At 39.3% G+C, this 57,671-nt stretch carries 55 protein-coding genes (1 of these 55 running past the window's edge); 26 read left to right on the plus strand and 29 right to left on the minus strand.

The window, feature by feature from the left end:
* On the minus strand, positions 1-1,306 hold a 1,306-nt coding region (locus ACULLG_RS07955), incomplete at its 3' end, for a hypothetical protein (RefSeq protein ID WP_452126235.1).
* 215 nt (positions 1,307-1,521) lie between these two features.
* Between ACULLG_RS07955 and ACULLG_RS07960 the strand changes: the two genes are divergently transcribed.
* The 6 genes from ACULLG_RS07960 to ACULLG_RS07985 all read left to right on the plus strand — a co-directional run bounded on the left by ACULLG_RS07960 (position 1,522) and on the right by ACULLG_RS07985 (position 7,038).
* Positions 1,522-2,271 carry a hypothetical protein gene (locus tag ACULLG_RS07960; RefSeq protein ID WP_452126236.1) on the plus strand — a complete coding sequence of 250 codons (750 nt, stop codon included), beginning with the start codon at positions 1,522-1,524 and terminating at the stop codon, positions 2,269-2,271.
* Between the two features lie 55 nt (positions 2,272-2,326).
* Positions 2,327-3,058, plus strand: coding sequence for a hypothetical protein (locus ACULLG_RS07965; RefSeq protein WP_452126237.1), 732 nt, complete (start codon positions 2,327-2,329; stop codon positions 3,056-3,058).
* Between the two features lie 186 nt (positions 3,059-3,244).
* On the plus strand, positions 3,245-3,748 hold the full coding sequence (locus ACULLG_RS07970; protein ID WP_452126238.1) for a DUF6702 family protein: 504 nt from the start codon (positions 3,245-3,247) through the stop codon (positions 3,746-3,748).
* A gap of 60 nt (positions 3,749-3,808) precedes the next feature.
* Positions 3,809-6,118, plus strand: a complete 2,310-nt coding sequence (locus ACULLG_RS07975) for a M1 family metallopeptidase (RefSeq protein ID WP_452126239.1) — start codon at positions 3,809-3,811, stop codon at positions 6,116-6,118.
* A 78-nt stretch (positions 6,119-6,196) separates the two neighbouring features.
* On the plus strand, positions 6,197-6,475 hold the full coding sequence (locus ACULLG_RS07980) for a Sec-independent protein translocase subunit TatA/TatB (RefSeq protein WP_190811625.1): 279 nt from the start codon (positions 6,197-6,199) through the stop codon (positions 6,473-6,475).
* A 2-nt stretch (positions 6,476-6,477) separates the two neighbouring features.
* Entirely contained in the window at positions 6,478-7,038 is a 561-nt protein-coding gene (locus ACULLG_RS07985; protein ID WP_452126240.1) for a phosphatase PAP2 family protein, read from the plus strand.
* Here the strand turns inward: ACULLG_RS07985 and ACULLG_RS07990 are convergent.
* The gene (locus ACULLG_RS07990; RefSeq protein WP_452126241.1) at positions 7,016-7,657 is read right to left on the minus strand and encodes an O-methyltransferase; all 642 of its coding nucleotides are present in this window, start codon (positions 7,655-7,657) and stop codon (positions 7,016-7,018) included. The two genes, ACULLG_RS07985 and ACULLG_RS07990, sit on opposite strands and share 23 nt — an antisense overlap.
* A 66-nt stretch (positions 7,658-7,723) precedes the next feature.
* Between ACULLG_RS07990 and ACULLG_RS07995 the strand changes: the two genes are divergently transcribed.
* Positions 7,724-8,188, plus strand: coding sequence for a GNAT family N-acetyltransferase (locus ACULLG_RS07995; RefSeq protein WP_452126242.1), 465 nt, complete (start codon positions 7,724-7,726; stop codon positions 8,186-8,188).
* 49 nt (positions 8,189-8,237) lie between these two features.
* A complete protein-coding gene (gene kynU / locus ACULLG_RS08000; protein WP_452126243.1) occupies positions 8,238-9,506 on the plus strand; it encodes a kynureninase in 1,269 nt (422 codons plus the stop codon).
* Here the strand turns inward: kynU and ACULLG_RS08005 are convergent.
* On the minus strand, positions 9,495-10,361 hold the full coding sequence (locus ACULLG_RS08005) for an AraC family transcriptional regulator (RefSeq protein ID WP_452126244.1): 867 nt from the start codon (positions 10,359-10,361) through the stop codon (positions 9,495-9,497). The two genes, kynU and ACULLG_RS08005, sit on opposite strands and share 12 nt — an antisense overlap.
* A 129-nt stretch (positions 10,362-10,490) precedes the next feature.
* On the opposite strand from ACULLG_RS08005, the gene ACULLG_RS08010 reads away from it, so the two are divergent.
* The gene (locus ACULLG_RS08010) at positions 10,491-11,639 is read left to right on the plus strand and encodes an MFS transporter (RefSeq protein ID WP_452126245.1); all 1,149 of its coding nucleotides are present in this window, start codon (positions 10,491-10,493) and stop codon (positions 11,637-11,639) included.
* Between the two features lie 11 nt (positions 11,640-11,650).
* Here the strand turns inward: ACULLG_RS08010 and ACULLG_RS08015 are convergent, their stop codons facing one another.
* Positions 11,651-12,325 (minus strand): hypothetical protein, encoded by a 675-nt coding sequence (locus tag ACULLG_RS08015; RefSeq protein ID WP_452126246.1) that lies wholly within the window; start codon positions 12,323-12,325, stop codon positions 11,651-11,653.
* 96 nt (positions 12,326-12,421) lie between these two features.
* Between ACULLG_RS08015 and ACULLG_RS08020 the strand changes: the two genes are divergently transcribed.
* The 5 genes from ACULLG_RS08020 to ACULLG_RS08040 all read left to right on the plus strand — a co-directional run bounded on the left by ACULLG_RS08020 (position 12,422) and on the right by ACULLG_RS08040 (position 16,392).
* Positions 12,422-13,051: an RNA polymerase sigma factor gene (locus tag ACULLG_RS08020; protein ID WP_452126247.1), complete on the plus strand. Its 630-nt coding sequence runs from the start codon at positions 12,422-12,424 to the stop codon at positions 13,049-13,051.
* Positions 13,052-13,240, plus strand: coding sequence for a hypothetical protein (locus ACULLG_RS08025; RefSeq protein ID WP_420321829.1), 189 nt, complete (start codon positions 13,052-13,054; stop codon positions 13,238-13,240). It abuts the gene before it with no gap.
* A 25-nt stretch (positions 13,241-13,265) separates the two neighbouring features.
* Entirely contained in the window at positions 13,266-14,093 is an 828-nt protein-coding gene (locus tag ACULLG_RS08030; RefSeq protein WP_452126248.1) for a mechanosensitive ion channel family protein, read from the plus strand.
* A gap of 84 nt (positions 14,094-14,177) precedes the next feature.
* A complete protein-coding gene (locus ACULLG_RS08035; RefSeq protein ID WP_452126249.1) occupies positions 14,178-14,726 on the plus strand; it encodes a ClpP family protease in 549 nt (182 codons plus the stop codon).
* 325 nt (positions 14,727-15,051) lie between these two features.
* Positions 15,052-16,392, plus strand: coding sequence for an FAD-dependent oxidoreductase (locus tag ACULLG_RS08040; RefSeq protein WP_452126250.1), 1,341 nt, complete (start codon positions 15,052-15,054; stop codon positions 16,390-16,392).
* A 48-nt stretch (positions 16,393-16,440) separates the two neighbouring features.
* Here ACULLG_RS08040 and ACULLG_RS08045 read toward each other — a convergent pair whose 3' ends face one another.
* The 3 genes from ACULLG_RS08045 to ACULLG_RS08055 all read right to left on the minus strand — a co-directional run bounded on the left by ACULLG_RS08045 (position 16,441) and on the right by ACULLG_RS08055 (position 18,923).
* Complete coding sequence (locus ACULLG_RS08045; protein ID WP_452126251.1) at positions 16,441-16,830, minus strand: DoxX family protein; 390 nt, start codon at positions 16,828-16,830, stop codon at positions 16,441-16,443.
* Between the two features lie 212 nt (positions 16,831-17,042).
* Entirely contained in the window at positions 17,043-17,822 is a 780-nt protein-coding gene (locus ACULLG_RS08050) for a zinc ribbon domain-containing protein (protein WP_452126252.1), read from the minus strand.
* Between the two features lie 6 nt (positions 17,823-17,828).
* Positions 17,829-18,923, minus strand: coding sequence for a Nif3-like dinuclear metal center hexameric protein (locus tag ACULLG_RS08055; RefSeq protein WP_452126253.1), 1,095 nt, complete (start codon positions 18,921-18,923; stop codon positions 17,829-17,831).
* Between the two features lie 48 nt (positions 18,924-18,971).
* Between ACULLG_RS08055 and lpxK the strand changes: the two genes are divergently transcribed.
* Positions 18,972-19,967 (plus strand): tetraacyldisaccharide 4'-kinase, encoded by a 996-nt coding sequence (lpxK, locus tag ACULLG_RS08060; RefSeq protein ID WP_452126254.1) that lies wholly within the window; start codon positions 18,972-18,974, stop codon positions 19,965-19,967.
* Here lpxK and ACULLG_RS08065 read toward each other — a convergent pair.
* From ACULLG_RS08065 to ACULLG_RS08105, 9 genes are all read right to left on the minus strand, one after another.
* Complete coding sequence (locus ACULLG_RS08065; RefSeq protein ID WP_452126255.1) at positions 19,964-22,024, minus strand: response regulator; 2,061 nt, start codon at positions 22,022-22,024, stop codon at positions 19,964-19,966. The two genes, lpxK and ACULLG_RS08065, sit on opposite strands and share 4 nt — an antisense overlap.
* Positions 22,025-22,182: 158 nt before the next feature.
* Positions 22,183-23,193, minus strand: a complete 1,011-nt coding sequence (gene gap / locus ACULLG_RS08070; RefSeq protein ID WP_452126256.1) for a type I glyceraldehyde-3-phosphate dehydrogenase — start codon at positions 23,191-23,193, stop codon at positions 22,183-22,185.
* A gap of 21 nt (positions 23,194-23,214) precedes the next feature.
* Positions 23,215-24,090 (minus strand): lipoyl synthase, encoded by an 876-nt coding sequence (gene lipA, locus ACULLG_RS08075; protein WP_452126257.1) that lies wholly within the window; start codon positions 24,088-24,090, stop codon positions 23,215-23,217.
* A 49-nt stretch (positions 24,091-24,139) separates the two neighbouring features.
* Positions 24,140-24,700, minus strand: a complete 561-nt coding sequence (locus ACULLG_RS08080; protein ID WP_452126258.1) for an RNA polymerase sigma factor — start codon at positions 24,698-24,700, stop codon at positions 24,140-24,142.
* A gap of 32 nt (positions 24,701-24,732) precedes the next feature.
* Positions 24,733-24,942 (minus strand): membrane or secreted protein, encoded by a 210-nt coding sequence (locus ACULLG_RS08085; RefSeq protein WP_298794726.1) that lies wholly within the window; start codon positions 24,940-24,942, stop codon positions 24,733-24,735.
* A gap of 73 nt (positions 24,943-25,015) precedes the next feature.
* On the minus strand, positions 25,016-25,774 hold the full coding sequence (locus ACULLG_RS08090) for an anti-sigma factor domain-containing protein (RefSeq protein ID WP_452126259.1): 759 nt from the start codon (positions 25,772-25,774) through the stop codon (positions 25,016-25,018).
* Positions 25,771-26,337 carry an RNA polymerase sigma factor gene (locus ACULLG_RS08095; RefSeq protein WP_452126260.1) on the minus strand — a complete coding sequence of 189 codons (567 nt, stop codon included), beginning with the start codon at positions 26,335-26,337 and terminating at the stop codon, positions 25,771-25,773. The genes ACULLG_RS08090 and ACULLG_RS08095 overlap by 4 nt, the downstream gene beginning before the upstream one ends.
* A 199-nt stretch (positions 26,338-26,536) precedes the next feature.
* Positions 26,537-27,553, minus strand: coding sequence for a UDP-N-acetylmuramate dehydrogenase (gene murB, locus ACULLG_RS08100; protein ID WP_452126261.1), 1,017 nt, complete (start codon positions 27,551-27,553; stop codon positions 26,537-26,539).
* Positions 27,553-28,743 (minus strand): pyridoxal phosphate-dependent aminotransferase, encoded by a 1,191-nt coding sequence (locus tag ACULLG_RS08105; RefSeq protein ID WP_452126262.1) that lies wholly within the window; start codon positions 28,741-28,743, stop codon positions 27,553-27,555. Before ACULLG_RS08105 ends, murB begins: the two co-directional genes overlap by 1 nt.
* 187 nt (positions 28,744-28,930) lie before the next feature.
* On the opposite strand from ACULLG_RS08105, the gene ACULLG_RS08110 reads away from it, so the two are divergent.
* Positions 28,931-30,226, plus strand: a complete 1,296-nt coding sequence (locus tag ACULLG_RS08110) for an aspartyl protease family protein (protein ID WP_452126263.1) — start codon at positions 28,931-28,933, stop codon at positions 30,224-30,226.
* 53 nt (positions 30,227-30,279) lie between these two features.
* Here the strand turns inward: ACULLG_RS08110 and ACULLG_RS08115 are convergent, their stop codons facing one another.
* The gene (locus ACULLG_RS08115) at positions 30,280-30,669 is read right to left on the minus strand and encodes a DUF1573 domain-containing protein (RefSeq protein WP_452126264.1); all 390 of its coding nucleotides are present in this window, start codon (positions 30,667-30,669) and stop codon (positions 30,280-30,282) included.
* Between the two features lie 196 nt (positions 30,670-30,865).
* Here ACULLG_RS08115 and ACULLG_RS08120 point away from each other — a divergent pair, with 196 nt between their 5' ends.
* On the plus strand, positions 30,866-33,490 hold the full coding sequence (locus tag ACULLG_RS08120) for a valine--tRNA ligase (protein WP_452126265.1): 2,625 nt from the start codon (positions 30,866-30,868) through the stop codon (positions 33,488-33,490).
* A 95-nt stretch (positions 33,491-33,585) separates the two neighbouring features.
* Here ACULLG_RS08120 and ACULLG_RS08125 read toward each other — a convergent pair whose 3' ends face one another.
* Complete coding sequence (locus ACULLG_RS08125) at positions 33,586-35,976, minus strand: TonB-dependent receptor domain-containing protein (RefSeq protein WP_452126266.1); 2,391 nt, start codon at positions 35,974-35,976, stop codon at positions 33,586-33,588.
* Between the two features lie 212 nt (positions 35,977-36,188).
* Between ACULLG_RS08125 and ACULLG_RS08130 the strand changes: the two genes are divergently transcribed.
* The 7 genes from ACULLG_RS08130 (at position 36,189) to ACULLG_RS08160 (ending at position 46,316) form a co-directional block, all read left to right on the plus strand.
* Entirely contained in the window at positions 36,189-37,187 is a 999-nt protein-coding gene (locus ACULLG_RS08130; protein WP_452126267.1) for a sensor histidine kinase, read from the plus strand.
* A 4-nt stretch (positions 37,188-37,191) separates the two neighbouring features.
* A complete protein-coding gene (locus ACULLG_RS08135; protein ID WP_452126268.1) occupies positions 37,192-37,896 on the plus strand; it encodes a LytR/AlgR family response regulator transcription factor in 705 nt (234 codons plus the stop codon).
* A 37-nt stretch (positions 37,897-37,933) separates the two neighbouring features.
* Entirely contained in the window at positions 37,934-40,219 is a 2,286-nt protein-coding gene (locus ACULLG_RS08140; protein WP_452126269.1) for an FdhF/YdeP family oxidoreductase, read from the plus strand.
* A gap of 192 nt (positions 40,220-40,411) precedes the next feature.
* Entirely contained in the window at positions 40,412-41,800 is a 1,389-nt protein-coding gene (locus tag ACULLG_RS08145; RefSeq protein ID WP_452126270.1) for a Gfo/Idh/MocA family protein, read from the plus strand.
* 75 nt (positions 41,801-41,875) lie between these two features.
* Entirely contained in the window at positions 41,876-43,132 is a 1,257-nt protein-coding gene (locus ACULLG_RS08150) for a sterol desaturase family protein (RefSeq protein WP_452126271.1), read from the plus strand.
* 58 nt (positions 43,133-43,190) lie between these two features.
* Positions 43,191-43,847 (plus strand): Crp/Fnr family transcriptional regulator, encoded by a 657-nt coding sequence (locus ACULLG_RS08155; RefSeq protein ID WP_452126272.1) that lies wholly within the window; start codon positions 43,191-43,193, stop codon positions 43,845-43,847.
* 102 nt (positions 43,848-43,949) lie between these two features.
* Positions 43,950-46,316 (plus strand): spondin domain-containing protein, encoded by a 2,367-nt coding sequence (locus tag ACULLG_RS08160; protein WP_452126273.1) that lies wholly within the window; start codon positions 43,950-43,952, stop codon positions 46,314-46,316.
* Between the two features lie 72 nt (positions 46,317-46,388).
* Here ACULLG_RS08160 and ACULLG_RS08165 read toward each other — a convergent pair whose 3' ends face one another.
* From ACULLG_RS08165 to rsfS, 6 genes are read right to left on the minus strand one after another with little or no spacing between them, the layout of a single operon-like run.
* A complete protein-coding gene (locus ACULLG_RS08165) occupies positions 46,389-46,649 on the minus strand; it encodes an acyl-CoA-binding protein (RefSeq protein WP_452126274.1) in 261 nt (86 codons plus the stop codon).
* Positions 46,642-47,307 (minus strand): phosphatidylserine decarboxylase family protein, encoded by a 666-nt coding sequence (locus ACULLG_RS08170; RefSeq protein WP_452126275.1) that lies wholly within the window; start codon positions 47,305-47,307, stop codon positions 46,642-46,644. The genes ACULLG_RS08165 and ACULLG_RS08170 overlap by 8 nt, the downstream gene beginning before the upstream one ends.
* Positions 47,297-48,100: a phosphatidate cytidylyltransferase gene (locus ACULLG_RS08175; RefSeq protein WP_452126276.1), complete on the minus strand. Its 804-nt coding sequence runs from the start codon at positions 48,098-48,100 to the stop codon at positions 47,297-47,299. The genes ACULLG_RS08170 and ACULLG_RS08175 overlap by 11 nt, the downstream gene beginning before the upstream one ends.
* A 4-nt stretch (positions 48,101-48,104) precedes the next feature.
* A complete protein-coding gene (locus tag ACULLG_RS08180) occupies positions 48,105-48,713 on the minus strand; it encodes an LUD domain-containing protein (RefSeq protein ID WP_452126277.1) in 609 nt (202 codons plus the stop codon).
* A gap of 52 nt (positions 48,714-48,765) precedes the next feature.
* Positions 48,766-50,718: an ATP-dependent zinc metalloprotease FtsH gene (gene ftsH / locus ACULLG_RS08185; protein WP_452126278.1), complete on the minus strand. Its 1,953-nt coding sequence runs from the start codon at positions 50,716-50,718 to the stop codon at positions 48,766-48,768.
* Positions 50,719-50,723: 5 nt separating this feature from the next.
* Positions 50,724-51,101, minus strand: a complete 378-nt coding sequence (gene rsfS, locus ACULLG_RS08190; protein WP_190811583.1) for a ribosome silencing factor — start codon at positions 51,099-51,101, stop codon at positions 50,724-50,726.
* Positions 51,102-51,182: 81 nt separating this feature from the next.
* On the opposite strand from rsfS, the gene ACULLG_RS08195 reads away from it, so the two are divergent.
* Positions 51,183-51,926 carry a biotin--[acetyl-CoA-carboxylase] ligase gene (locus ACULLG_RS08195; RefSeq protein ID WP_452126279.1) on the plus strand — a complete coding sequence of 248 codons (744 nt, stop codon included), beginning with the start codon at positions 51,183-51,185 and terminating at the stop codon, positions 51,924-51,926.
* On the opposite strand, the gene ACULLG_RS08200 is transcribed toward ACULLG_RS08195, so the two are convergent.
* Together ACULLG_RS08200 and pyrE are read right to left on the minus strand one after the other, a co-directional pair.
* Positions 51,923-52,318, minus strand: coding sequence for an SRPBCC family protein (locus ACULLG_RS08200; protein WP_452126280.1), 396 nt, complete (start codon positions 52,316-52,318; stop codon positions 51,923-51,925). The two genes, ACULLG_RS08195 and ACULLG_RS08200, sit on opposite strands and share 4 nt — an antisense overlap.
* A gap of 6 nt (positions 52,319-52,324) precedes the next feature.
* Complete coding sequence (pyrE, locus tag ACULLG_RS08205) at positions 52,325-52,966, minus strand: orotate phosphoribosyltransferase (protein ID WP_452126281.1); 642 nt, start codon at positions 52,964-52,966, stop codon at positions 52,325-52,327.
* Between the two features lie 7 nt (positions 52,967-52,973).
* On the opposite strand from pyrE, the gene ACULLG_RS08210 reads away from it, so the two are divergent.
* Positions 52,974-53,579 carry an NUDIX hydrolase gene (locus ACULLG_RS08210; protein ID WP_452126282.1) on the plus strand — a complete coding sequence of 202 codons (606 nt, stop codon included), beginning with the start codon at positions 52,974-52,976 and terminating at the stop codon, positions 53,577-53,579.
* Here the strand turns inward: ACULLG_RS08210 and ACULLG_RS08215 are convergent.
* From ACULLG_RS08215 to ACULLG_RS08225, 3 genes are all read right to left on the minus strand, one after another.
* On the minus strand, positions 53,563-55,335 hold the full coding sequence (locus tag ACULLG_RS08215) for a M14 family metallopeptidase (RefSeq protein WP_452126283.1): 1,773 nt from the start codon (positions 55,333-55,335) through the stop codon (positions 53,563-53,565). The two genes, ACULLG_RS08210 and ACULLG_RS08215, sit on opposite strands and share 17 nt — an antisense overlap.
* A 64-nt stretch (positions 55,336-55,399) precedes the next feature.
* Complete coding sequence (locus ACULLG_RS08220) at positions 55,400-55,819, minus strand: response regulator (protein WP_452126284.1); 420 nt, start codon at positions 55,817-55,819, stop codon at positions 55,400-55,402.
* Positions 55,819-57,671, minus strand: partial view of a PAS domain-containing protein gene (locus ACULLG_RS08225; protein WP_452126285.1) — the 3' portion only. It continues 7 nt past the right edge of the window; only the last 1,853 of its 1,860 coding nucleotides appear in the window; the start codon falls outside the window, past its right edge; the stop codon is at positions 55,819-55,821. The genes ACULLG_RS08220 and ACULLG_RS08225 overlap by 1 nt, the downstream gene beginning before the upstream one ends.

Genomic DNA, 57,671 nt, shown 5'->3' on the forward strand with positions numbered 1-57,671 from the left:
CGGCTGTCCCTATCTCGGCGGTGGTCACGGCATTGTCGGCTATCTTGGCATTGGTCACCGCATCGTTGGCAAGTTTAACATCGGTCACGTTGGCGTCCAGAATCTTCACGGTTGTTACGGCATTGTCAATTATCTCTGAAGTGTTAACTGAATTATCTGCTAGCTTGACATTAGAAACCCCATCATCAGCAATTTGCACCCCGTTTGTGGCATCTACTTCTATAGTGGTTCCATCAACATTGACTTCAAGGTCCATGGCAACAAGTGTAGCATCATTTTGGACTCCCGAAATGGATCCGTTGGTTGATATTACATCTTCTCCCAAACTTGTTGCAAGATCGGATGCGTCTTGCCATTGTGGGTCACCGGCGTTATCGGTTCCCAATATTCTATTTGCTTCCGCTAATCCGGCCGTACCTATCTTAGCTGTATCTATAGCATCATCTGCTATATCGGCCCTAGTTATCTGTCCATCTTGAACTTTATCACTGGTTATGGCATCAGTGGCCAATTTAATATTTGTCACCGCTAAATTGGCTATGTCATCTGTATTTACAGCTCCGATTTGGATTTTATCCGTGGTTACTGCATCAGTGGCCAATTCCGCATTGTTGATACCTCCATCGCTTACATCCAACGTAAAAGGATCCACGTCAGTACCTGCTCCCGAACGAACCAATGAACCTCCTGCGGTTGCATCCAATACTTCGTTGCCAATTTCTCCATCGACCTCGGTGACCACAAGTCCGGTTTCATCCACCAAAATCCATTCATTACCGTTCCATTGTAACACTTCGCCCGTGTTTTCACCATCGGCAAGTTTGTCAAATGTGATAGTGGCGTCTTGTAACAGTCCTCCGGTAATTGAACTTGGTTGAACATGAACATCACCGTTTATGGAAGTGGGTACAATGTTGTCTCCCGTGATAAGGTTTACCTCAAAATTATAGTTGTCATCTGTCTGGGTTACCACTACCGTGCTATCTCTTGAAAATTGATTGAAAACAGCCTCGGTACTTACCGTAAACGAATTGTCGAGCGCCTCGCAGATATTTACCCAATCCGTACCATCGTAGTAATGAATGCATCCTTGGTCAATGTTATAAACCAAAGCCCCTCGCAATGGGGTAATGGTATTCATTTGGGCATCGGTCACCCTGGTTATTACAAGTACCCTGGATGTGCTTTCCAATTCAAGAACGGAGGAGGGATCTAAAGTTTGTGGATTATCACCAATTTTTATCTGTCCCTTAAGAGAGCTGATCATAAGTAGGCCAATGATCAAATGTACAATTCGCGTTTTCACAGTGTTTGTTATTTGAGGATTTCCAAACGTAAACCGCAAAACTATTGATATGTTTGGATTATTCTAATTATTACCGTCAAAATACCATAGTTCAAAGGTGAATGGGAAGGAGTTTAATTGGTTTATTGGATAGAATTAACAAAAGTTTAGAACGACATTATTTTTTTATGTGGACTTCAAGAGTTTTCTTTAACTTCAACTAAATCTTTATGTTTATGAAAGACCTCTTTTTGGTTTTGTTTTCTGTAGTGTTCACAACGGTTGCCATTGCTCAAGAAAGTAGGCAAGCTCTTCGAGGAAAGGTGCTTTATCGAGGGGCAAATGTACCGAATGAGAATGTTATCAATGCAACTGCCGAAACGGCTACAATCACCAATGATGAAGGTGAATTTTTTATAATGGTCAAAGAGGGTGATCAGTTGGTTTTTACCGCAGTGAACTATCAACTGGAAGTTGTTGTGATAACAGAGGAAATATTACGAAACAACCGATTGGTGGTAGAGGTGACAGAAAAGATTACCGAACTAGATGAGGTGGTGGTCAGTCCAGAGAATCAAAAAAAGTTCCTTGAAATGCAAAATGAGGATTTTAAGGGGTTTGAATATGAAATTGACCGGGGAACGGAAGTAGAAAACATTGCTATGTCACGCACCGAGAGAGGAATGCGCGATGGACTTAATATTGGAAATATCTTTAAGCTTTTATATAAATCCTTATCCAAGAAAAAAGGCGAAGATGGAGAATCTGAACCTTTGAAGGTAAGCGAGGTACTTCGACACGTTTATGATGATGAGTTTTTTGTGGTCGATTTAAAACTTCCACAGGATCAAATTGATGCTTTTCTGCTGTATTGTGATGATAAGGTTCCTTCCAATACCCTACTGAAGAAGGAAAATGAATTCCAGTTGATCGATTTTTTGGTTACCCACAGCAAAACCTATTTGGCTGAATTGGATGAGGAATAAATTACTTTTTATACTATTTTCTTTATTTACCTTATTTGGAGTCGCTCAGGAAACAATGCAGAAAGTACTCCAGGGAAGAGTTTATAGCCTGGATAAAGATGTTGTTGGTGTAGTGGTGCAAAATGTTAGTTCAACCAGGGCCGTTATCACTGATGTTAACGGAAATTTTTCAATTCCCGTTAAACTTACCGATACCTTGGTTTTTTCCGCCGTCCAGTTCAAAAGAAAAATGTTGATTGTTGATAAGGTACTTTTGAATACCAGTTTTATATCGGTTCCTTTGGAAGAATTTGTGAACGAATTGGAAGAAGTTGTCGTAAAACCCTATAATCTATCAGGAGATCTTGACCAAGATTTGGATGGTTTACAGTTGGAAAAAGATGTTAGTGCCGAAGCGTTGGGATTACCCAATGCCCATGCTAAAATACCAACACAAAGTGAACGTAAATTACAGCAGGCGACATTTGGAAAGTTTAATGTTGGAATGATTTTAACACCTCCATTGGATCCCATCATAAATGCCATTACTGGAAGAACAAAAATGCTGAAGAACAGGGTTAAAGTGGATAAAGCATATGCTCGTACCCAACACGTGCAAGGCTTTTATGTGGATTCACTTTTTGTAACAACTTTGAAGATTCCCTTAGAAAAAATAGATGACTTTATGTATTTCTGCGAGGTGGATGAGGAGTTTCAAACCGTGGTGAACTCAAAAGATAAATTAAGAATATGGGACTTTATGGTGTTGAAGAGCAGAACGTATAGACAGAACAACAATATCGACTAGTACTTTTGGCATACCCTTTGTTATTTTTGGATAGTTGGATAGTTGGATAGTTGGATAGTTGGAGTGGAAGGTCATATCGAGCTGTCATCCTGTGCCAGTTGAAGGAAAAGTCGAGAATCAATTTTAACATTTAAAACGTAACATAAATTGAACAAGAAGGTCTATTACCATAGAATGCACTTAAAAATGGGAAAAAAAGTAGCCTTTTTACTTTTGATCATCCTTTCATTTTCCTTTACAATATCGCATAAATTCTATGTGAGCGTCACCAATATGGTCTATTCAAAAAAGGATGCCGCATTTCAAATTACAAGTCGGATCTTTATAGATGATCTTGAACAAGTTCTTGAAGAACGATATGGTGTCAAGGCAGAACTTGCTACGGAAAAGGAATCCAAGGTGGCCGATGATTATATCAAAAAATACTTCAAGACCAAATTCGCAATTACTTTAAACAACGAAAACGTTGATTACTCTTTTCTGGGCAAGCGTTATGATAACGATGTTGTTATCTGTTATTTAGAGTTAACCGATGTGAGCTTTCCCGAAGTAAAAACAATAACCGTTCAAAATGAAATATTAACCGATCTGTTCGAAGAACAACAGAATATAGTACATATCAAATGGAAAGGGCAAAAGAAGAGTTTTGTGCTTATCCGCGAGAATAATAAAGGAATGTTAAACTTATAACTGATCCTTAAAAATTGGTTAAAAAAAACCTATTTTTCACCGTTTAAAATCAAAAATAAAATGTTCAAAATCAAGTATTGTTTTGCTTCCATGCTGTTCCTTTTTGGTGCTTTGGCCGTAGCCCAAGAAGAAGGCGAGGAAAAAAGGGAGCCCGGCCATTATAATCAGAGTAAGTTCAAACAGTTATATGAGGAGTTCGCCACCCCGAATACCTATCGTTCCGCTTCAGGAGCACCAGGGCCAGATTACTATCAGCAGCGAGCCGATTATGTAATGAATATTGAGCTTGATGATAAGAATCAAAAAATTTATGGCGAAGAGACCATTACCTATTTCAATAACTCACCAGATGATTTAGAATTTCTTTGGGTACAACTGGATCAGAATGTCCGGGCAAAAGACTCCAAATCCCCATTAAGAAATGGTGGTGGTGTAAATTTTGCCTACACGGCAGGCAATTTCACAAATACCTATATCAATGAACCTTTTGATGGAGGTTTTAATATTGAATTTGTAAAGGACGCCAACGGTAGACCTTTGTCCCATACCATTAATCAGACAATGATGCGGATAAATATACCTAAGCCGTTGAAAAGTGGGGAGCAGATTTCATTTTCCATCAAATGGTGGTACAACATCAATAATCACGTATTAGGACGAGGTCGTTCAGGTTATGAATATTTTGCAAAAGACGGTAACAGGGCCTATGTAATTGCACAGTTCTTTCCAAGAATGGCTGTTTACAGTGATGTTGAAGGATGGCAAAACCATCAATTTTGGGGAAGTGGAGAATTTGCACTTCCATTCGGTAATTACGATGTAAGCATTACAGTTCCTGCGGATCATGTCTTGGATGCCACAGGTGTACTTCAGAATAGGGACGATGTCTTTTCCAAAGAAATGATGAAGCGTTACAAGCAAGCTAAAAAGTCGTATGATAAGCCAGTACTTATAGTTACCCAAGCTGAAGCTGAAGCTGCGGAAAAAGCCTTTTCTGAAAAGAAGAAAACATGGAAATTTAAGGCAACCAATGTGCGTGATTATGGTTTTGCCACTTCAAGAAAGTTTATTTGGGATATGCAGGCCGTAAAAATTGGCGGTAAAGATGTTATGGCCGTTTCCATGTATCCAAAAGAAGGTAACCCACTTTGGGAAGAACAATCTACCAAAGCAGTTGTTCAGACCTTAAAGACCTATTCAAAACATACATTTGACTATCCTTACCACAAAGCAATTTCGGTTCATGCCAAAAATCAAGGTATGGAATATCCGATGATTTGTTGGAACTATGGTCGTCCGAATGAAGATGGCACCTATTCCGATAGAACAAAATATGGAATGATCAGTGTGATCATTCATGAAGTAGGACACAATTTCTTCCCTATGATCGTTAATTCTGATGAGCGTCAATGGGGTTGGATGGATGAAGGTCTTGACACATTTATGCAATATTTGACCGAGCAAGAATTTGGTAAAAACTACCCCGAAGTAATTGCTCCAAACGATAAATATCCATCTCGAAGAGGGGAGGCAGCTAAAATAGTGCCTTACATGGCCGGAGATCAAAGCTATATTTCTCCAATCATGTCCAATCCAGAGAACGTTTATCAATTAGGACCGAATGCGTATGGCAAGCCTGCCACAGCGTTGAACATCTTAAGAGAAACTGTTATGGGTGAGGAATTGTTCGACCATGCCTTTAAAACCTATGCGCAACGTTGGAAATTTAAGCATCCAACACCCGAAGATTTCTTCCGGACCATGGAAGATGCATCTGCAGTGGATTTGGATTGGTATTGGAGAGGGTGGTTCTATACCACAGATTATGTGGATATTGGTGTGAAAGGTGTTAAAAAGTACTACGTTTCCAACAAACCTACCAAGCAAATGGAAAAGTATATGGCCGATAGAAATCTGACTGAAGCTGATTTGCCCCCATTGGTATATTTGGCCGAAGAAGATAGTGAGGACTATGATCCTGAGTTAAAAGGAAAGTCACCTTTGGAAACTTCCACAAACTTGAAAGAGTTTATGATGGATAACATGACCGAGGCGGAAAGAGCACAGGTCAAGGAGCCCAAGTACTTCTACGAGGTAACTTTTGACAAGCCAGGAGGTATTCCAATGCCATTGATCGTTGAGTATACCTATGCCGATGGAAGCAAAGAGAATATAACTTACCCAGCTGAGATTTGGAGAAAAAACGATGCTGAGGTAAAAAGAGTCCTTTCCTCCCAAAAAGAGCTTGTGGGCATTGTGATAGATCCAAAGTTGGAAACAGCTGATATTGATACCACCAACAATGCTTGGCCAATTAAAGATGAGAAATCTGACTTTGATAAGTTCAAAGAGAATATCAAAGGCAAATAATTAAAATAAAACAAAAAAAGCCCTGTGATTTCACAGGGCTTTTTTTATTTACCAATCTCTTCTCATTATATTTGTTGCATGCATTTTCTATTTATTAGCGGAGCCGAAATATTTTTTATCCTCTTTATAGTGGTCATGGTATTTGGTGCCGATAAAATTCCAGGAATAGCAAAAGGCCTTGGCAAGGGTATGCGCCAGCTGCGGGATGCCACGGACGATATAAAGCGTGAAATCCAGAAAAGTGCTGAAAAACAGGGTATCGATACCGACTTTACCAAAGATATCCGAAAAGAACTCAATGAAGTAAAGAAGAATGTGGATGAAGTTACCGGTGCCGTTAAAAGGAGTACCAAGTAACCATGTTCAAAAAACTCTTGCAGTGGGATCATGATACTTTAATTTATCTTAATTCCCTCGGAACAGAACAATTTGATGATTTCTGGGTGACTGTGACAGAGATCAAAAGTTGGATTCCTCTTTTTATACTGTTTTTATTACTGTTCTTAATCAAGTTTCCCTGGAAAAAAGCCTTTGTTCAAATTGGATTGGTTTCTTTACTGACGGTGTTCATTACCTTTTTGACACAAACGGTCAAAACTTGGGTTGCACGGCCCAGACCTTGCAATGATGAAACCATAAATTCCCTTATTCGAATATTGAAGACCCCGGTGGATTACAGTTTCTTTTCCGGCCATGCATCAAGTTCAATGGCAATTGGCTTGTTGGTTTATTTGTTGCTCCGGGAAAGGGCAAAATGGTCTTGGATTTTCTTTATTTGGCCTTTATTATTTTCCTATAGTAGAATATATGTAGGAGTACATTTTCCTTTGGACATTTTGGTGGGGGCATTGGTGGGAATACTAGCAGCAATCCTTTTTTATAAAACCTATCAGAAGTTTATCGAACCCGGCTTAAAGTAAGTCCATCCCTGATCGGAAGAATAACGGTTTCCACCCTTGGGTCGTTTTTAAGCTTTTTGTTGTATTCGACAAGCGCAGCTGTAGCTTTATCCGATTTGTCAACAATTTCCACAACCTTTCCCGACCACAGCACATTGTCTGAAAGAATTATGCTTCCAGAAGTTGTTTTCTGGATAGCAGCCTCAAAATAAGCGTCATAATTTACTTTCTGGGCATCTATAAAAACCAGGTCAAAACAAAGATCCAATGATGGAATAATGTTTACGGCATCTCCGGTATGTTGGAAAATTTGATCTCCATAACCACTTTTATCAAAATATTTACGCTGCATTTGATGAAGTTCCTCATTGATTTCAATAGTATGGAGTTCTCCGCCCTTTTGAAGCCCTTCTGCCAAACAAATAGCGGAATACCCAGTGTACGTTCCTATTTCCAGAATGTTTTTTGGATTTATCAACTTGGAAAGTAAACTAAGCACTCTTCCTTGAAAATGTCCAGTGATCATTCGGGGTTGAATTACCTTCAAATGTGTTTCTCGGGTAAGCTCAGTCAATAGAGGAGGTTCTGTCTCCGAATTTTCAACAATATAATTTTCCAATAATGGAGATAGGAAATGCATGTATAAATTTTCGTAAAAATATAGAAAAGAAGTACATTGGAATTCAATTTGTTTTAATGGTTTAATATGTCGCTAGCCAATTTTACATTAAGAGAAGCAAAGCATGCTGATCTACCTGTTCTTCTTCAATTTGAACAAGAGCTCATCAATGCAGAAAGACCCTTTGATATTACGATAAAGGAAGACCCTGTAAGTTATTATGATATTGAGCAAATGATTCCTGATGAAGACTCCAGTGTAGTTGTTGTTGAACATAATGGGGAAATTGTGGCATCTGGTTATGCACAATTACGAAGGGCAAGGCATTACCTGGACCATGAATATTATTCATATCTGGGTTTTATGTACACCCTCCCAGAATATAGGGGCAGGGGATTGAACTCCAAAATTATTCAGGCGCTTAAAGATTGGTCGGCAAAAAAAGGGCTAAATGAAATACGTCTTACGGTTTATGATGAAAATGACCCAGCTATAAAGGCCTATGAAAAAGTGGGCTTTAAAAAGCACATTATTGAAATGCGACTGGAATAATTAGACCAGAAGAAGTAGCTTTACCAACACTCATTAGAAACTGTTTTATATGACCTTTCAAAATTCTTTGGAATTTGCACAGCAGTTGGATGCAGATGACCCATTGTCTAAATATCGAGATGAATTTCACTATCCGCTAGTAGCAGGAAAAGAAGTTATCTATTTCACGGGAAATTCATTGGGATTGCAACCCAAGCGCACCCAAAAGTTTGTTGATGACGTGATGAAAGATTGGCGGGAACTCGCGGTCGAAGGTCATTTTTATGCCAAAAAACCCTGGTGGGATTATCACGAACGTCTTGCAAAGGGACTTTCAAAGGTTGTTGGTGCAAAACCAATGGAAATATCGGTTATGAATACGCTTACCGTTAATCTTCATTTGTTGATGGTATCGTTTTATCGACCTACCCAAAAAAGATTCAAGATTTTATGTGAAGAAAAGGCTTTTCCTTCCGATCAGTATATGCTTCAAAGCCAGGTAAGATTTCATGGATATGACCCAGAAGAAGCCATAGTGGAGGTAAGAAAACGAAAAGGAGAGCATTTTTGGAGGCAAGAAGATATCCTTCAAAAGATCGATGAAATTGGAGATGAACTGGCCTTGGTTTTAATAGGGGGCGTGAACTATTATAATGGGCAGGTATTTGATATGAAAGCCATAACAAGTGCTGGAAAATCCGTCGGAGCTGTTGTAGGTTGGGATTTGGCCCATGCAGCCGGAAATATAGCTTTGGAACTTCACGAATGGGAAGTGGATTTTGCTGCTTGGTGCAGTTATAAATATATGAACAGCGGACCCGGTAATGCTTCCGGTATTTTTGTTCATGAAAGACATTTAGGTAAAAAAGACCTACCTCGTTTTGAGGGTTGGTGGGGTACCAAAAAAGAAACTAGGTTTTTGATGAAACCCGAGTTCGACCCAATTGATACGGCAGATGCGTGGCAATTGAGCAACCCGCCGATACTTTCCATAGCACCCTATTTAGCCTCTTTGGAGTTGTTTGATGAGGTTGGAATGCGGACTTTGATTGAAAAACAGAAGAAAATTGTGGCTTACCTTGAATTTGTACTGCACGAAATTGATAAAGAAGTCACCAGTTCTTTTGAAATCATTACCCCGGAAGAAAGAGGTTGTCAACTTTCTGTCTTTTTGCATGGAGAGGGCAGGGCTTTGTTCGATTATTTAATGAAAAATGGTGTGATTACAGATTGGCGTGAGCCCAACGTAATTCGATTGGCTCCAGCACCTTTTTATTGCTCTTACTCGGATATGTACAATTTTGGACAGATTCTAAAGCGTGGTATTCTAAGCAAGTGATTGGCCATATTTTGATTTCAAATAGACACTGGGGGTTACTCCCTGGTATTTTTTAAACTGTTTTGTAAAATAAGAAGGGTCGTTAAACCCGGTAGTATACATCACCGAGGCAATCGTGGTGTTATTTTCGTTAAAGGTTTCAACCGCTTTCTCTATGCGATATGCGTTCACAAAATCCATAAACCTTCTCTTGGTCATTTTTTTAAAAAACCTACAAAAAGAATTGGCTGTATATCCCAATTGTCCAGAAATTTCGGATACAGAAATATCTTTGGCATAATTGGAGTTCACATACTCAAAAATCTCCTCAAGACGGTTGATCTCGTTTTTTTTGTACTTGTGGATTGGAGGGGAGTCAAAAAGATGCACAAAGTCACCATGTCTACTTAAATAATCCAAAATAGAGAGCAAATTGATTAATTTTCCTTGATTATCCAACTGCTCAAACCGTTCGAAGTTCTCCATCAATGCATCTTTGGTAATTGAACCGAAAACCATTACTTGTTTTGATTTTTGAATCAAATCCTTAATTCCTAAAAGTTCAGGGAATACTTTTAGTTTATCTACTAAAAACTCTTTTCTGAATTGGATGACCACTTCAAGATTGTCTTCATTATCCTTGTTTCCAAAATCCGCATGTGGAATATTTCCACCCAAAAAAACCAAAGTTCCGTTGGTGTAGTTCATTTTTTTGGAGCCAATATTCAAACATCCATTGCCATTTTTTACAAAAACCAGTTCAAATTCAGGATGAATATGCCATCCTGCCGATTCGCAATAGCTTTTATTGTTATAACTCTCAACCTTAAGTGAGCTATTTGTTTGCAGATTGATGGCTTCAAGTATAGGCTTCATATGGTAAAATTACCCTATTTACATGTTATATGGATTAAAATTGAATAAAATAGCCTATTTCTTGAATAAACTATCCTATGAATCATTGATCAATCCATAGTTATTTTGTGGAAACAATATGCTTTGTCAATGAAATCCTTACAATTGATTTTTTCCAATCCCAGATATTTTGCCCCGGCCTGGGTTTTCACAAGTCTGAACATTTGGTTTGGTACTTGGGCAATATACATTCCATCCGTAAAAGACAAATTGGATATTGACAAGGCGGACTTGGGAATCGCAATTTTCTGCCTTTCACTTGGCGTATTTACCATTTTTCCGATGGCATCCGCGATTATCAATAGGTTTGGGGTTGGCAGAACCAATTGGTATTGTGTATTGCTGTGTAGCCTTACAGCTATTTTCCCTTTGATGGCTCCCAATTATTATCTGCTCATGGTTTCATTGTTTGTTTTTGGGCTGGCCAACGGACTAACGGATATCGCTATGAACACTTTGGTTACGGAAATAGAAAAAGAGGACAAAAAGAATTTTATGTCAGCAGCTCACGGATTTTTCAGTTTGGGTGGTGTTATTGTTGGATTGGGTAGCTTTTTGATTCCGGTAATAGAAAATCCAGCATTACATATGGCGGTCACCGTGGTGGTTGTTTTGGTAATACATCTTTTTTATTACAAAAACTACATTCATATTGTTTCCCCAGTTGTTGACAAGGAACAGTTCTCCCTGAAGCTATTAAAACCCCTGTTTCTACTTGGAATAATTGCTTTTGTGACCATGGGTAGTGAAGGTGCAATTGTAGATTGGAGCGGTCTTTATCTAAAAGAGATAACATTAGCTCCAGAAGCACTGATAGGCTCGGGCTTTTTGGCATTTTCAATTGCCATGACCCTTGGCCGTTTTTTGGGAGATGGTATCAGCGAAAAAATAGGCTCGGTAAAAATTGTTATCCTTGGAACCGTTGTTGCAGCTTTGGGCTACGGGTTGGTGCTAACTGGAGATACCCTATTGGCCATTGCTGGCTTTGCCCTCAATGGACTTGGCTTTTCGGTCATCATCCCTGAACTTTTTCGCATTGGCGGAAATGTGAGGGGTGTAGATTCGGCCAAAGGGGTTTCCTTTATTGCAGGGACAGGCTATTTGGGATTTTTAATGGGTCCTGTTATTTTGGGTTTTGTTGCCGAGGAAGCTTCGCTAAAACATAGTTTTTATACGCTCACGGGTTGTGTGCTCTTGGTTTTGATGGTCACCATGGGATTAAAACGGAGCAAAGCCTGAAAAAAACAGCTTTAGTTAACTTTTAGGTTGGTAAAGTTTAAACTAAAGGAACCCTCAGCTTTCTTATGATCTTGGGCCAGTTGTAATCCGCCCATTTCCACATAATCTTCCCAAGTTGTTACCGTTGAAGGTTCAGGTTGATTTGCTTTTCTAAAAACCCATTCACGAATGATAAAGTCATCACCAAAATAAAAATCATACGCATCTCCAGGGGTATAACCACCTTGGTTGCCATAAACAATGGTCAATTTCTGCATAGGTTTTTGACTGATAGGGGAGCTAACCCCCACCGTATGCTCAAAAGTATAATTGTTGGCATCCCAAACGAGATTGAAAGGAGCCAAGATCCAATAACGGTCATTGATAAAACCAGCATTGACCTTGGTAGCTATGCTATCCATGGATTTTCTATTATAAGTCAGGGTGTCATTTTCGGAAATTGCGGTAATCTCATTGGTTTTTGGTTTCCATACCCAAGTGCGTTCAAAATGAGTGGTATCCCTATCAACATTGAAGGTAAAAGTGAATTCTTGTACGGATTTCCAATTTTTGAAGCCGTGGGCATGTGCAATTTTTTCCGGGATGGTTTGCTCTGGCACCCCTTCTTTTTCGACAGTTTTGGGTTGGTTTTTACAACTCCATAAAACAACAATAAACACGAAGATCAATAGAGGGGCGGTTCTCATTTTGGATTTTTTTTCAAATGTAATTTGATTTTAATTTATATTAAGTGATATTTCTGTTACATTTTCAACCAATTCAATAACCACAATCCAGTTAGAGTGACTTTTCTCAAAAGGCTGTTTCTAATTCTTATAAATAACCTTGATAAGAAATCATTGGAAGCAGACGACCCATATGCCCATCTATCGGATGAGGAGTTGGTGAAAAAGATTGTGGCCAACAACAATCCTTTGCTGTTTGGTAAACTGTACGACCGTTATGCAAGAATGGTGTATAACAAATGCTATGGATTTGCAAGATCTCAGGACGAAGCTGAGGATCTAACGCAAGATGTTTTCTTGCAATTGTTCATAAAACTGAAGATGTTTAAAGGTAAATCCAAGTTTTCAACTTGGCTTTACTCTTTTACCTATAACTTCTGCGTAAACTATGTAAATAGGAACAAGCAGCGGAAAATGAGCGATAAATCCATTCCTGTGGAAGACTCGGAGTACAAGCTAACCGCCGAAGTACCCGATGAAAGCCTTTTTGAGATGAAGACCAATAAGCTAAAACAGGCTTTGGAGCTTATTTCAGCAGAAGATAAATCCATCCTGTTACTGAAATATCAAGATGGAGCATCGATAAAAGACCTTGTAACCCTAATGGAAATAGGGGAAAGCGCAGTTAAGATGCGATTAAAGAGAGCAAAAGAAAAACTATTGGAAATCTATAATACCTTACCGTAGATGGCAAAGAAGAGAAGAAATCCATTTAGAGAGTTGGAGGCCTCCTTAAAAGAGGTTCCACCAGGAATGAAGAAAAAGGTAATGAACGACATTGCGGCCGCAAAGTTGATTCTTGATCTAGCATCATTGTTTTCTTTCAATGTTGGTTCCGCTCTGCGCAAACTCTTTAAAACTTTGGGAAACAATTAATCTGAATACTTAAAATACTACGAATATGGAAACTATAAATGAATGGAAAAACCTGACCTTCGATTCCCTGACCACCATGGGAAGGGATATCGCCATGGCCTTGCCAAAAATAATCGGGGCACTAATTGTGCTTTTAATAGGCTGGATTGTTACCAAGATCATACTTTTTATTCTTGGTAAGATTCTGAAATTGGCCAAAGCAGATGCATTGAGCGAGAAAATCAATGATATGGATTTGTTTGGCAAGGGAGATTTCAAAATAGATATAATAAAGGTTATTCTTGGATTTGCCAAGTGGTTTTTGCTCTTGGTGTTCTTGATCGTTGCCGCCGATATTTTAAGTTGGGAGATCATTTCCACAGAAATAGGAAACCTTTTGCGCTATTTACCAAGATTGTTCAGCGCATTGGCCTTAATGATGATAGGCCTTTATATTGGAAATTTTGTAAAGAAAACAGTGAAAAAACTGTTCGATTCCCTTGAGTTTGGAGGATCTAATTTGGTGAGCAATCTCCTGTTTTACATCATTGTAATTTTTATTTCAATCACCGCTTTGAACCAAGCCGGAATTGACACCTCCATTATTACAAACAACATTACCATGATTTTGGGAGCGTTCTTGCTGGCCTTTGCCTTAGGTCTTGGATTGGGTTCCAGGGATGTGATAACAGACCTTTTAAGATCGTTTTATACCCGGAGGACCTATGCCGTGGGCGACAAAGTTGTAATTGCTGGACATACGGGGACTATTGAAGCTATTGAAAATAATTCACTTACCTTGACCACAAAAGATGGAAAGTTTGTGATCCCTATTAAAGATGTGGTTTCAGAAAAGGTCGAGATAAAGTCCTGATTATTTTATTTCAACAAAGAGCAACACTTGTACCCAAAACTTCTTTGGAATTTGATTAATTTTGAAACTTTCAAAACCTAAAGAATGAGTTCAAAAAAAGGAAAGGTACAAGAGTTGGTCCAAGAAAAGTTGCTCGAAGAGCGCAAAGTGTTTTTATGGGGAATGGTGGATGATGATTCGGCAAAGCACGTTATAGACCGTTTGCTCTATTTGGATTTGCAAAATAACAAAGAAATTCAGCTGATCATCAATAGCCCGGGAGGGTATGTGACTTCTGGTTTTGCGATTTACGATACCATAAAACAAATAAAAAGCCCTGTTTCCACAGTTTGTTCTGGATTGGCGGCTTCAATGGGATCTATTCTGTTGTCCGTGGGTGAAAAAGGAAGACGTTTTATACAGCCGCACGCCCGTGTAATGATTCACCAGCCTAGCGGTGGAGCACGCGGACAGGCCAGTAATATTGAAATTCAAGCCAAGGAAATCATCAAGACAAAAGAACTAGGTGCGAAGATTTTGGCGGAAAATTGCGGACAGGATTATGACAAGGTGATGAAAGATTTTGATCGCGATTATTGGATGGGAGCAGAAGAGTCCATCGCCTATGGCATTGTCGATGGGATTCTAGAATAAAATAACCACATTGGTGTCATCCTGAGCTTGTCGAAGGATTGTCGAAGTGTACAAAAAGGGAAAAGGTCCTTCATAAATTTATGAAGGACCTTTTGCATATATATGGACGCCGAAGCGGAATATTTATAAGATATACGTCAATTTTGATACCAAAAGCCCTTTTTGAAATGTTAAAAAATGTGAAAAAGAATGACAATTCACTTTCCTGTTGGATTTACCACAAAAAAGAAGCTGGATTACCAAGCATTTGAACAATGAAGAACAAATTCAATCGCACATTATTCCTTATTTTTATCGCTTAACACCAATTGGGCCAAAGGCACTTATGATACAGACATCCAAAAATATAGCCATCATCGGTTCTGGATTGGTGGGGTCGCTTCTAGCCATTTATTTAAAGAAAAGAGGACATAAGGTAACGGTGTTTGATCGCAGACCCGATATTCGGACCGTTGAATTTTCGGGTCGTTCAATTAATCTGGCCATGAGCAATAGGGGATGGAGGTCACTACGTGAAGTCGGCTTGGAAAATAGTATCAAGGAAATCGCAATTCCCTTGGAGAAAAGGGCAATGCACGTAAATGATAAGCCTGTTTATTTTCAAAAATATGGTAAGGATGGAGAGGCAATTTGGTCCATCTCCAGAGGAATTTTAAATAGAAAAATGATTGATTTGGCTGAGGAAACAGGGGCTAAATTTCAATTCAATGAAAAAGTATGGGATATCAACCTTCCGGAAGCCAAGTTGTACACTGGTGAAACGGAGAAAAGCGAATGGAAGGAATATCAATACGATCTAATATTTGGTTGCGATGGTGCTTTTTCAAGGGTACGACACAAAATGCAGCGACGAAGTAGGTTCGATTACTCGCAAAGTTTCATAAATGTAGGCTATAAAGAACTCACCATTCCACCCAACGAGGATGGTTCCCATAAATTGGAGAAAAATTCCTTTCATATTTGGCCCAGAGGGAAATTTATGCTCATCGCAATGCCCAATATTGATGGAAGTTTTACTTGTACACTCTTTTTGCCTTTTGAAGGACCTGTGTCGTTTGAGAGCATTACCAATAAAAAAGAGGCCCAGGACTTCTTCAAGACTTATTTTCCAAATGTTAGGAAGGAAATTGAGAATCTAACCAAGGATTTTTTCAAAAATCCTACAAGCGCCATGGTTACCATGAAGTGCTACCCATGGACATATTGGAATAAAGTGGCACTCGTAGGTGATTCAGCGCACGCCATTGTTCCTTTTTATGGGCAAGGTATGAATGCAGGATTTGAAGATATTTTTGTGCTTAACCAGTTGATGGGACTGCATGGAGATGATTGGGAGACTATTTTTTCAGAATACCAAAAACAGCGCAAACCAAATGCGGATGCCATTGCTGAATTAAGCTATCGCAATTTTATTGAGATGAGCAGCAAAACTGCTGACCAGAAATTTTTACTTCAAAAGAAAATCGAAAAATGGTTTTCAAAGAAACATCCGAACAAATGGATTCCGGTATATAGCAGGGTCACTTTTTCAGATAAACCATATGCAGAAGCACTGGCGATAGGGGATATGCAGGAAAAGATCATGAAAGAGGTAATGCAAATTCCAGATATAGCCGAAAAATGGGATTCCATAGAAGTGGAAAAGAAAATTTTGGACATGTTATAAACATTAAAAGCGGCCATTGGCCGCTTCTAACGTTCTGAATAACAAACTCTATGCAGATAAGGCTATGCTATCTGAGTATTGGACGGAACTTCGCTTGTTACCCAAAAAATAAGTGGTAAACAATAGAGCAAGACAGATCACAGCTGGGGCACCGTTCCCATATTTGGAAACATAATGAGCGATAATGGCAAATACCAGGTTTAAAATAAACCCTCCGTAGGCCCATTCCAATAACCTTTTACTTTTATTGTAAATGATCAGGATTAGTCCAAAAAATTGAGCAATTGCCAAGGGCTTGATCAAATGCTCTGGATAGCCAAGTTGAGCATATTCCTGCACCATGGTTTCATAGAAAAACAGATGTTTGTACAAAGAGGCTAAGATCATGGATGAAAATAACCCCAAAAAAATGTAATAAGCTAAGTATTGTCTTTTCATGGCATTATTATTTAAGATTTATGTAAATCAATCTAGTATTTTAAAAAGAGACTATTTTGCTTTGGTAGATGGATTAAAAAAATCTGTAGGTGAATAAACCAGATGAGCAGTTGAGCCGAAAACTTGAAATTGTTTGCTCGGGTACTTTAACAAAAGGTCAAAAAAAAGCCACCTAAAAAAGGTGGCTTATATTTTTACAATTGAATTGAGGTCTAAATCTTGGAGAACAATTTTTGCATTTTGGTCTGTTCCTCCTCTGCAAGTAGCGGATCTACCAAGATTCTTCCACTGTGCTCATCAGTAATGATTTTTTTGCGCGAAGCAATTTCAACCTGAACCTGTGGCGGAATGGTAAAGAAAGAACCTCCGGATGCACCACGTTCTACAGCTACAACCGCCAAACCGTTTTTAACATTATGTCGAATTCGCTTGTATGCCTGAATCAATCGCTCTTCGATTTTATCCTCAAATTCTTCCGATTTCTTCAAAAGCGCTTTTTCTTCTTTTTCCGTTTCGGAAAGAATTGCATCCAACTCACTCTTTTTGTGTTTCAAATGCCCTTCGCGCTCAGATAATTTTTCTTTGGTTTCTGATATTACCTCTTTTTTCTGTTCTATCTGGGCTTTGAATTCCTTGATATTTTTCTCGGCCAATTGAATTTCAAGTTCTTGAAACTCAATTTCTTTGCTCAAGGAATTAAATTCACGGCTATTTCTAACATTCTTTTGTTGCTCGGCATATTTTTTCATCAATACCTTGGACTCCTCGATAAGGTTCTTTTTAGCAGCAATTTCAAAATTAACCGTTTCAACATCGGTCTTCAATTTATCCATACGGGTTTTAAGGCCAAGTACTTCATCTTCCAAATCTTGTACTTCCAATGGTAATTCACCTCTTACATTGCGTATTTCATCAACCCTGGAATCGATCAACTGCAAATCATAAAGTGCTCTTAGTTTATCTTCCACGGTGTTTTCTTTCTTGTTCGCCATAAATTTTTATAAATACTTGATGGGATTTGTTATACTTTCCGATAACGCGACTGCAAAATTAGGAATTTTTTTGATAAGATAATCAACCAATAACTCTTTTGTAAACTGCTCTGTTTCAAAGTGCCCGATATCGGCAATGACCAATTGCCCTTCTGCTTGGTAAAACTCATGGTATTTTATGTCGGAAGTAATAAAAACATCAACTTTTGCCTTCTTGGCGGCAGAGATTGCAAAAGCTCCACTTCCGCCCAAAACAGCCACTTTTTTTACTTTTTTGTGTCGTAATTGGGAATGTCGGACTACAGAAGCGTTCATTCGTTCTTTTATCATTTTAAGAAAGGATTCCTCCTCCATTGCGATTTCAAGTTCTCCGATCATCCCCATACCAATATTAATATTGGTATTGTCTAGGGTGGTAAGTTCATAAGCGATTTCCTCATAGGGATGGTTTTCAAAAAGCGCTTTCAATACACTTGCCTCCTTTTCAAAGGAAAAAATTATATTGATTTGCACTTCATTTTCATGATGTACCTTTCCTATTTCCCCCAAGGTCGGACTTGTGCCTTTATTGGGTTTGAAGCTACCGACACCCTCGGTACTAAAACTACAATTGCTATAATTGCCCACTTCGCCGGCTCCAGCTTGATGCAAAGCTGATTTGACCGACTCTGCCGACTCTAACGGAGCGTATGTAACCAACTTTTTTATAACGTTGGATTTGGGAATTAGAATTTTTGGGTTTTGAATCTCCAAAACCTCGCAAATTTTGGCATTTACACCATTAATGCTATTGTCCAAAGCCGTATGCATGCTATAAATGGCAATATTATGGGCAATGGCTTTCATGACCACGCGCTCAACATAGTTGGATCCAGTAAGTTTTTTAAGCCCTTTGAAAATTATGGGATGAAAGCTTACAATGAGGTTGCATTCTTTCTCAATGGCTTCATCAACCACTTCTTCCAAGGTGTCCAGGGTTACCAAAACCCCTTTAACCTCCATATTGTTGCTCCCAACCAATAGACCCACATTATCAAAACTCTCGGCATGTTGAAGTGGGGCGAGCTCTTCCAATAGATTTGTAATATCCTTTACCGTCATTTGCTATTTCTTAAGTTGGCTAAAGATAAAATATTATATTTTCGCTTTATGCTGCAACTGCTTCGCAAAATCGCATTTCCGTTTTCGTTGATCTATGCCCTGGTGGTTTTTACAAGAAACTTTTTGTACGATATAGGCTTTTTTAGATCCAAGGCGTACGAAACTCCCACTATTTGTATAGGGAACCTTAGTGTTGGGGGAACTGGAAAGACACCCATGATCGAGTATTTGATTCGTATATTGGAAGAAGGAAACATTGCTGTATTAAGTAGGGGCTATAAGAGAAAATCTAAAGGTTTTGTATTGGCAGGGCCTGAAAGTACTGTTGAAGATTTAGGCGATGAACCCTATCAACTTCATAGAAAGTTTCCCCAAATAACTGTTGCTGTTGATACGGATAGGCAAAATGGAATTGAGAAGCTCGAAACCAGCATAAAGCCAGAGGTAATTCTTTTGGACGATGCCTTTCAACATAGGCGTGTAAAGCCAAAATTTTCTATTTTGCTGACGGCCTATGGAAATCTGTTTATAAATGATTGGTACCTCCCTACTGGGGATTTAAGGGACAGTAAAAGAGAGGTGAAACGAGCCAATCTAATTGTAGTGACCAAATGTCCTATTGGATTAACCGACGAGGAAGAAGTTAGGATTTCATCCAAAATAAACCCTAAACCGTACCAAAAAGTACTTTTCTCCACCTTGGCTTATGCTGAAAAAATAAAAAACAATACCGAAGAAATTGAATTGATGGCTCTTGAAGGGAAACTGTTTGCTTTGGTAACGGGTATAGCATCCCCAAAACCTTTGGTTGATCATTTAAAAAAGCTGGGGCTACAATTTGAACATTTTGAGTATCCTGATCATCATTTCTTTTCAGATGATGAAATTCAGCGTTTTGAGAACTTTGAAATGATATTGACTACGGAAAAAGACTTTGTTCGATTGGATGGAAGGGTAGAAAACCTATACTATTTGGAAGTATCCCATAGTTTTGGGACTGAGGACAAAACTACTTTTAAACAAGCTGTTTTGGCTCAAGTTTAGACCAATCCTTCTTCTTTTTTCTGAAAGATATTTTCACCTATTTTTTGATAGAAAACTTCAGGCTTAAACGGTTTGGTCACTACATCATTACAACCAGCTTCATAGAAACTGTCCAAACTGTCATCCAAGGAAATTGCGGTCAAGGCAATAATTGGAATTTCTGGATCAAACTTACGTATTTGACGCGTTGCCTCCTCGCCGCTAATTCCCGGCATATGGATGTCCATTAATATGGCATTGTAAGCTTTTGTTTTAGCTAGATCAATAGCTTCGTTACCATTGTTGGCGATATCACAGGTAATTTCTTTTTTGGTGAGCATTTTTTTGGTGATGACCTGATTGATCTTATTGTCTTCGACCACCAAGAGGTGCAGGCCTTTAAAGTCAAACTCTTCCGGAACCAATTCAAATGAAACCTCCTCAAGAGCCCTGATATCACATTTTAAGTCCATTTCAAAAAAGAATGAACTTCCTTCGCCCAGTTCACTTTCCAGATTGATTTTACTATCAAATAATCCAAGCAAACTTTTCACAATGGTCAGTCCCAATCCAGTGCCGCCGTACTCACGGTTTATTTGGATTGAACCTTGTTCAAAACTGTCAAAAATATGCTGTTGTTGATCTTCGGATATTCCAATACCATTGTCCTTCACCTCAAAGTAAAGTTTTACCCGGTCTTCATCCTTTTTAAGCATTTTGGCAATTACCTCAACTTTTCCTTCCTTGGTGAATTTGAGGGCATTACCTACCAGGTTCATGAATATTTGCGAAATCTTAATCGGATCTCCCTGTAAATGCTGTGGAATGTTTGGATCATAATCAAGTACCAGACTTGTGCTATTTTCATTTGCATTCTGCTGTAATGAATCAACAACATCTTTAAGAACCTTGTGCAGCTTAAACTCAATATTCAGCGGTTCTAGTTTGTCAGCATCAATTTTATTGATTTGAAGAATGTCGTTGATGAAATTCAGTAGGTAATCACCGGAGAACTTTAAAGACTTTAAATGTTCTTTTTGATGCTCTTCGGGGTTTTCCTCCAACAATAAATGTGTGAGTCCGGTAACAGCGTATAACGGGGTTCGCAGTTCATGGGTGACCGTTGAAAGGAAGTTGGTTTTGGCTTCCATTGCCGACACTGCAGAATCCCTGGCCAACTCAAGCTCTTTGTTCTTGGTATACAGAAGATCGTTGGTTTTTAGTTTGATCTGGTTGTTTCTGAATAACGAAACAGCCAATAACGATATAATGGTCAAGAATGCTGAAGTTAAAATCAATGTGATTTCCGAACGGCTCTTCGACTCACTAAGCTCTTCATTTTTTGCGGTGAGCTTATTTATTTCGTTCATCTGGTGTTCAAAACGAATTTTATCGGCCGTTTTGGTCTCAAGTTTAGTCTTTTCAATATTAAAAATGGAATCTTTGATTTGAATCAAAGCCTTTTTATACTGAAGTGATTCCCCAAAATCACCATTCTTTTCATAAATTTCTGAAAGTCGCTCATTGGCAATCTTAATGTCCTTAAAATAGCCGTGTTTTTGTGCTAGCTCTAGAGCAGCTTTCGAATGTATGATTCCTTCTTCTAGATCATTTAGTTCAAGACTTATGCTGGCCAACTGCAGGTTTGCCTTTGTGGCAAGGTAGGCCCTTTCCTTATCATCTGAATTGACAATGAGGGCATGTAAATTTTTTATGGCATCATCATAACGTTCAATATTGGTGAAGATGTAGGCTTCGAGCAATAGAATGTTGTTGCCAAGATTTCTGTTGTTGCTCAACTTTCTGGATTCTTCCAAAAGTTTTAACGATTGAAAATTATTGCCTTCATCGAAACGCAGTGCCGCTTCAAGATAGTTATGGGAGGCTTGACCAAATGAATAGGAAAGGTCTTTTAAAAGAATACTTGCTCTATCTAAGTAAAAAATGGTGGTTTCGCGATCCCCTTCCTCTAAAAATATGCGGGCATATTGGTGATAGGTGTCCAGTAGAAGTTTAGCATCTTCATTGTTTTCGGCAATTTCGGCAGCCTTGTCCAAAGTTTCCAAGGCTTTATCCATCTTGTTTTGATGTCGGTATTCCGTAAACTTGTCAAAAATGGACTGGACATCCGCTGTAGAATTGACATCATTTTGACCAAAGGATAGCTGGGCACACATTAAAATGCACAGAACAACCCATTTTGCGCTGCAAATATGGTTATATATTGAGCTAGAGGTCAAACGTAGTTTTTCTTTATAAACAAAGCTATTAAATCAATAATTCTCGAGCAATATCCAGTTTCATTGTCGTACCACCCTATTATTTTCACCATTTTTCCAATAACGGATGTCATCAAAGAATCAAACGTACAAGAATAGCAACTATTGTTTATATCAATAGAAACTATAGGGTCTTCCGTATAAAAAAGTACGTTTTTTAACTGATTATTGGCGTAATGCTCAAAGGTATGGTTTATTTCAGCAATGGAAGTTTCCCGTTTTACATTGAACGTAATGTCGGTCAATGACCCATTGGGAACGGGAACGCGAATGCCGCAGCCCCCAATTACATTAGACAATTCGGGAAATATTTTGGTCAGGGCCTTTGCCGCTCCTGTTGTAGTTGGAATTATGGATTGACTGGCCGCCCGGGACCTTCGTAGATCGCGATGGGGCCTATCATGCAAGCTTTGGTCAGAAGTGTATGAATGTACCGTGGTAATGTAGGCTTGTTCTATTCCGCACAGCTCGTTGATTACCTTGATCATGGGCGCGGCATTATTGGTGGTACATGAGGCATTGGACACTATATGATCTTCTGGCCCAATGGCTTCTTCGTTCACGCCCATTACAACCATTTTAATATCATCTTCTTCTGCCGGTACAGAAAGAATCACCTTTTTGGCACCATTTTTTAAATGGAGCTGTAATTGTTCCTTCTTCTTAAACTTTCCCGAAGCTTCGACCACAAGATCTACATTATGTTCCGCCCAATTGATGTCTCTTGGGTGATCGTGATTTAGCACGGCAACTTCTTTACCATCTACAACAAGTCCTTTATGGTTATAATCTACCGTAGTTTGTAGCGCTCCGTGTATGCTATCGTATTTTAGAAGGTGAGCAAGGGTTCTGGCATCGGCCAAATCGTTGACAGCCGAAACTTTGATTTGGGGATGGTCTTGGAGTAACCTAAAAAGAGTTCTACCAATTCTTCCAAAGCCATTGATGCCAATAGTAAGTTGTTTCATGAAAAAATAGTAGGGATGGATTTATTGGATGTGTTTGTGCGCTTTGTACGACGAACGCACCAACGCACCACTTTCTACATGTCTGAAGCCCATTTTTAGACCAATTTCTTCGTACTTCTTAAATTGTTCCGGCAGAATGAACTCTTTTACAGGTAAATGTTTTTTTGAAGGCTGTAGGTATTGCCCAATGGTGACCACATCAACATCCACATTTCTAAGATCTTCCATGGTTTGGATCACTTCTTCTTCCATTTCACCCAAACCCAGCATGATGCCCGATTTGGTCCTGTTGGCCCCATTTTTCTTTAAATAGTCCAATACGCCTAAACTTCGTTCATATTTGGCCTGGATGCGCACTTCACGAGTAAGTCGCTTTACGGTTTCCATATTATGGGAGATAACCTCTGGAGCTACGGCAAGAATTCTATCCAAATGAGTTTCTATTCCCTGAAAATCGGGAATCAAGGTTTCTAAAGTGGTCTCGGGATTCATTCTTCTAATGGCCTTTACCGTCTCAGCCCAGATTATGGAACCCATGTCTTTCAAGTCATCCCTGTCAACAGAAGTGACAACCGCATGCTTAATGCTCATGATCTTTATGGATCTTGCCACTTTTTCAGGTTCGGCCCAGTCCACATTTTCTGGTCTACCGGTCTTAACACCACAAAATCCACAAGAACGGGTACATATATTGCCCAAAATCATAAATGTGGCTGTACCTTCCCCCCAGCATTCACCCATATTGGGGCAGCTACCAGAGGTGCATATGGTATGAAGATCGTACTTGTCGACCAATCCACGTAGTTGGGTGTATTTTTTCCCGGTGGGAAGCTTTACCCTGAGCCATTTTGGCTTTCCTTTTGGTGGTAGAACATTATCAACAGCGGCTGTGCCCATATCAAAAATTTGAAGTACAAAGATACGAAACTGGGAAGGAAACCCCGGTTCACTTTTTTGTGATGATTTCGGCCAAAAGCTTTTTGGCTCGAAGCAATTTCACCTTGATGTTATTGACAGGTTCATTAAGTTGTTTCGCTATTTCAGCATAGCTCAACTCATTGAAATAACGGAGATTGATGACTTTTTGATAGTGTGGCTTTAACTTTTTGATGTCCTGAAGCAAATTTGCCAGATTTTGCTCTGTTATAAGTTGATCCTCTACGGAAGGGGTTTCGTCCAATACTTTTTTTACTTCGTCCCCGTCGGTATCCATTTCATCTAAAAGACTTCTTTTTCTCTTGCGGATGAGGTCTACATGAAGGTTTTTGGAAATGGTGATAAGCCAGGTTTTGAACTCATAAGCCTCATCATAGGAGTTTATCTTGTCAAATGCTTTGGAAAATGTTCTTATCGTAATATCCTCCGCATCATTTTCATTTTTGGTACGTGCCATTTGAAAAGCATAGACATCATTCCAAAAGGTATCTAGAAGTATGCTAAAGGCAATTTGACTTCCATCTTTTGCCTTTTTAATATTTTCTTGGATAGATTGTTCGGCTTTGAGCAAAAAATCTGATTTTGTGGAATGTTCAGAAGGGATTATTGTGCCTCAAGAACTGAATCTTTCTTGCATTCTTGTTCATCGGGGAGTTTTCCGCAAAAACCACAGGCTTCCCCCTCTTGGTTAAGATAGGGATTTTGGCTTGCACATGTTCCGGCAAACTTCCCATCTTTTTTGGACCATATTTTAATGGCAATCCCTGCAAAAGCAAGCCCTAAAAGACCAATGGTCAACAATGCTAACTTCATATTCCAAATTTTACGCAAAGGTACAAAATACCTATATAAAGCGGTTTAATTTTGGCAATACTTTGACTGTGAATCAATAGGAAATATTGGCTACAATATTTTTGACCGTTGGAGAGGTGTTTCCACCTTTTGGTTCTATGGTGATATACCCAATTGCGTTTTCGGCATAAGGTAATGCCAAAAGTTTGTCTTTGTCATTAAACTCTTTAATCACACCTAAATTGACCAACTCCCCATTGACTTCTGCCCACATCTGGAAACATTTGTTTTCCGGAAGATTGGGAACATTGCTAACGTTGATGTAGGATAGTTTTTTAACTGGATTAACATATGCAATTGCCTTAAGCTCTTTGCCTTCACGTTTACCGTTAACCGCATATTTTCTTGTGGCAGGATTGTTTAAAACGATAAACTGGTTTCGGATGTCCTCCAGCTGATTTTGCATATTTTGTTGCAGATTATTCATCTGGTTGGTGACCATAGTGTTTTCTTCCTGCAAACTCTTGTTCTGTTCCCATTGGAAATATGAGAATCCTGCAAAAAGCATAATGGCCACACTGGCTGCCACGGCGTAGCGGTAAAATCTATTTTTTACAGCTTTTTCCTTTTTGGCAATATGTAGAATGATTTCTTTTAGGCCTTCTGGTGTTTTTCTGGCGTACATTTTGGCAAAAGCCTCCAGATTGTCCTGTAATTGGTCGTAGGTTTCCCTAACTTCAGGATACATGGCTATATAACGTTCTGCTTTAAGGGATTCTTCTTTGGTCGTATCTCCCAAAAGGTATTTTTCCAGTATATCGGAATCCAAAAATTGTTGTACTTTTTCTTTCATGACAATAAAATTATCAACAGGAGCTGTGTAATGCTCGTTCCATAAATTTTACCTAATTCCCTAAGTCCAATCTTAAGTCTAGACTTAACTGTTCCTAAAGGAATTTCCAATTCATCACTTGCTTCTTGCTGCGTCATTCCTTGAAAAAACAGGGCTTCCAGCACTATTTTATACTTGGGCTCTATCTTATCAAGATTCTCTTGGACATCCATAAATTCAGGCCGAATGTCATTTACTCCTAAGTTATATACGTCCGAAACGTCTATTTGGACTTCTTTATCGGATTTATTGCTGACGCTACGTAATTTGTCAATGGCTGTGTTTCTGGTAATTCGAAAGAGCCAAGTAAAGAGTTTTGCTTTGGAAGGGTCATAAGAATCTGCTTTTTTCCAAATCTTGATAAAACTTTCTTGTAAAATATCTTGAGCCAGTTCTTCATTCCGCACCACTTTATAAGCTACACCATAAAGGGTATCACCGTAATTTTCATACAAGAGCGATATGGCTTTGTCATCTTTCTCGGCAAGAAGTGAAACAATATGTCTTTCAATCAGTGTACTCATCCAAGGGTGGTTAAAGTAAAATTTTAGGGGGCTAAAATCTAAAATAATGTTTATCTCGTATATACTACAACGTTAAGTTGGAAAAAGGATTATTTGTTGGGATTGTAATCTTATATAATACCGGCAATTTTACTTCAAGTATATACAATTTTGGTTAGTTTGGTTTGGTATAACCCCTGTTATTGTTACAATGCGGGGGTTATTTTATTACATTCACCTCTGGATTGATTTGAATTTTGAATTGTTCATCCACTGTCTTTTGGATTAGTTCAGCCAATGCTAATAGTTCTTCACCGGTTGCAGTACCGTAATTTACCAACACCAACGCTTGTTTTGCATGTACACCCGCATCTCCAAACCGCTTTCCTTTAAAACCACACTGTTCAATGAGCCAACCCGCTGGAATTTTGAAGTGAGTTTCATCTATTTGATACGATGGTAATTCTGGATTTTCTTTTTTTAGTTTTTGGTATGTTTTTTTTGAAACAACTGGATTTTTAAAAAAACTACCGCTATTACCAATCTCTTCCGGATTTGGCAATTTACGCTGTCGGATTGCAATTACAGCCTTGGAAATATCCCGTATGGTAGGATATACGACCCCATTTTCTTTAAGCTCGCCCTCAATGGCACCATAACCGGTGCTCAGCACATGATTTTTTTTTGTGAGCTTTAGGGTAACAGAAGTAATGATGTAGTTTCCTTTCGCTTCGTTTTTAAAAATAGAGTCTCGATAACCAAATTTGCAGGCATCTTTGTCAAAAGAAATAAGCTCCCCAGTCGCAATTTCCATTGCAGCGCAACTCTCAAAGACATCTTTAAGCTCGACTCCATAAGCTCCAATGTTTTGAATAGGTGCGGTACCAACATTTCCTGGTATTAGTGAAAGGTTTTCTAAGCCGCCATATCCTTGTTCCAAGCTCCACTGAACCAACTCATGCCAATTTTCACCGGCCATCACCTTTAAAATGACTTCTTCGTCATTTTCTTCTATAATGGAAATACCTTTCAGGTTAATGTGCATTACAAGCGCATCAACATCTTTGGTGAGTAAAATATTGCTACCGCCACTTAGAATGAACTTCTCTGGATAGGCTTTTAGTTCCAATACTTTTTGAAGTTGTACCAAGCCGTTTATTTCAACAAAAGCTTTGGCCTTAACAGCTATACCGAAGGTGTTGTAATTTTTAAGTGATATGTTTTCTTGGATATTCACTAAGCGTTATACTTTGTTAAAGCTTCTCCCAAAATCTGTACCGCCTTTATAAGTAGTTCTTTTTCAAGCACATATGCAATTCTTATTTGATTCATTCCCAGACCTTTGGTGGCGTAAAATCCTGCCGCTGGGGCTACCATAACGGTTTTTCCATCCATTTCAAATTTTTCCAGTAGCCATTGCGCAAAATCGTCTGAATTGGAAACTGGAAGTTCTACAACACAATAGAACGCACCTTGGGGAACAGCAACGCGTACACCATCCAATTTTTGTAGTTCAGCAATAAGGATATTTCTTCTTTCCGCATACTCTTGGATGACATCATCGAAATAGGATTGTGGAGTTTCTAATGCTGCCTCACTGGCAATTTGTGCAAAAGTGGGTGGGGAAAGTCTAGCCTGGGCAAACTTTAGCGCTGTCTGTATTACGGTTTTGTTCTTGGAAACCAAACAACCTATGCGCGCACCACACATGCTATATCGTTTTGATACAGAATCGACAATTATCGCATGTTCCTCAAGACCCTTTTCTTGTAAAATTGAATAGTGGACCCTGCCTTCGTATGTAAACTCCCGGTAAACCTCGTCGGCCACCAAAAAAAGGTTATGTTTTTTTACCAATTCGGCCAATTGACGTATTTCTTCCTTACTGTAAAGATATCCTGTAGGGTTTCCAGGATTGCAGATTAATATGGCCTTGGTTTTTGGACCAATCAACTTCTCAAAATCGGAAATTGGAGGTAGTGCAAAATTATCTTCAATTCGCGATACTATGGGCACTACTTTTACGCCCAAAGCTGTTGCAAAACCATTGTAATTGGCATAAAAAGGCTCTGGAATGATAATTTCATCATCAGCATCCATGATGGTACCCATTACAAATGACAAAGCTTCAGAACCGCCAGTGGTGACAATAATATCATCGAAAGATACATTGATGTCATTTTTGGCGTAATATGCTGCTATTTTGGTTCGGTATTCTTCAGAACCTTCGGTCATGCTATAGGCAAGTACCTCGATATCATGATTTCTGACGGCATCAAGTGCCACTTTGGGTGTTTTTATATCAGGTTGTCCAATGTTCAAATGGATAACATGGGTACCCCGTTTCTTGGCTGCTTCCGCATAGGGTACCAATTTTCGGATGGGAGAAGCTGGCATTTGCTTCCCTTTTTTGGATATACCGGGCATGCATTAAATTTTAGCAAAAATGAGAAAACCAACACTCGAAAACAACACATTGCTGCATTATTTGAGTAGTAACAGAATGTTAAATTAGGGGCTGTTTCGGCCAATATTTTGTATCTTTAATAGGGATAACCTTTTAGAAGTAAGCAAATTGAAGAAAAGCCTACAATTTTTTGCGATTCTTTTTGTCATGCTTCCCATTTTGGTTTCAGCACAGGGATTTAAATTACCGAAGAACGAGAAGTACCAGAAAATTCGTTTTGAACTTATCAATAATCTGATAATTATTCCTGTAGAAATCAATGGGGCAGACCTCACTTTTGTTCTTGATTCAGGAGTGAGCAAACCCATACTGTTTAACCTTTCCGATAAAGATTCCATTCAAATCAATAATGTTTCCGAAGTTACAATTAAAGGATTGGGGGGTGGCGAACCCATGAAAGCGCTAAGTTCCGTTGGAAACAAATTCAAACTTGGAAAGGTTAGGAACTATAATCAAGACCTTTATGTGGTTTTGGATAAGGAAATCAATTTTTCAACTTCGCTTGGTATGCCCGTACATGGAATTTTGGGATATGATCTTTTTAGGGATTTTGTGGTTGAGATCAACTATGGTTCACAGCATATTAAGTTGCATAACCCCGACTTGTATAATTATGACACCCGTGGTAAATCACAAACCTTGCCCTTACATGTGGAGCGGAGAAAGGCTTATGTGGAAGGCACCGTGCTTATGAAGGATTCCGAAGATGTTCCGGTAAAATTGTTGGTGGACACTGGAAGTAGCGATGCTTTATGGCTCTTTCATCAGCCTGAACAAGGATTGGAAATCCCTGAAAAACATTATGAGGATTATTTGGGAAGAGGCCTTAGTGGGGATATTTTTGGAAAACGGACAAAGGTCAGCGGTATAAAAATTGGCGATTTTGAGTTGAAGAACGCAAAAGCGGCCTTTCCATACCGAGAGTCATACAGTTACCTTAAAAATTTGGGGGACCGAAATGGAAGCGTAGGGGGGGAGATTCTTAAGCGTTTCAATTTGATTTTTGATTATGCCAATGGGCATGTAACGCTCAAAAAGAACGGTAATTATAGGGCCCCGTTTCAATATAATCTTGCCGGGATAGCCTTACAACACAATGGGTTAAGGTACATTGCTGAAAGTATCGCGGATTTTAGGGGAGTGGTGACAAATGATGAAGATACCTTTGGTAATGTTCAAATCTTGCTGGAAAATAAGACTCGATTGAGTTTGGTGCCCGAGATTATTGTGTCAGGTATTCGAGCTGGAAGCCCAGCTGCTGAAGCTGGATTACAAGAAGGTGACGTAATATTGGCTGTGAATGGGAAAAAAATCCACAATTATAAACTTCAGGAAGTTTTAAAAATGCTAAATGAAAAAGAAGGAAAGCGTGTTCGGGTGCTTATTGAACGATACAATAAGGATTTGTTGTTTTCCTTTGTTTTGAAAAACGTATTTGAATAAAAAAAGCCTTTCCGATGTTTCGAAAAGGCCCTCTTCTATAGAAATATTTTCTACTATTTTGCTCCTTCAGCTTTAACGGTCCCTTTAATTTTTAGAACCTTTGTGGCCGTAGTCGCATTAGAAGTTACCGTAATGGCCTTTCTAATGGGGCCAACCCGGTTAGTATCGTATTTAACCTGAATTTGACCAGTTTTACCAGGTAAAATGGGGTCTTCAGGTTTTTTTGGAATTGTACATCCACAGCTAGACTTAACATTGCTGATTACCAAAGGTGCTGTGCCAGTATTGGTAAATTCAAATACACGGACACCATCGCTTCCTTTTGCAATTTCGCCATAATCAATGGTCTCACTTTTAAATTCAATTTTTGCTGTAGCTTCTTGGGCGTAGGTGCCTAAAGAAAGAAGCCCAACAAACAACATGAGTACAGATTTTTTCATCATTTCTAGTTTTGGGTGAACTTCAAATGTAAATGTTTTCACACCTGCATCCAAAATTCTTTTGTTATGTAATAACGTTACTTATTTTTGTTTCGTATTTCGGATTTGGCCTTTAGCCGAGGAATTACAATAAATTAATATTGCAAAACCCCATCCAGACACCAATCCGGGTCAAAAAAGACAAAAACTATACCGAAAAATGGAAATTCCATCAAAATATGAGCCCAATAGGGTAGAAGAGCACTGGTACAAGTACTGGACAAAGCATGATTTTTTTAGTTCAAAACCCGATGAAAGGGAGCCATACACCATTGTAATTCCACCGCCAAACGTTACAGGAGTGTTGCATATGGGCCATATGCTCAATAATACTTTACAAGATGTACTCATTAGAAGGGCCAGACTTTTAGGGAAAAATGCGTGCTGGGTTCCCGGTATGGATCATGCTTCCATAGCAACGGAGGCCAAAGTAGTCGCCAAATTAAAGGATGAGGGCATTGCCAAAGCCGATTTATCCCGGGAAGAGTTCCTAAAACACGCTTGGGACTGGACCGATGAATATGGCGGAGTTATTCTTCAACAACTTAAAAAGCTGGGCTGTTCCTGTGATTGGGAACGTACAAAGTTCACTATGGATGACGATATGTCAGCCTCTGTAATCAAAGTTTTTGTGGATTTGTACGAAAAAGGACTCATTTACCGTGGATATCGCATGGTAAATTGGGATCCCGAGGCAAAAACAACCCTTTCCGATGAAGAGGTAATTTATGAAGAGAAACAGGGTACATTGTATTATTTGGCCTATCAGATTGAAGGTTCAGAAGAAAAAGTCACCATTGCTACTACGCGTCCTGAGACCATTTTAGGCGATACAGCGGTCTGTATCAACCCAAATGATGAGCGATATCACCATTTACGCGGTAAAAAGGTCATTGTGCCTATTTGTAACCGGGTAATTCCCATTATCGAGGATGAATATGTGGACATTGAATTCGGTACAGGATGCTTAAAAGTGACACCAGCACATGATGAAAATGACAAAAACCTTGGAGAAAAGCACAATTTAGAGGTTATCGATATTTTCAATGAAGATGCCTCGCTAAACTCCTACGGATTGCATTACCAGGGTAAGGACAGGTTTGTTGTACGAAAAGAAATCTCCAAAGAGTTGGAAGAAAAGGGCTTTTTGGTCAAAACCGAACAACATACCAACAAAGTTGGTACTTCTGAACGTACCAAAGCGGTTATAGAACCTCGTTTGTCCGATCAGTGGTTTTTAAAGATGGAAAACTTGTCTAAACCAGCTCTTGAAGGGGTGTTAAAGACAAATGATGTTAAGTTGTATCCTAAAAAGTTCGAAAATACGTATCGCCATTGGATGGAAAACATCCGTGATTGGAACATTTCCCGTCAATTGTGGTGGGGGCAGCAGATTCCGGCTTACTATTTTGGAGATGGCCAAGAGGACTTTGTGGTTGCTGAAACCAAGGAAGAAGCCCTGAAAAAAGCACAATCCAAAAATCCAAGTATCCAAGAGTCCGATTTACGTCAAGATGCTGATGTTTTGGATACTTGGTTTTCTTCATGGTTGTGGCCAATTAGTGTCTTCGGGGGTATTTTGGAACCTGAGAATGAGGAAGTAAACTATTATTACCCTACCAGTGATTTGGTTACCGGACCGGATATATTATTTTTCTGGGTGGCACGGATGATCATTGCTGGTTACGAATATCGAGGGAAACGACCTTTTGAGAATGTGTATCTCACCGGGTTGGTTCGTGATAAGCAACGCAGAAAAATGTCCAAACAATTGGGAAATTCTCCTGATGCCCTCAAATTGATTGAGGATTTTGGCGCCGACGGGGTTCGCGTGGGACTTTTATTGAGCTCAGCCGCCGGTAATGACCTTATGTTCGACGAAGCCCTTTGTCAGCAAGGTAAGAACTTTGCCAATAAGATTTGGAATGCATTCAGATTGGTGAAAGGTTGGGAAGTAGCTGATTTACCACAACCAGAATCGGCTAAAATCGGTATTGAGTGGTATACGGCCAAATTCAATCAAACCTTGGCTGAAATCGAAGATCATTTCTCCAAATATCGAATCTCCGATGCCCTTATGGCCATTTACAAATTGGTTTGGGACGATTTCTGTTCTTGGTTGTTGGAAATTGTCAAACCCGCTTACCAAAAACCTATTGACAAGACCACACTTAATGCGGTTATTCATTTGTTTGAGCAAAATCTAAAGATTTTACATCCGTTTATGCCATTTTTATCAGAGGAAGTTTGGCAACATATAGCGGAACGAACTCCGGACCAAGCATTAATTGTATCGGAATGGCCAAAACAAGAAGAAATTAATACTTCCATTATTAGGGATTTCGACTTTGCTGCTGAGGTGATTTCAGGAATTAGAACCATTAGAAAGGAGAAAAACATTCCGCAAAAAGATGCTTTGGAACTGTCGGTATTAAAGAGTGAGAAAGGGAATGGTCAAATGGATGTGATTATCTCTAAACTGACCAATCTTTCAAAAATTCAAACTGTTGATGCCACATTGGATGGAGCATTAAGTTTTAGGGTAAAGAGTAATGAATATTTTATTCCGATAAGTGGTGCCATCGATATAGAGGCCGAAATCAAAAAAATCACGGAAGAATTAAACTATACCAGAGGGTTTTTACAATCGGTTCAAAAGAAATTGAGCAATGAACGATTTGTAAACAATGCTCCCGAAAAAGTTGTCGCCGTAGAAAAAAAGAAAGCTGCTGATGCCGAAGCCAAAATTGAGACTTTGGAAAAAAGTTTGGCGAGTTTGGGTTGATTTTTAGTCAGTAGTCAGTAGTCAGTAGTCAGTAGTCAGTAGTCAGTAGTCAGTAGTCAGTAGTCTGATTTCTGACGTCTTAAAGGGTTATGATTTTATCTCCTTCGCCCACCTGAGTATTGCATGGCTTCGCCTTTTCCAAAACCATAACTGAATCCAAAGGCCACAAAACGACCTCTTTGACGGCGATTGTACACCTCAAAATCAGCTTGGGCAATCTCACTCTCGCTGATTCGGGAGGCAAAAACATCTCGTACGCTTAAGTTTAGGATAGCTTTTCCTTTCATAAGTTTTTTGCGTAAACCCAAATTCATGAAGGCGTAGTCGTTTACCTTGCCTTGTACCGTTTGGTAGTTCGACCTGTAGTTTCCGGTAGCTTCAAGATCAATATCGGCTGGAAATTTCACTTTGGTCATAAGCTTTGATGACCATCTGTCTGCATTGAAATCAAATATTACATCCTCAAAAATACCTTCGCGATTAAATTGATTGTAATTGAAGTCCGCATTAAAGGTGAGCCATCGTGCTGGACTATATTTTGTATTGAACTCAATTCCTGTGATTTTGTTGGTGCCAATGTTTTCAGGTCTGGTTGTATTCACATTGTTTTCAAAGGTGGAGACTCGTTCAATAACATCCGTGGTATACCGATGATAAACACCCAAATTAAGGGCCGTCTTCCCAATAAAGAAAATACTGGTTAACTCATAAGAATCTGTAAACTGAGGAAGCAAATCAGGATTCCCTTGTCTAATGCTAAAGTTGTTTCGGATATTGAAAAATGGGTTCAAATCCCAAAGCCGTGGCCTATAAATACGTTTGGAATACCCAGCTTGCAATGAAACCCTTTCTGAGAATTTATACGAGGTATGCAAACTTGGAAAAAGATTGTTGTAATCCTGTGAATTGTCTTCCCCAGTGTTGGTCAAAAAAGTGTTCAAGTTGGTTTGCTCTAACCGTACCCCACCTTTTATTCCCCATTGCTTGCCCTCATAAGCCCCAGTGGTGTACATACCCAATACTTTTTGATCATATTCAAAAATATTTGTCAAACCAGGATCTATCACAAATGCACCATTGACCAAATTCTGAACCTCATAATCATTGCTTACATCATTCATTACGTATTGTGCCCCTGCTTCCCAGGTTAATTCTTCGGCAATGGGTTTGGTGTAATCCAATTTAAAGGTGAACACAGCTTCCTTAAAATCTGTTCTAGTAAGTTGGCTATTATCATTATTTGTTCCTGAAATGGTTACATCGGTGAACTCTGAAGACTGATCCTTACCAAAGAAGTTTCCAAGGGCACTGAACAAAAGGGTATGGTCTTCATTTCCCTTGAAATCCTTTTTGTACTGTAATTCATATTGGAACTTGGGGTTTGTAGCTTCGGTAATCTCGGTACGCTCCCATTGAGAGGTTGCAATGTCACCACCAAACAAGGATGCAAAATTGGTTGTCGAAGGTTGATCTTCGATTTCCAGGGCAAAGTTTCCGGATAGTGTCAAAACACTTGTTGGGTCAAAGTAGTAATCCGTACCCAAAACAAAATTATAATAAGCTTCGTTACGGAATTCTTCTCCAATAGATGCTATTGTGGTATTTGTGGTCAAGTCTGTGTTTCTGCTTTCCAAATCATTGGGCAACTCGCGATATCCAGCACCCAATTGGGTAAAAAGATTGAATTTTTCTGTTCTTCGATTTAAACTGATGCCTACACTGTGACTATCAGGCGCACCTGTATTTACCGAAACGGAGCCATTTAACCCTCGGCGTTCTTCTTTTTTGATCACAATGTTGATGATTCCCGAAGTACCTTCGGCATCGTACTTGGCGGAAGGATTGGTGATTACTTCTACGCGATCGATCATGTCCGCCGTTATGGTTCCCAACGCATTACTTTCATCACTAGCAATAATAGACGGTTTTCCGTTGATGAGTACTTGAACACCTTGACTTCCCCTTAAACTTATTTGACCTTCAATATTTACATTTACCGAAGGAACGTTATTAAGTACTTCTAAGGCACTGGCTCCTGCACTGCTTAAATCCTTCCCAACATTGAACACCCTTTTGTCCAGTTTAAACACGGTTTTTGAAACTTCACCTTCAACAACTACTTCTTCCAGTTTTTGTGTGTCCTCCGAGATTTTGATAACCCCTAGATCGATTTTGGGAGCATTTGAATCTGGCTGTCGGATTATTTTCTTTTCAAAACCAATAAAACTGATTTCAATATAATAGTTTGTTGCATCTGTCTTCAGGGTAAAAGAACCATCTTCTAAAGTGGTTGTGCCAACAATTGCTTTTTTGGTGCCGTTATCCGCGATCATAACTGTGGCGTACGCAACGGCCTGCCCAGTAGATGTGTCCACTACTTTTCCTTTGAATTCAACAGTTTTCACCTGTGCTTCCATGGTCAAAAATGAGCATAGCAGCATTGTCACAAATAAGAAACTATGTTTTGGCACTTTTAAAAATGTCATGCGTTTTTTGATTTCTTACCCAAAGATGGGATGGGTCAGCGAAAAATCAGGGGTAAATTCTGTGAACAACGTCCCTTTTGCCCCAATCGACATAGATTAAGAAAAATTAACATTTCAAATGTTGTTCGAGGTACTAAAAATGTTGTTTACAGTATTGCATTTCTTTTGTTACCTTTTGACAAATAGCTTTGTAGTTATATAAAACTAAAAAATTGATTAGCCGAAAAGAACTTGTTTTTCAAATCATATTGCACCTTCTGGTGCTTTTGTTCTATTCATATGACCGGAGGCACCCCGATATTGACCTTCCCGAGATGGTATTCTTTTTAAGTTATGCGGTTGCTTCAGGATTGATCGCTTACTATCTCATGCCCAATTTCCTGTATAAAAAGAAACCCTTGAAATTTTTTGGCAGTGTTTTGATGATAATAATTGGATTGATTCTGTTGGAAGAACTTGTGCTTGAGCAAATTTTTTACTCAGGAACAAGACGGGCCAAGGTTTTTCCAGGGGTTTATTACGCATTGTTTGATATTGTACCTGTTATTGCAATTTTATCTGGGTTTAAATTCGGATGGGATGCGCTACAAAAGCAAAAACAGATCGACCAACTAAAAAATACAGTTCAAGAAAGCGAACTTCAGTTTTTAAGATCACAGATCAATCCACACTTTTTGTTCAATAATTTGAACAATCTATATTCCTATGCTTTGGAGAATTCACCAAAAACACCAGAGATTATCTTAGAAATGAGTGGAGTGCTTCGTTACATGTTATATGAGTGCAAGGAGAAATTTGTGCCTTTGAAAAAGGAAGTGGAACAATTGGACAATTTTATAAAATTGTACAAATTACAGATAGAGGAAAGAGGTAATGTCAAATTTAGCGCAACCCAAATTACATCTGGATATAAAATAGCTCCCCTTATTTTAATTGTATTTATTGAAAATGCCTTTAAGCATAGTCAATCTGGGCAATCTTCAGATATTGAAATTGCTATTGAAGTAACACAAAAAGGAAGTCAATTGCAGTTTAATTGCGCCAATAATTTTGAGCTTGTCAATGGATTAGGTTCGGTGGCCAAGGGTATTGGATTGGAAAATGTGAAAAAACGCTTGAAATTGCTATATCCCAACAAGCACAAACTTTTGATTACAGAAGAAAACAACAAATTTTCGGTGTCTTTGACTATGGAATTGGAAAAATCGTAAGGGTATGAAATGTATCATCATTGAAGATCAGCCACCGGCACAACGCATTTTACAAAAGTTCATTGAAGATGTTAACACTTTAGAACTGAAAGGTACTTTTTCCGACGCCCTACTTGCTATGGAATTCTTAAAATCCGAACGAGTTGATTTGTTGTTTTTGGACATCCATTTACCTAAAATTTCAGGTCTCGATTTTTTAAAATCATTGCCAAATCCACCACATGTAATTTTGACAACAGCTTTTTCAGAATATGCTCTGGAAAGCTATGAACTCAACGTGGTAGACTACTTGTTAAAGCCGTTTTCGTTTCAAAGATTTTTAAAGGCAATTGCTAAGGTGCCCTTAAACCAAAAAATGGAAGCTGTCATGGATTCTGGTCAATTGCAAGAAGAACAAAGAGGGTACGTTTATATAAAATCGGGCCATGAACTTATTAAAGTGGACCTGGATGCCATTGAACATATTGATTCTGATTCTGATTATACAGAGGTTGTTACTGCTAAGAAAAAATATCTTTCCAATGAACCGTTGCGCTATTGGCTGGAATCACTGCCCAACCAAAAGTTCAAAAGGATTCATAAATCACATATCATTAATGTGGATAAAATTGAAAAACTGATTGGCAATCAGGTGAACCTTTTCGGAGGAGATAAAATCCCAATAGGAAGGGCATATAAGGAGGCTTTTTTAAAAGAAATCCTTAAATAAAGATGTTTACGACTGAAGACAATCGTATTTTAGTGATATGTCAAATTCCATAAAACGCAACATTTCTGTAACTGGAAATATTGATTTTTCAGATTTAAAAGTTACCCAACCTTCCGATTATGCAGCTGGCATATCTGGGATAAAGGCCGCTTTGGACCATGTGAGCAAGGAGTCAGGTTTGTTCCGTTCCCTGAAAACTCTTTCTAGAATGAATCAAAAAGAAGGATTTGATTGTCCCGGTTGTGCATGGCCCGATCCGGATACACCTTCCAAGCTGGGTGAATATTGTGAAAATGGGGCTAAAGCCATTGCAGAGGAATCTACTTTTGAACGTGTAGACAAAGCTTTTTTTGAGAAGTATTCAGTTGAAGAGATTTCCACCTGGACCGATTATCAAATTGGAAAAAGCGGAAGAATTACCGAGCCTTTTTTGCTTAGACCAGATGCTGTCCACTATGAGCCTATTTCATGGGGCAAGGCATTTAATATTATTGGGCAACATCTAAAATCTTTGGATAACCCAAACGAAGCTATATTTTATACTTCGGGAAGATCAAGCAATGAAGCAGCTTTTTTATATGGACTATTTGTCCGTGCTTTCGGAACCAATAATATGCCGGATTGTTCCAATATGTGCCATGAATCCAGCGGAGTAGCCCTTTCAGAAACCTTGGGCATTGGCAAAGGCTCTGTGGTTTTAGAAGACATGTATGAAGCAGAGGTAATCATGGTCATCGGCCAAAACCCAGGTACAAACCACCCTAGAATGTTGACCGCCTTGCAAAAATGCAAGGAAAATGGTGGAAAGATCATTACTGTTAATCCACTTTCCGAAAGCGGAATGAATCGATTTAAAAATCCACAGCAATTAGAAGGTATCCTCGGTAAGGGCATTCAATTGACCGACATCTTCCTTCAAGTAAAAATCAACCAAGACGTTCCATTGCTTAAGCTCATCATGAAACGATTGGCCAAAAGGGAAAAAAATGGCGAATCTGTTTTTGACCACGACTTTATTAGAGATAAAACCAATGGTTTTCAAGAGCTTTTGGATGATTTGGAACAATATAATGAAGACCAATTGCTGGAATTGTGCGGAGTGGATTCGGCACAAGTGGATTTAGCGGTTGATTTACTGGCCAAAAAATCAAAAATCATAATCTGCTGGGCCATGGGCCTTACGCAGCATAAAAATGGGGTGGAGAATATCAAGGAATGCGTGAATTTGTTGCTGGCCAAAGGAAGTATAGGAAAAAAGGGCGCCGGAACCTGCCCTGTTCGAGGTCATAGCAACGTTCAAGGAGATAGAAGTGTTGGGATTATGCATCACGTTTCTGAACCATTGAACAAAGCACTTAAAGACGCCTTTGATTTTGACCCTCCAAATAAAGAGGGATTGGACACCGTTAACGCGATTCAGGCTATGCATCAAGGCAAGGCTAAAGTATTTATTGCACTTGGAGGAAATTTTGTTTCTGCTGCATCCGATACTGTGTATACGGCCGAAGCTCTAGAAAACTGTGATTTAACGGTTTCCGTGAGTACCAAATTAAACCGAACACATCTTACCGTAGGTAAAACAGCTTTGATATTGCCAACTTTAGGAAGGACTGAGCAAGATAAAGAACGCTTTGTGACCGTCGAGAACAGTATGGGCAAGGTACATCAGAGCAAGGGTAGACTAAAACCGGCAAGTGATCAATTAAAAAGCGAACCGGAGATTGTCGCTGAAATAGCCAATGCGTACTTTGGTTCTTCATCCAAGATTGATTGGATAGCAATGGGAAATGATTATGAATTGGTTAGAAAAAAGATTTCTGAAGTTTTAAAAGGATATGAAAATTATTCAGGTCGTTCTAAAGGCTCAGGATTTTATTTGCCAAACAATGCAAGAGAAGCGGATTTTTCAAAGCTACCTGGCGGAAAAGCCCAGTTCTCCATATGCAAACTTCCTGAACACCAGCTTTCTGAAGAAGAATTTTTGTTGATGACGGTTCGTAGCCATGACCAATTCAATACAACAATTTATGGCATGCATGATAGATATCGGGGAATTTATGGGGAGCGACGGGTTGTTTTTATGAATCCAGGTGACATGGACGCAAAAGGATTGCAGCCACTTCAAATAGTGGATTTGATTAGCAATTATTCTGGAAAAATACGGAGGGCGGAAAACTTTAAGATAATACCGTACAACATCCCATCAAAAAACCTATGCGCATATTTTCCGGAAACCAATGTACTGGTGCCCATCGACCTTTATGCAGATAAAAGTAATACTCCGGCCAGTAAATCGGTAGTTGTTAGCATTGAGGCAAAATAAAATTGAAATTCAACACCTTTGCTAAGGTTAGAATATCAATTGCACCAATGCTCTCTATATGACCTTAAAAAAAGAGTTCAGTATTTTTCTTAAAGGAATACTTGTGGAACATAAAAATGGCGCGGTGTCTTTTTTTTTTATATTTTCGAAAACAGAATGTGTTAACGTTAACATTAAGTAATGGATACCAGCATGAAAAACATCAATCGACGTAATTTTATCAAAAAAACTTCATTGTCTGCTGCAGCGGTTTCAGTAATCCCCAGTTATTTGCAAGCGGGAATAGAAAGACCTTCTCAATCCGCCTATATGGGAGATTTTGCTGCACCAAAATTGAAAAATGTTAGGGCTGCGTTCATTGGGGTAGGTGCACGTGGAGGAGGTCATGTTAGATTCTTCGCTTCACTTCCCAATACAGAAGTGGTTGCCATATGCGATTTGTACGAAGATTTGGTAAAACAGAAGGTTGGTTGGGTAAAAGAGGTGTCCAAACCCAATAGACATAAAAATATAGCCCAATATTGGGGTGATGAGGATAAATGGAAACAAATGCTACAAGAGGTGAAACCGGATGTAGTGTTTATTGCTACCAATTGGGTGAACCATGCCCCAATGGCCATTGAATCAATGAATCAGGGCGCCCACGCATTTGTGGAGGTTCCAATTGCAGTTACTGTTCAAGAAATGTGGGATATTGTGGATGCCAGTGAGCGTACCCAAAAACACTGCATGATGCTGGAAAATGTCAATTACAGTCGTGATGAATTGATGTTCTTGAACATGTGCAGACAAAGAGTTATTGGAGAAGTTTTACATGGCGAAGCCGCATATATTCACGAGTTGAGAGGGCAAATGAATGAACAACAGAGAGGAACAGGTTCATGGCGTACCTATCACTACGCTCACCGAAACGGAAATTTATACCCAACACATGGTTTGGGGCCTGTTGCCCAATATATGAACTTAGGTAGAGGAGAAGACAATTTTGGAAGTATAGTTTCATTTTCGACCCCAGCTTTGGGAAGAGCGGACTATGCCAAAAAGAATTACCCAAGCGATCACAAGTGGAACAAGCTTGATTACAAAGGGGGGGATTTAAATACCAGTATCATCAAAACTTCATTGGGAAGGACAATTATGGTGCAATGGGATGAGACAAGCCCTCGGCCTTATACCAGATTAAATTTAATTCAAGGAACAAAAGGAACCTTGGCAGGTTTCCCAACACGCGTAGCCTTAGAAGGTGGAGTCGAAGGATTGACCAAAGATCACCATTCATGGGTACAAGGTGAACAGCTTGAAGCACTTTATGAAAAATATGACCACCCATTGTACAAAAGATTGAACCAAGCCGCCAAAGGCAGCGGACATGGCGGTATGGACGGAATTATGATGTATCGCGTTGTAGAATGTCTGCAAAAAGGACTTCCTTTGGACCAAAATGTATATGAAGGATGTTTTTGGAGTGCAGTTGCCCCATTGAGTGAACGTTCCGTTGCTAGCGGGGGCGCACCACAACCATTCCCAGACTTTACCCGTGGTAATTGGAAAGAAACAGTTCCGCTTGGTATTGTAGAATAAAAAGTGGCATAGTTTAGAAAATTAAACTAAATTAACCTCCAATCTCGCCCAATACTATTTAAAAATATGTGAGATATGGAGACCTACGCTACAGCTTTGTTATATGCCATACCATTCTTTGTGGGACTGGTTCTTTTGGAAGTGCTCTACGGGTATTTTGTCAAAAACCAGAAACACAATGTCATGGACACTGTGAGCAGTCTTAGCTCTGGTCTCACAAACATTATTAAGGATTCATTGGGATTGGCCGTTGTTTTGGTTACCTACCCCTATTTGGTTCAACATCTCGCTCTAATGCAAATAGAGGCAACTTGGGCTGTATGGTTAATAGCATTTATTGCCATTGATTTTGCTGGATACTGGAACCATAGACTAAGCCATCATATCAATATTTTTTGGAACCAACATGTGATCCACCATAGCAGTGAAGAATTTAATCTGGCCTGTGCATTGCGTCAGTCTATCTCAAATGTGGTAGGCTATTTTCCGTTAATGTTGCTTCCGGCGGCTTTCCTGGGAGTTCCTGGAGAAGTAATTGCCATTTTGGCCCCCGCACATTTGTTTGCCCAATTCTGGTACCACACTCAGCATATTGGAAAGATGGGCTGGTTGGAATACATTATTGTTACACCTTCCCAACATCGGGTGCACCATGCAATAAATCCAGAATATATTGACAAAAATTTAGGACAAATACTGTGTGTTTGGGACCGATGGTTCGGAACATTTCAGGAAGAAATGGATACTGTACCGCCCCAATATGGGGTCCTAAAACCTGCTGCTACTTGGAATCCCATAATAATCAATTTTCAACATTTTTGGCGATTGTGTCAAGATGCATGGCGAACCAAAAGTATATGGGACAAGTTTCGGATTTGGTTTATGCCAACTGGATGGCGACCGGCAGACGTGGCGCAAAAATATCCAATTTCCAAAATTGAAGACGTTTATAACTTTTCAAAATATAAACCACAGGCTTCGTTAAGATTAAAAGGATATGCCATTTTTCAACTTTTGTTTAATACTGCATTGTTGCTTTTCATGTTTTACAATTATTCGGAAATAGGTTTTAACAAGCTGTTGTTGTTTGGCGGGTTTGTTTTTTTGGGAATCTATGGCTATTCCAGTTTAATGGATAGAAAACATCATGCCGTTTGGATAGAAACAATTCGTGGTATCGCTGGATTAACATTGATTTTTTTAACCGAAGATTGGTTTGGCTTGAATCTCTATCTGCCGATGGGCGGTTATTTGATGGGGCTTTATTTTGTAATTTCCATGCTTGCAGGAGTATATTTCACTTATTTTGATGAAACCTATGAGAAAGGTTAGAGCGTTTTTTGAGACTTAAGGATTAAAATAATCCTTAATCCAAAGAACGAGCAACGCTGTGATTCACACTAACCAATCATATATTAAGCAGTGCTTTCCCATACTCGAGGAAAGACTTTATCAAGAAATCTTGGAATCGTGCAGTTACCATGAGTTCCCAAGCAGTACTTATGTGGTAAAACAAGGTGCATATCTGAACTTTTTACCGGTAGTATTAAAAGGCCAAATTAAAATGTATGCCGAAGAAGAAGATGTACAGTTTCTGCTGTACTATATCAATTCTGGAGAATCCTGCATTTTGAGCTTCAACCACCTGTTTGATCCCAAACCAGTTCAATTTTCCGCCATAACCGAAGAGGACACTGTAGTAATGACACTTCCGGTGAGTAAAGTGAAAGAATGGTTTGTAAAGTATCCAACGTTTGCCAGAATCATCATAAACGATTTTCAACGAAATTTTGAGGATCTGTTGCAGACCACTAAAGAGATTGTTTGCTTCAACATAGAAGATCGTTTGGTTAAATATTTAGAAAACAAAGCAAAAAGAGATAATAGCAACTTCATAAACCTTTCGCATAAGAAGATAGCCCTAGATTTGGGAACCTCCCGCGAAGTAATCTCAAGAATCACCAAAAAGCTTGAAAAGACTGGGGTTTTGGCACAGCATAAAAGATATATCGAACTACTGAACACCCAGAATATCACGAAAGTATAACGGCTTTTAATATAGTTTTAACAGAAAACGGTGATTTTGATCACCGTTTTTCAGTTGTAGTCGAAAGTAGTTTTGGACCATAATTAATCTAAAAAAAGAATTATGAGAAGAAATCTATTCAAAGTACTGCTGTTCGCAGCCATTTTAGCATCGTGTAGCGATGATGATAATGACATAGTTGGTGAAGTGCCAACTGAACCAGAACCGACTGCTGAGGTCAATGTGAGACTTAACGAAGTTCAATACCTCGGTAATTGGGTGGAAATTGTAAATAATGGTGATAGCTCCGTAGATTTGAGCGATTATTTTCTTTGCCTTGGCCCTGGAACTTATAGAAGAATAAGTGATTTGACGGTTGAAGGTAATTTACAGCTTGCAGCTGGAGGAATTTTATCCATTGCCTATGAGATGCCAAATGCTGAAGGAGGAATTGGGTTGTACAACAGCAACGCCGATTTTACAGATGCCTCAACCTTGGTTGATTTTGTACAATGGGGAGCGGGATCTTCCGCAAGAGAGAATGTAGCCGTAGCAGCTGGCATCTGGACCACTGGAGAATTTGTGCCGGTGCTTGGAAATGCTGATTACACCATAATTTTTGATGGAGAAGGCATTGGTGCCGCAAATTGGGCAGAAACTACCACCGTAACAATCGGAGAAGAAAACCAATTAACAGTTCCTGAAGAAATCAGATCTATTGTGTTCAATGAAGTGCAATACGGAAACAAGGATTTGGTTGAACTTTACAACAATGGAAATGTTGCTGTCGATTTGAGCCAATATTGGTTATGCCTAGGACCGGGAAGATACAGTCAAATTAATGAAATCACACCAGAAAGTGGTGACATTATGTTGGAGCCTGGAGCATTTTTGGTTTTACCTTTTACCATGGGAGAAAGTGAAGGATTGGGACTGTACTCAAATGACTCTTTCACAAATGCTGAAGCCATAATTGATTTCGTTCAATGGGGTGCTGCTGGTAGCGCACGTGAGAATATAGCTGTTGAAGCCGGCATATGGGCGGCTGGAGAATTTGTTCCAACCGTAAGCTTGAATAGTTACAGTATTGAATATGACGGGGAAGGGGATTCAGCTGCTGATTGGTCACAAGAAGTAAATCCATCTTTGGGATTGCCCAATGACACTGAAGTAGCAAAAACCACCTTCAATGTAACCATAAGTAACATAATCAATTACTTAAACGTACATACATTTACAACCCCAGTTGGAGCATCAGACCCTGGTCCATTGACAACCAATGGCGCCCAATATCAAATATCGTTTAAAGCGGTTCCTGGAACCAAGTTTACCCCGGTCACTATGATGGGAAACAGTAATGACTGGTTTTTGGCTCCAACTGATTTAAATGGAATTGACTTATTTCCAAATGGGCAGGCATTGAATGGTGTTGACATTGCTGGTCAACTTTCGCTGTATGATTTAGGTACCGAAGCAGATAATGACCCAGCCTCTTTTCCGCCCGCGGGTGCTGATGTGGGCCCTGTGGATGCAAATACACTTGTAAGATTGGTAGAAGGAAGAGATACAGGAGATATTTACATAACCGCAGTGCTGGATTACGCAAATGGGGATGGAAGTTCTGCAGGAACTTTCACATTGACTATAACTGCTATAAATACTCCTGATCCAGGGCAACCAGCAAGCTCTAGTAATGGATTTGTAGTTACACCAGGTATTGTTGTATTGCATGCACTTCCTGAGCCTTTGTTCACATTAGGAGAAGAAGATAGGGGAGTTGGTTTGGAAAGAATTGCTGAAGACGGTATGCCCGGCGAACTTTATGGATGGTTCACGGAAACAGGAAGTAATGGTTCACCATTGCGATTGGCCTCATCTTTTAGTGTTTTTTCACCTGGAATTGTATATGCCTTTAATACGGAAAGTGATCCTTTCTTTGTCCAAGGTGGTCAGGTTATAGAAGGAAGTGGACTGGAAGAACTATCTGAAGATGGTAACAATGCTGTCGCAGTATCTTATTTCAATAATCTTGGATTACCTGTTGCAGCCAGCAATGAAACAGCTCCTATTGGCCCTGGTGAATACCTGTCTTTCACAATCGATGTGCCTCAAGGTCAAGATTACAAATTGGGTATTAGTACGATGTTAGTTCAAACTAATGATTGGTTTATCAGTTACAACAATAACGGAGTAGCCTTGTTCGATGAAAGCGGGACTCCTTTCTCTGGAACTTCTGAAAGTGACGAATCCTATTTGTTTGATGCAGGTACAGAAGTAGATGAGCCGGTTGGTTTCGGAATCTATCAAGCACCTAGACAATCAGGGCCAAACGTAGGTCCAGCTGATGCCAATACTACAATTAGAAGAGTTAGTGAATTGGAAGATGTTCAATTTGGCAAAGGTGTTTATAACAATGGCCCGGGTGTTGTATATCTTCAAGACCCCCGAGGAGGATACAATTTGGTTAGAATTGACATTCAACCACAATAGACTGAGGTCGTTTTTGTTTTTTTAAATTGTGGAGAGCTGGAAATTTATTTCCAGCTTTTCTTGTTTTAAGAATTACTTTCTGATTTTCGCGTCTACAAGTTCGATATACTTGAGCATGGCCTCTTCAACACTAATATTTTTTGCCTGAAAAAGTGCATTGGCCTTGAAGGCATTTATCAATGGCGTTTTACTACCGGGATTATCGTAATTCTTATTGGCAATTTTAAAATAGGCGTACAACTTGAGTAATAAATCGGCGGGCATGGGTTCTGTATAGCTATTTACAAAAGCAACAGCTTCCCTAAACTGAATATTTAATTCCTCATCAGTCATCTTCTTTCCGAATTGAAGCAATGCAAGTTTTGGCACCAACCACTTTTTGGCCCAATTTAACGGCAATGTCACAATCCAAAGGTAATAGTAGATCTACTCTAGAACCAAATTTTATGAATCCAGCATCCTGCCCTTGGGTTACTTGCTCACCTTCCTCAGCGTAGTTGATTATGCGACGGGCCAAAGCCCCGGCAATTTGACGGTATCCAATCTCCCCGAATTTTGGTGTGTGCAGCACTACTGTGGTGCGTTCATTTTCGGTACTTGATTTGGGATGCCAGGCAACCAAATATTTGCCGGGATGGTATTTGGAGTAGGTCACGGTTCCGCTAGCGGCATATCTTGTTACATGAACATTTAAAGGAGACATAAAAATGGATACCTGTTTACGCTTGCCCTTGAAATATTCAGTTTCTTCAACTTCCTCAATGACCACGACCTTGCCATCTACCGGCGCCAAAATTTCATCAAAATTGGGAGTGACCAATCGTCTTGGGTTTCTAAAAAACTGTAAAATCAATATCAAAAAGATAAGTGCGGCAATTTGCACGGCTATCTTGATCCATTCAATATCGATATAAAAATGTGCGGAAAGGACAATGGCTACCACAATAAAAAACGTGATAATAATTATTTTTTGACCTTCTCTATGAAACATATGAAAATATATTAAGTACCAAATATGCAAATGGTGCGGCAAATACCAAGCTGTCCAATCGGTCCCAAATTCCGCCATGACCTGGCAAAATGGCCCCGCTGTCCTTGACACCAGCAACTCTTTTAAATTTAGATTCCAACAAATCGCCAAGGCTTCCAGCTACTACAATTGTAGTGGCTAAAACCATCCATTGGGAAAGTGTTAGACTGGTTTCGTACAAGGCTAAAACGTATGCCGCAACTAGTGCAAAAATAAGACCTCCTAGAGAACCTTCAACAGTTTTTTTTGGAGAAACTGAAGGAAATAATTTTGTTCTCCCCAAAGTTCGCCCCACCAGATAGGCAAATGTGTCGTTGACCCAGATTAAAATAAAAATCCCCATGATCAAAAATTGCGCAAAGGAGTTTTGCTTATAGGGTATCATGGTCAAGAAAATACAACCACCTCCGATGTAAAAAACCGCAATAATAAACTTTTGTAGGCCTGTAAAATTCCTGGCATTTCCAGAAAATAAAAACACTAACAAAGCTAGATCCACCGTTATGGTAAACAACATCAATATGGTAATAAGAACACTGTCCTGTATCAAGTAAATAAAGACCCACCAAAGCGCTAGGTAGGCGACAAAGATGTAATAGTGTTTTAACCGGACTATTTTTTTGAATTCATATAAACAGGCCAATCCGAATACCATAAAAAGAAAATCAAAGGCATCTGAACTCAAAAAAACTGTGCCCAAAAGGAGTACTGCATAGATTGCCCCTGTAATTGAGCGCCTTAGGATTTCTTTCATTTGGTTAGTAGTCTTCTAGCAGTAAAAGATATACATTTTTTGAGGCACTACCGTAGGAAAGAAAATCATTTTTGTTTTCGGGGGTGGGCTGAAAATGCTTTAAGGTGGTAATATTGTTGGGGATATTTTTCCCATATTTTTCTTTGATGACCTTGAGTCCTTCACTTATGGAATCCACCAACTGGCTTGTGGTAGCAAAAACAATAAGATTCGACGGAAGTTCATCCAATTTCTTTTCCTTAATCTGGTTGGAACAAACCAAAATTGACCCATTGTGTGCAATGAGGTGTTCACAGGTGGTAAAGAGAATATTGCTCTCTTTTCTGTTTTCAGTAAATTCGATTTTTTCGGAAGAAAAACGACTTTTTAGCCTTGGGTCCATCACATAGAAAAGATGATTTTGCCAATCGTTTTCGGAAATAATGTTCTGTATAGCTTCGGAAACTTCCCCGTCATCTTCACAGTAAATGAATTTTCCACCGTTTTTTTTAAAATAGATGGTGAATTTTTCATCTACGGGAATCTTTAGGTCGGGCATATGTTCCCCACGGGTTTCCAGGGTTTCCTTGGAAACCTTTTTGCCACCTCCAAAAAGTTTATCAAAAATACCCATTTATGGTATCAAGAACAGTTTGTCCATTGAAATGCTCCGATATGGAAATATGCTATTCTGCAGTTTCCTTTTCTTCCTCCAATTCCTCTTTTTCGAAAGGTCTTTTTCCGAAAATTTTCTCTAAATCATCCTTAAAGATAACTTCTTTTTCCAACAAGCGATCAGCCAACGCTTTCAATTTATCCTTATTGTCATCCAAAAGTTTTATGGCCCGCTTATATTGCTCTTCTATCATCTTGGAGATTTCCTTATCAATTTTCTGAGCAGTTTCTTCGCTATAGGGCTTGGTAAAGCCATATTCGTTGTTTCCGGAAGAATCATAATAGGTGATATTTCCAAGTTGATCGTTCAATCCGTAAATGGTGACCATGGCTCGTGCTTGTTTGGTCACCTTTTCCAAATCGCTCAAAGCACCAGTGGATATTTTGTTGAAAATCACCTTTTCGGCTGCCCTTCCACCCATGGTCGCACACATTTCGTCCAACATCTGTTCTGGTCGAACAATCAAGCGTTCTTCAGGTAAGTACCAAGCTGCACCCAACGATTGCCCTCTAGGGACTATGGTGACTTTGACCAAGGGAGCGGCATGCTCCAACATCCAGCTCACAGTGGCATGACCTGCTTCGTGATAGGCGATGGTCTTTTTCTCTTCAGGTGTAATGATTTTATTTTTCTTTTCAAGACCACCAACAATTCTGTCCACGGCATCGAGGAAATCTTGCTTGTTGACCGCTTTCTTTTCTTTACGGGCTGCAATAAGTGCTGCTTCATTACAAACATTGGCGATATCTGCTCCAGAAAAGCCGGGAGTTTGCTTTGCAAGAAAATCCAAGTCAAGTGTTTCGGCCGTTTTTATTGGACGAAGATGAACTTCAAAAATCTCTTTACGTTCTCTTATATCTGGAAGGTCTACATAAATTTGGCGATCAAAACGGCCAGCACGCATTAAAGCTTTGTCCAATACATCTGCACGGTTGGTGGCGGCCAATACAATTACGTTTGTATTTGTTCCAAATCCATCCATTTCAGTAAGCAGTTGATTCAGGGTATTTTCCCTTTCATCGTTAGAGCCTGTAAAATTGTTTTTACCTCTTGCTCTACCAATGGCATCAATTTCATCTATAAAAATGATGGCAGGAGACTTATCTTTTGCCTGTTTAAATAGATCTCGTACTCGGGATGCTCCAACACCTACAAACATTTCAACAAAGTCTGAACCAGATAATGAGAAAAATGGAACTTGAGCTTCTCCTGCAACCGCTTTGGCCAAAAGTGTCTTACCCGTTCCTGGAGGTCCTACCAAAAGAGCTCCCTTTGGTATTTTACCACCCAAAGAGGTGTACTTGTCTGGATTTTTTAGGAATTCCACAATTTCTTGTACTTCTTCCTTGGCACCTTCAAGTCCTGCAACATCTTTAAAAGATGTGCGCGTATCTGTTTTCTCGTCGAAAAGCTTTGCCTTCGATTTTCCAATATTGAAAATCTGTCCACCAGCACCACCTCCGGCACCACCCGACATTCTTCGCATCAGATAGATCCAAATTCCGATGATCAATGCAAACGGTAGTAAAGAAAGCAATAGTTCTCCTAAAACATTGGACTCCGTATCGAAATCAACAACGGTGTCAAGATTGTTCTCTTTTTTGATGCTTTTGATCTCGTCTTCAAAATTTTGAAGATCACCATAATCCAAAATGTACTGTGGAATTTTTCCAGTCGAGAAATTAAAAGGCTTATCGGCAACATTTCGATGGACATCTTTTTGCAGCGCTTCTTCTGTCAAGAACACCTTTGCCTGACGGGCATTGGTAATGATCAGTATTTCTTTAATATCTCCATTCCTTAAAAACTCCTGAAGTTCCGAGGTAGTGGTTTTTTCGGTGCTTGCCAAACTGCTTCCACCAAAGAATTGGAATCCTATGATCAAAGCAATGACCACGCCGTAGATCCACCAGGAACTGAAACGAGGTTTTTTAGGGGTATTTGAATTGTTTTCTTTTGCCATTTTGTTTAAGAATTGTAGCTGCTCTCCACCATGGTTACTTTGGCATCTCCCCAAAGTCCTTCAATGTCGTAGAATTCCCTAATATGTTTTTGAAATACATGTACAACAACATTTACATAATCCATTAAAACCCACTCTGCGTTTTCCGAACCCTCAACATGCCATGGTTTATCTTGAATGGCCTTGCTGACGGTTTTTTGGATGGATGAAACAATTGCGTTTACATGTGTGTTGGAAGTACCATTGCAGATTATAAAGTAGTCACAAACTGTATTTTCTATTTCCCTAAGATCCAGTAGATTTACATCTACTCCTTTAACTTCTTCTATTCCGTGTAAAATTAAGGCAATCAGTTCATCTGCGCTAGCTTTCGTTTTCTGCATTCAAAAATTTTAGTTTCTACAAAGTTATATTTTTTTTGTTTTCTTAGCCCTAGATTTTAACATATCATTGGACGCACCACTTTGGGAGAACTATCACAGATAATCAAACTTGATGCCACGGACTCCACGAATCTCTATTTAAAGGGTTTGTTGCGGACGGGAACACTGCCTAATTATACTGCTGTGGTAGCCAAATCTCAATTAAAAGGCAGGGGGCAAATGGGGGCTGCTTGGCAGTCTGAATCTGGTAAAAACTTGACTTTTAGTGTATTGAAGAACTTTGATGCCATGCAAACGACGCATCAGTTCAACTTAAATATTGTGGTTTCCTTGGCGGTACATGATGTTTTAAAGGCAATGGAAATACCTGATTTAAAGGTGAAATGGCCCAACGACATTATGTCAGGCGGGCACAAAATATGTGGCATTTTAATTGAAAACATTTTAAAGGGAAAGCAAATTCAAAGTTCGATTATTGGAATCGGGTTAAATGTGAATCAAACTTCTTGGGAAAACTTGGAAAAAGTAGCTTCGCTAAAATCGCAAACCGGAAGATTTTTTGACTTGGACGAACTTTTGTCAAAATTACTGACAAGGCTTAAGTTTTATCTGGATGATATAGAAACAAAAACAACATTGCAATTGCTGCCCTCCTATGATAAATTGTTGTTTCGAAAAGATAAACCTTCAACCTTCAAAGATGGGAATGACCAGGTTTTTATGGGATTTATCCGGCATGTTTCACCCGAGGGCAAACTGGTTGTGGAATTGGAGGATAATATTTTAAAGGAATTTGACCTTAAAGCGGTTTCGCTATTGTATTAAGGGATTCTATCCATATTTGAGGAAAGTGTCTCCATAAAATTCGTGATGGGCGATTTGATCATCATGGCCATCATTGCGTTAAATTCCCCTTCAAAACTTAGGGCAACTTCACTTTCATTTTCTCCCAAGGAGGTAATGTCTCCTGTAAGGGTAAATGGTAATTTATCGCTTGCAGCGCCCAGAACAACTTTACTGTTGGGAGTTTGTTCCTTTAAACGTAGTACTATTTCTGGCATCCCTTTTAGCGCAAACCTGAAAGTGATATCGTCCAAAACTTCAAATTTGTCAATATTGTCAGGCATCAGTGTTTCAAAATTTTTGATGTCAGTCAAGAATTCAAATACTTCTTTATCGCTTTTGGCTACGTTCTTTTTGGGAGTTTCTATATGCATAGTGTTCTATTGTTTCCATTGTTGCGGATTCGTTTTCCACTCCAACAAGGTTTTTTGATGTGATTCTTTAATATAATTGGTATCGGAAGCTTGCTCAATAAGGTGTTCGTAATCCGATAAGGTATTCAAAGTGACATCTTCAGCTTCAAAATTGGTGCCAGCAAGTGAAAATCCATACGTAAAAATTGCCACCATGCCTTTTACATTGGCTCCTTGGTCGCGCAATGCCTTTACCGCATTTAAACTACTCTTTCCGGTGCTGATCAAGTCTTCGATGACCACCACGGTCTGTCCTGCTTCCAGCTGGCCTTCAATTTGGTTTTGCCTGCCATGTGATTTTGGTTCGGGCCTTACATAAATAAATGGGAGCCCCAATGCTTCCGCAACCAAGATTCCAATACCAATGGCGCCTGTTGCCACACCGGCAATAACGTCCGGCTTCCCATAAAGGGCTTCAACTTGTTTTGCCATCTCTTCCCGAACAAAATTTCGTATTTCAGGATAGGAAAGCATGATTCTGTTGTCACAATAGATTGGGGATTTCCATCCAGAGGCCCATGTAAATGGATTTTCTGGTTCCAACTTAATTGCATTAATTTGCAGCAGAAGTTCGGCAGTTTTTCGTGCGGTATCTTTGTTTAAAACCATTGCGCAAATGTATAAAGTTTTTGTTAATGAGTCTCCACTCATCTTAACAAATGAGCGCCAAGATAATTCAAATGGAAATCTCTTTTTCTTGGATAGGGATTCTATTTTGATGGCTATTGATTCACTGGCAAAGGGAAGGTTGAAGGAAGCCTACATCTACCACCCTGATGAAGAGAAAATGCTTGATATTTTTAAGCACAAGCTTCCGGTTGTTGTTGCTGGGGGCGGATTTGTGACCAATCCCAAGGGTAAGGTGCTCTTTATTTATCGAAACAACAAATGGGATCTTCCGAAAGGTAAGGTGGACAAGGGAGAATCCATAGAAAAAGCCGCTATTAGGGAAGTAGAGGAGGAAACTGGGGTGAAGGATCTTGAGATAGATAAATTTTTACGTACTACGTATCACATTTTTAAACGGAACGGTGAGTATCGATTAAAGGTGGTGCATTGGTTTTCAATGTATACCAGCTATACGGGGAAATTAGTAGGAGAAAAAGAAGAGGGTATTGAAAAAGTAAAATGGAAAGGACCCAAGAAAATAAAGAAGGCCCTGAAAAACTCATACCACAATATTAGAATTCTTTTTGAGGGTTGGCTTATTCCTGAAGTATAGCAGCTGCGCTACTTCCTTTTGCAATGCGATAAACAGGATACCTTAAGTAAGAAGCTTCGCGAAATGGGGATCTTTGATAAATCCAGTCCAACTGCGCATACCAGTCTTGGGCGAAATTCTCATCCAACTCTTTTTTGAGTAAAAAGTTACCTCTTAGGGTGGAGTCTTTTTTAAGCAAATCCAGAGCAACATCCTCAAAAACATAGGGTGAAAACCCTTCTTTTTGCTGAAGCACCGTATCAAAAAAGTTCCAGTTAAAAAAAGAATCGGTCGCTTGTGGCTCTAGGGTTTCAAGCAAATATCGCACCCCAGGTTGATTGGTCGGAACAATATAATCACCTGCCTGGAACGCAAGTTTGACATTACTTTTTTTCACCTGTACATTGGAGTGCAGATAGTGCCCTTCATATGGATTTTCCCTGGTATCGTAATCCACAATTTGATATGATTCAACGGTTAATGAGGTGTCTTGCTCCAAAGCAAAGTAGTCAATATCATTGGCATCCAACCGCTCCATTATCTTACTCCAGCTTCCCTTTACCAAATATGCCGCAGGTACAGCTATCGTATCGGCAGGTACGTAATGGTTATAATAAGTTGTCTCTCGGGTAAAGGGCCTACTTTTATCATACTTTAATCGTGGTAAACCGGTTATTTCACTCGTGATTTGCTCAGCTTCAAAACCTTTAAAATCCAATGAAGAATGTCTAGATGTGTCCAGCTGCCAATTAAAGTAGTATTCCGAAAGCTCAAGATTTTCCTTGGCAGTTTGTTCACGCAGTTCCCGAATGGCATTAAATTCCTTTTCAACTACCCCGATTACACTTTCCATAAGTTCATAAGTGCCTTCAACCCTTTGTTTGTAAGGTTTTAACATATGGGTTTCCACCATCAATCCCAAGGTGTTCCATAAGGTGGTGTACCCGGTCGAATATCGGGGGTAGTCCATAAATTGACTAAATCCCAATTCAGGTGGTCGGTTAAAAACATTGACATATGGGGTGATGTCCCAATTTTTTTCGACCAGTGATTTTTCAATCCGGGGTCTAAATTCTTCTTCCAAATAGGTTCCTAAATGTCCTCCCATTTTATTGTGCTGGGTAAACAAATGGGTCAATGTATATTGATAATCAGCACCGTTGCTCACATGATTATCAATAAAGACATCGGGTTTTACCAAATGGAATATTTGGGAAAAGGTCTTAGCATTTTTGGTGTCCATTTTTAAAAAATCACGATTCAGGTCGTAATTCAGGGCATTGCCCCTGAAGCCATATGCCTTTGGTCCATTTTGATTGGCCCTTGTATTGGAATTTCGATATAAGGCCCCGCCAATATTATATATTGGAATGGTGACCAATACCATATTCTTTGGATGGGGTAATGTTTTTGTGGCCAAATCACGATAAAGTAGCATAGTGGCATCAATACCATCACTTTCCCCTGGATGAATGCCGTTATTTATTAAAACAACAGCTTTTTCTTGCCTAACATGCTCAAAGTTAAAATCCCCATCAGGATTAAAGGTGACCATATGCAAGGGATATCCACTGTCTGTTTCTCCTATGGTTTGAATATTTATTTCGGGGAAATCTTTGGCCAGCCGTATATAAAAGTCAATGGTCTCTGGATAGGTAGCTGTTTCGGTACCATCGGAAGTTTCGAAAAAGGTTTGGTACGATACGACCTCATCTTGCGTTTTGGGTTCACAGGATAATAAAAGTAACAGAACGGTGGGGTAGATAATGTACTTCAATGGTTGGCTTATCTTGTTAAGAATAAATGGGAAACAAAAATTCCTAAGGATAAAAATAGGAATATTATAAGAATGATGAGATATTCATTCTGTTAAGATCGGCCACTTCAATTTTGTAAATGGGTTTATTCCTGAAATTTAGGTAATGCCAGCATTTTAATCTGAAGTCGTTCCATTTTTGGTAATCCGATGGATCTATGGACGAGGTAATTACATTAATTATCACCCTTTCTTTCAACTCTAAGGTTACAAACTCCTCCAAAAACTCCCATCCATCCATAATGGGCATATTAATGTCCAAGAAAATCACCTCAGGTGCAGGAATTCCTGCTTCCATTCTCTCGCCCAGGCTTTCAAGAGCAAGTCTTCCATTTTCAAAAGCCTCAATGTCATTGCACTTCACAACGGTTTTCAGCATTTTTTTTATGCCAAAGACTGTAATATGATCATCATCAATAATATAAATGCTATTGATTTCCTTCATTAATTTTGTGTAGTTAATTGACTTTCTTCATTAAAGTAAACATGAAAGGTGGAGCCATTGCCAACTTCACTGTTTACGGTAATACTACCACCCATGGCTTCAATTTGGTTTTTGATGATATAAAGCCCAAGTCCTCTGGCATCCTTGTGGTTGTGAAAGGTTTTATACATGCCGAAGATCTTGTTGCCATACCTGTTTAGATCAATTCCCAATCCATTGTCCGATATACTGAAAATAACATTGTCTTCTTGTTTTTTGGCATTAAGCGAAATGATAGGACTAGCTTTGGGGCGGCGATATTTTACCGCGTTGGTGACCAAATTGAGAATAATACTCTCTAAATAGGCCGGGACGCTCATAACGGTAAGATTATCAGGTACAGAATTGATGAATTCCACTTTATTTCGTTCCAAAAAGGCGGCAAGATTCTGCTGGACCTTGATGATGTTCTCATTCAAATTCATGGATTTTTTGTCCATATTGATGTTGGTACTGATATCTACCACCTCGTTTAAATTCTCCAGAGTGTCCAATAAATTGTCGGAAGCATGTGAAAGCATGCCCATGATCCGTTCTTTTTCCGACTCTTCTTTTTCCTTTATAAGGAAATCGAGCAGCATCGAAAAATTGGCCGTATGTGATCGCAGGTTATGGGAGACGATATGGGCAAAGTTGATCAACTTCTTGTTTTGAACAGCGGTTACATTGATCAAGTTTCGTAACTGATCCTCTTTTTGTTTTATGTTGGTAATATCTATGCTCATGCCTATCAAACCATATGCCTTGCCCTCCAAATCAAGGAGGGGTATTTTAGAAGTAAGGAAGTTTGTTATGCTCCCATCTTTTCTAACATTGATGGTTTCAACACCTACCATTGGTTTTTGTGTGCGCATTACCTCCAGGTCTTCGTCCCTGGAAATTTGGGCCACATCCTTATCGTAAAGGTCAAAATCGGTTTTGCCTATAAGATCTTCTGGTTTTGCACCCAAGTATTCACATTCAGATTTGTTGACCAAAAGTTTTCTGGAATCCTTGTCCTTGATAAATACATTTAATGGAAGATTATCAATCAGGGTTGTTAACAGCTGCTCACTTTCTTTGGTTTTTGTTTCTGCCAACACTTGTTCGTGAACATCTTGAAAAGTACCAAAGAGTTTAATTACTTTTCCATCTTTTTTGATGGCCTTTCCACCTGCGGCCACCCATCGCTCATCGCCATTGTGCGTAACAATGACCAAACGCTCACTAAAAGGAACTCCTTTTTCCAGCAATTTATGGAAAAGCATGGAAATTCTGTTTCTACTATAACCTTGTTTGTAGAAGGAAATACCTTCTGCAACATTTGGCTCGTATGTGGCTGGAACCCCGTGAATTTTTTTGGTCATGGAACACCAGGTAATTTTGTCCTGGACAATGTCGTATTCCCAACTTCCTACCTTTGCAACTTCGGATTTAGCATTGAGCAGGGTGTTTATGCGCTTAAGTTCTGCTTCGGCCGTAACCTTTTGGTCAATATTGTCTGTTTGAACAATGATGCCGAGTGGATTTTCTTTTTCATCAAACCACGGGGTAAAAGTGCTTTCAAACCAACATAGGCCAGTATCAGTATCGTGTGCGTGGCGAAGAAGATAGGTTTTGTTCCCCTTGAGACATTGTTTTAACTCATTTGCCCCAAACCCTTGATGGGAAGCAAAGAGTTTGATTATTTGCGCATTTTCACAAGCATCAGGTTTCAAATTAAAAATGGAGCACCATGAATCGGAAGCAGCAATGAAATTGTGCTGACGATCTATTAAAACTGTGGGCTTGGGTAATTGTTTTATGAGATAGGTATGGGGGTAGGTTTCAATTG

Source organism: Flagellimonas sp. 2504JD1-5 (assembly GCF_053618295.1).

Excerpts from the sequence above, each read along its gene's own strand:
- ACULLG_RS07960 (WP_452126236.1), top strand. The coding sequence starts at position 1,522 with ATGAAAGACCTCTTTTTGGTTTTGTTTTCTGTAGTGTTCACAACGGTT.
- ACULLG_RS07965 (WP_452126237.1), top strand. The coding sequence starts at position 2,327 with ATGCAGAAAGTACTCCAGGGAAGAGTTTATAGCCTGGATAAAGATGTT.
- ACULLG_RS07970 (WP_452126238.1), top strand. The coding sequence starts at position 3,245 with ATGGGAAAAAAAGTAGCCTTTTTACTTTTGATCATCCTTTCATTTTCC.
- ACULLG_RS07975 (WP_452126239.1), top strand. The coding sequence starts at position 3,809 with ATGTTCAAAATCAAGTATTGTTTTGCTTCCATGCTGTTCCTTTTTGGT.
- ACULLG_RS07980 (WP_190811625.1), top strand. The coding sequence starts at position 6,197 with ATGCATTTTCTATTTATTAGCGGAGCCGAAATATTTTTTATCCTCTTT.
- ACULLG_RS07985 (WP_452126240.1), top strand. The coding sequence starts at position 6,478 with ATGTTCAAAAAACTCTTGCAGTGGGATCATGATACTTTAATTTATCTT.
- ACULLG_RS07990 (WP_452126241.1), bottom strand. The coding sequence starts at position 7,657 with ATGCATTTCCTATCTCCATTATTGGAAAATTATATTGTTGAAAATTCG.
- ACULLG_RS07995 (WP_452126242.1), top strand. The coding sequence starts at position 7,724 with ATGTCGCTAGCCAATTTTACATTAAGAGAAGCAAAGCATGCTGATCTA.
- kynU (WP_452126243.1), top strand. The coding sequence starts at position 8,238 with ATGACCTTTCAAAATTCTTTGGAATTTGCACAGCAGTTGGATGCAGAT.
- ACULLG_RS08005 (WP_452126244.1), bottom strand. The coding sequence starts at position 10,361 with ATGAAGCCTATACTTGAAGCCATCAATCTGCAAACAAATAGCTCACTT.
- ACULLG_RS08010 (WP_452126245.1), top strand. The coding sequence starts at position 10,491 with ATGAAATCCTTACAATTGATTTTTTCCAATCCCAGATATTTTGCCCCG.
- ACULLG_RS08015 (WP_452126246.1), bottom strand. The coding sequence starts at position 12,325 with ATGAGAACCGCCCCTCTATTGATCTTCGTGTTTATTGTTGTTTTATGG.
- ACULLG_RS08025 (WP_420321829.1), top strand. The coding sequence starts at position 13,052 with ATGGCAAAGAAGAGAAGAAATCCATTTAGAGAGTTGGAGGCCTCCTTA.
- ACULLG_RS08030 (WP_452126248.1), top strand. The coding sequence starts at position 13,266 with ATGGAAACTATAAATGAATGGAAAAACCTGACCTTCGATTCCCTGACC.
- ACULLG_RS08035 (WP_452126249.1), top strand. The coding sequence starts at position 14,178 with ATGAGTTCAAAAAAAGGAAAGGTACAAGAGTTGGTCCAAGAAAAGTTG.
- ACULLG_RS08040 (WP_452126250.1), top strand. The coding sequence starts at position 15,052 with ATGATACAGACATCCAAAAATATAGCCATCATCGGTTCTGGATTGGTG.
- ACULLG_RS08045 (WP_452126251.1), bottom strand. The coding sequence starts at position 16,830 with ATGAAAAGACAATACTTAGCTTATTACATTTTTTTGGGGTTATTTTCA.
- ACULLG_RS08050 (WP_452126252.1), bottom strand. The coding sequence starts at position 17,822 with ATGGCGAACAAGAAAGAAAACACCGTGGAAGATAAACTAAGAGCACTT.
- ACULLG_RS08055 (WP_452126253.1), bottom strand. The coding sequence starts at position 18,923 with ATGACGGTAAAGGATATTACAAATCTATTGGAAGAGCTCGCCCCACTT.
- lpxK (WP_452126254.1), top strand. The coding sequence starts at position 18,972 with ATGCTGCAACTGCTTCGCAAAATCGCATTTCCGTTTTCGTTGATCTAT.
- ACULLG_RS08065 (WP_452126255.1), bottom strand. The coding sequence starts at position 22,024 with ATGGATAAAGCCTTGGAAACTTTGGACAAGGCTGCCGAAATTGCCGAA.
- gap (WP_452126256.1), bottom strand. The coding sequence starts at position 23,193 with ATGAAACAACTTACTATTGGCATCAATGGCTTTGGAAGAATTGGTAGA.
- lipA (WP_452126257.1), bottom strand. The coding sequence starts at position 24,090 with ATGGGCACAGCCGCTGTTGATAATGTTCTACCACCAAAAGGAAAGCCA.
- ACULLG_RS08085 (WP_298794726.1), bottom strand. The coding sequence starts at position 24,942 with ATGAAGTTAGCATTGTTGACCATTGGTCTTTTAGGGCTTGCTTTTGCA.
- ACULLG_RS08090 (WP_452126259.1), bottom strand. The coding sequence starts at position 25,774 with ATGAAAGAAAAAGTACAACAATTTTTGGATTCCGATATACTGGAAAAA.
- ACULLG_RS08095 (WP_452126260.1), bottom strand. The coding sequence starts at position 26,337 with ATGAGTACACTGATTGAAAGACATATTGTTTCACTTCTTGCCGAGAAA.
- ACULLG_RS08105 (WP_452126262.1), bottom strand. The coding sequence starts at position 28,743 with ATGCCCGGTATATCCAAAAAAGGGAAGCAAATGCCAGCTTCTCCCATC.
- ACULLG_RS08110 (WP_452126263.1), top strand. The coding sequence starts at position 28,931 with ATGCTTCCCATTTTGGTTTCAGCACAGGGATTTAAATTACCGAAGAAC.
- ACULLG_RS08115 (WP_452126264.1), bottom strand. The coding sequence starts at position 30,669 with ATGATGAAAAAATCTGTACTCATGTTGTTTGTTGGGCTTCTTTCTTTA.
- ACULLG_RS08120 (WP_452126265.1), top strand. The coding sequence starts at position 30,866 with ATGGAAATTCCATCAAAATATGAGCCCAATAGGGTAGAAGAGCACTGG.
- ACULLG_RS08125 (WP_452126266.1), bottom strand. The coding sequence starts at position 35,976 with ATGACATTTTTAAAAGTGCCAAAACATAGTTTCTTATTTGTGACAATG.
- ACULLG_RS08135 (WP_452126268.1), top strand. The coding sequence starts at position 37,192 with ATGAAATGTATCATCATTGAAGATCAGCCACCGGCACAACGCATTTTA.
- ACULLG_RS08140 (WP_452126269.1), top strand. The coding sequence starts at position 37,934 with ATGTCAAATTCCATAAAACGCAACATTTCTGTAACTGGAAATATTGAT.
- ACULLG_RS08145 (WP_452126270.1), top strand. The coding sequence starts at position 40,412 with ATGAAAAACATCAATCGACGTAATTTTATCAAAAAAACTTCATTGTCT.
- ACULLG_RS08150 (WP_452126271.1), top strand. The coding sequence starts at position 41,876 with ATGGAGACCTACGCTACAGCTTTGTTATATGCCATACCATTCTTTGTG.
- ACULLG_RS08160 (WP_452126273.1), top strand. The coding sequence starts at position 43,950 with ATGAGAAGAAATCTATTCAAAGTACTGCTGTTCGCAGCCATTTTAGCA.
- ACULLG_RS08165 (WP_452126274.1), bottom strand. The coding sequence starts at position 46,649 with ATGACTGATGAGGAATTAAATATTCAGTTTAGGGAAGCTGTTGCTTTT.
- ACULLG_RS08170 (WP_452126275.1), bottom strand. The coding sequence starts at position 47,307 with ATGTTTCATAGAGAAGGTCAAAAAATAATTATTATCACGTTTTTTATT.
- ACULLG_RS08175 (WP_452126276.1), bottom strand. The coding sequence starts at position 48,100 with ATGAAAGAAATCCTAAGGCGCTCAATTACAGGGGCAATCTATGCAGTA.
- ACULLG_RS08180 (WP_452126277.1), bottom strand. The coding sequence starts at position 48,713 with ATGGGTATTTTTGATAAACTTTTTGGAGGTGGCAAAAAGGTTTCCAAG.
- ftsH (WP_452126278.1), bottom strand. The coding sequence starts at position 50,718 with ATGGCAAAAGAAAACAATTCAAATACCCCTAAAAAACCTCGTTTCAGT.
- rsfS (WP_190811583.1), bottom strand. The coding sequence starts at position 51,101 with ATGCAGAAAACGAAAGCTAGCGCAGATGAACTGATTGCCTTAATTTTA.
- ACULLG_RS08200 (WP_452126280.1), bottom strand. The coding sequence starts at position 52,318 with ATGCATATAGAAACTCCCAAAAAGAACGTAGCCAAAAGCGATAAAGAA.
- pyrE (WP_452126281.1), bottom strand. The coding sequence starts at position 52,966 with ATGGTTTTAAACAAAGATACCGCACGAAAAACTGCCGAACTTCTGCTG.
- ACULLG_RS08210 (WP_452126282.1), top strand. The coding sequence starts at position 52,974 with ATGTATAAAGTTTTTGTTAATGAGTCTCCACTCATCTTAACAAATGAG.
- ACULLG_RS08220 (WP_452126284.1), bottom strand. The coding sequence starts at position 55,819 with ATGAAGGAAATCAATAGCATTTATATTATTGATGATGATCATATTACA.